Source organism: Streptomyces lasiicapitis, assembly GCF_014646335.1.
GTDB classification, from domain to species: domain Bacteria; phylum Actinomycetota; class Actinomycetes; order Streptomycetales; family Streptomycetaceae; genus Streptomyces; species Streptomyces lasiicapitis.
Window position 1 is genome coordinate 269,272 of record NZ_BMNG01000004.1, and the last position, 54,658, is coordinate 323,929.

At 71.9% G+C, this 54,658-nt stretch carries 57 protein-coding genes (2 of these 57 running past the window's edge); 35 read left to right on the forward strand and 22 right to left on the reverse strand.

The annotated features are described in order from the left end of the window. The 4 genes from IEY91_RS09795 to IEY91_RS09810 form a co-directional block, all read left to right on the forward strand. A protein-coding gene (locus tag IEY91_RS09795) for a response regulator transcription factor (protein ID WP_189173651.1) crosses the window boundary here: on the forward strand, positions 1-543 show its 3' portion. 156 nt of this gene lie to the left of the window's left edge; only the last 543 of its 699 coding nucleotides appear in the window; its start codon lies beyond the left edge, outside the window; it ends in the stop codon at positions 541-543. Further along, positions 540-2,102, forward strand: coding sequence for a sensor histidine kinase (locus IEY91_RS09800; protein WP_189173652.1), 1,563 nt, complete (start codon positions 540-542; stop codon positions 2,100-2,102). The genes IEY91_RS09795 and IEY91_RS09800 overlap by 4 nt, the downstream gene beginning before the upstream one ends. Then, on the forward strand, positions 2,099-2,662 hold the full coding sequence (locus IEY91_RS09805) for a GerMN domain-containing protein (protein ID WP_189173653.1): 564 nt from the start codon (positions 2,099-2,101) through the stop codon (positions 2,660-2,662). Before IEY91_RS09800 ends, IEY91_RS09805 begins: the two co-directional genes overlap by 4 nt. Before the next feature lie 124 nt (positions 2,663-2,786). Beyond that, positions 2,787-4,268: an amidase gene (locus IEY91_RS09810; protein ID WP_189173654.1), complete on the forward strand. Its 1,482-nt coding sequence runs from the start codon at positions 2,787-2,789 to the stop codon at positions 4,266-4,268. A 46-nt stretch (positions 4,269-4,314) separates the two neighbouring features. Here IEY91_RS09810 and IEY91_RS09815 read toward each other — a convergent pair whose 3' ends face one another. Then, a complete protein-coding gene (locus IEY91_RS09815) occupies positions 4,315-5,226 on the reverse strand; it encodes an alpha/beta fold hydrolase (protein ID WP_189173655.1) in 912 nt (303 codons plus the stop codon). A gap of 279 nt (positions 5,227-5,505) precedes the next feature. On the opposite strand from IEY91_RS09815, the gene IEY91_RS09820 reads away from it, so the two are divergent. Next, the gene (locus IEY91_RS09820) at positions 5,506-6,759 is read left to right on the forward strand and encodes an MFS transporter (protein WP_164326804.1); all 1,254 of its coding nucleotides are present in this window, start codon (positions 5,506-5,508) and stop codon (positions 6,757-6,759) included. 30 nt (positions 6,760-6,789) lie between these two features. On the opposite strand, the gene IEY91_RS09825 is transcribed toward IEY91_RS09820, so the two are convergent. The 4 genes from IEY91_RS09825 to IEY91_RS09840 form a co-directional block, all read right to left on the reverse strand. Beyond that, the gene (locus IEY91_RS09825; protein ID WP_189173656.1) at positions 6,790-7,461 is read right to left on the reverse strand and encodes an AIM24 family protein; all 672 of its coding nucleotides are present in this window, start codon (positions 7,459-7,461) and stop codon (positions 6,790-6,792) included. A gap of 173 nt (positions 7,462-7,634) precedes the next feature. Beyond that, positions 7,635-8,498 carry a glycoside hydrolase family 16 protein gene (locus IEY91_RS09830; RefSeq protein WP_189173657.1) on the reverse strand — a complete coding sequence of 288 codons (864 nt, stop codon included), beginning with the start codon at positions 8,496-8,498 and terminating at the stop codon, positions 7,635-7,637. Between the two features lie 239 nt (positions 8,499-8,737). Then, positions 8,738-10,222 carry an FG-GAP repeat protein gene (locus tag IEY91_RS09835; RefSeq protein WP_189173658.1) on the reverse strand — a complete coding sequence of 495 codons (1,485 nt, stop codon included), beginning with the start codon at positions 10,220-10,222 and terminating at the stop codon, positions 8,738-8,740. A gap of 191 nt (positions 10,223-10,413) precedes the next feature. Beyond that, entirely contained in the window at positions 10,414-10,980 is a 567-nt protein-coding gene (locus IEY91_RS09840) for a TetR/AcrR family transcriptional regulator (RefSeq protein WP_189173865.1), read from the reverse strand. Positions 10,981-11,084: 104 nt separating this feature from the next. Here IEY91_RS09840 and IEY91_RS09845 point away from each other — a divergent pair, with 104 nt between their 5' ends. Both IEY91_RS09845 and IEY91_RS09850 read left to right on the forward strand, forming a co-directional pair. Beyond that, complete coding sequence (locus IEY91_RS09845; RefSeq protein WP_189173659.1) at positions 11,085-11,555, forward strand: DUF6463 family protein; 471 nt, start codon at positions 11,085-11,087, stop codon at positions 11,553-11,555. A 60-nt stretch (positions 11,556-11,615) separates the two neighbouring features. After that, positions 11,616-12,026: a DUF3995 domain-containing protein gene (locus IEY91_RS09850; RefSeq protein WP_229696834.1), complete on the forward strand. Its 411-nt coding sequence runs from the start codon at positions 11,616-11,618 to the stop codon at positions 12,024-12,026. A 16-nt stretch (positions 12,027-12,042) separates the two neighbouring features. On the opposite strand, the gene IEY91_RS09855 is transcribed toward IEY91_RS09850, so the two are convergent. Next, positions 12,043-12,405, reverse strand: coding sequence for a MerR family transcriptional regulator (locus IEY91_RS09855; protein WP_189173866.1), 363 nt, complete (start codon positions 12,403-12,405; stop codon positions 12,043-12,045). A gap of 64 nt (positions 12,406-12,469) precedes the next feature. Between IEY91_RS09855 and IEY91_RS09860 the strand changes: the two genes are divergently transcribed. The 4 genes from IEY91_RS09860 (at position 12,470) to IEY91_RS09875 (ending at position 17,259) form a co-directional block, all read left to right on the forward strand. Further along, on the forward strand, positions 12,470-13,642 hold the full coding sequence (locus IEY91_RS09860; protein ID WP_189173661.1) for an oxidoreductase: 1,173 nt from the start codon (positions 12,470-12,472) through the stop codon (positions 13,640-13,642). Between the two features lie 121 nt (positions 13,643-13,763). Beyond that, positions 13,764-15,131 (forward strand): cytochrome P450, encoded by a 1,368-nt coding sequence (locus IEY91_RS09865; RefSeq protein ID WP_189173662.1) that lies wholly within the window; start codon positions 13,764-13,766, stop codon positions 15,129-15,131. Then, positions 15,128-16,168 (forward strand): terpene synthase family protein, encoded by a 1,041-nt coding sequence (locus IEY91_RS09870; protein ID WP_189173663.1) that lies wholly within the window; start codon positions 15,128-15,130, stop codon positions 16,166-16,168. Before IEY91_RS09865 ends, IEY91_RS09870 begins: the two co-directional genes overlap by 4 nt. Beyond that, the gene (locus IEY91_RS09875; protein WP_189173664.1) at positions 16,165-17,259 is read left to right on the forward strand and encodes a polyprenyl synthetase family protein; all 1,095 of its coding nucleotides are present in this window, start codon (positions 16,165-16,167) and stop codon (positions 17,257-17,259) included. The genes IEY91_RS09870 and IEY91_RS09875 overlap by 4 nt, the downstream gene beginning before the upstream one ends. Here the strand turns inward: IEY91_RS09875 and IEY91_RS09880 are convergent. Together IEY91_RS09880 and IEY91_RS09885 are read right to left on the reverse strand one after the other, a co-directional pair. Continuing rightward, complete coding sequence (locus IEY91_RS09880; protein WP_229696835.1) at positions 17,228-18,601, reverse strand: CynX/NimT family MFS transporter; 1,374 nt, start codon at positions 18,599-18,601, stop codon at positions 17,228-17,230. The two genes, IEY91_RS09875 and IEY91_RS09880, sit on opposite strands and share 32 nt — an antisense overlap. 72 nt (positions 18,602-18,673) lie before the next feature. Next, positions 18,674-19,375, reverse strand: a complete 702-nt coding sequence (locus tag IEY91_RS09885; RefSeq protein ID WP_189173868.1) for a FadR/GntR family transcriptional regulator — start codon at positions 19,373-19,375, stop codon at positions 18,674-18,676. A gap of 387 nt (positions 19,376-19,762) precedes the next feature. Here IEY91_RS09885 and IEY91_RS42485 point away from each other — a divergent pair, with 387 nt between their 5' ends. The 4 genes from IEY91_RS42485 (at position 19,763) to IEY91_RS09905 (ending at position 22,965) form a co-directional block, all read left to right on the forward strand. Continuing rightward, a complete protein-coding gene (locus IEY91_RS42485) occupies positions 19,763-20,425 on the forward strand; it encodes a hypothetical protein (RefSeq protein WP_189173665.1) in 663 nt (220 codons plus the stop codon). 206 nt (positions 20,426-20,631) lie between these two features. Continuing rightward, the gene (locus IEY91_RS09895) at positions 20,632-21,132 is read left to right on the forward strand and encodes a hypothetical protein (protein ID WP_189173666.1); all 501 of its coding nucleotides are present in this window, start codon (positions 20,632-20,634) and stop codon (positions 21,130-21,132) included. Positions 21,133-21,247: 115 nt separating this feature from the next. Continuing rightward, a complete protein-coding gene (locus tag IEY91_RS09900; RefSeq protein ID WP_189173667.1) occupies positions 21,248-22,000 on the forward strand; it encodes a helix-turn-helix transcriptional regulator in 753 nt (250 codons plus the stop codon). Further along, on the forward strand, positions 21,997-22,965 hold the full coding sequence (locus IEY91_RS09905; protein ID WP_164326816.1) for a threo-3-hydroxy-L-aspartate ammonia-lyase: 969 nt from the start codon (positions 21,997-21,999) through the stop codon (positions 22,963-22,965). Before IEY91_RS09900 ends, IEY91_RS09905 begins: the two co-directional genes overlap by 4 nt. Before the next feature lie 28 nt (positions 22,966-22,993). Here IEY91_RS09905 and IEY91_RS09910 read toward each other — a convergent pair whose 3' ends face one another. Beyond that, a complete protein-coding gene (locus IEY91_RS09910; protein WP_164328759.1) occupies positions 22,994-23,611 on the reverse strand; it encodes a histone deacetylase in 618 nt (205 codons plus the stop codon). A gap of 116 nt (positions 23,612-23,727) precedes the next feature. Then, the gene (locus tag IEY91_RS09915; RefSeq protein WP_164326817.1) at positions 23,728-24,345 is read right to left on the reverse strand and encodes a TetR/AcrR family transcriptional regulator; all 618 of its coding nucleotides are present in this window, start codon (positions 24,343-24,345) and stop codon (positions 23,728-23,730) included. A gap of 209 nt (positions 24,346-24,554) precedes the next feature. On the opposite strand from IEY91_RS09915, the gene IEY91_RS09920 reads away from it, so the two are divergent. Continuing rightward, the gene (locus IEY91_RS09920) at positions 24,555-24,800 is read left to right on the forward strand and encodes a DUF2630 family protein (protein WP_164326818.1); all 246 of its coding nucleotides are present in this window, start codon (positions 24,555-24,557) and stop codon (positions 24,798-24,800) included. Here the strand turns inward: IEY91_RS09920 and IEY91_RS09925 are convergent. The 5 genes from IEY91_RS09925 to IEY91_RS09945 form a co-directional block, all read right to left on the reverse strand. Next, complete coding sequence (locus IEY91_RS09925) at positions 24,791-25,498, reverse strand: HAD family hydrolase (RefSeq protein ID WP_189173668.1); 708 nt, start codon at positions 25,496-25,498, stop codon at positions 24,791-24,793. The genes IEY91_RS09920 and IEY91_RS09925 overlap by 10 nt on opposite strands. A gap of 100 nt (positions 25,499-25,598) precedes the next feature. Further along, positions 25,599-26,327, reverse strand: coding sequence for a phosphatase PAP2 family protein (locus IEY91_RS09930; protein WP_189173669.1), 729 nt, complete (start codon positions 26,325-26,327; stop codon positions 25,599-25,601). Between the two features lie 33 nt (positions 26,328-26,360). After that, positions 26,361-27,293 carry a M56 family metallopeptidase gene (locus IEY91_RS09935; RefSeq protein ID WP_164326820.1) on the reverse strand — a complete coding sequence of 311 codons (933 nt, stop codon included), beginning with the start codon at positions 27,291-27,293 and terminating at the stop codon, positions 26,361-26,363. 156 nt (positions 27,294-27,449) lie between these two features. After that, positions 27,450-28,016, reverse strand: coding sequence for a DUF5134 domain-containing protein (locus IEY91_RS09940; protein WP_189173670.1), 567 nt, complete (start codon positions 28,014-28,016; stop codon positions 27,450-27,452). A gap of 191 nt (positions 28,017-28,207) precedes the next feature. After that, on the reverse strand, positions 28,208-28,594 hold the full coding sequence (locus tag IEY91_RS09945) for a VOC family protein (protein ID WP_189173671.1): 387 nt from the start codon (positions 28,592-28,594) through the stop codon (positions 28,208-28,210). A 97-nt stretch (positions 28,595-28,691) separates the two neighbouring features. On the opposite strand from IEY91_RS09945, the gene IEY91_RS09950 reads away from it, so the two are divergent. Beyond that, the gene (locus IEY91_RS09950; RefSeq protein ID WP_189173672.1) at positions 28,692-29,252 is read left to right on the forward strand and encodes a GNAT family N-acetyltransferase; all 561 of its coding nucleotides are present in this window, start codon (positions 28,692-28,694) and stop codon (positions 29,250-29,252) included. 35 nt (positions 29,253-29,287) lie between these two features. On the opposite strand, the gene IEY91_RS09955 is transcribed toward IEY91_RS09950, so the two are convergent. The 4 genes from IEY91_RS09955 to IEY91_RS09965 form a co-directional block, all read right to left on the reverse strand. Next, positions 29,288-29,971, reverse strand: a complete 684-nt coding sequence (locus IEY91_RS09955) for a glycerophosphodiester phosphodiesterase (RefSeq protein ID WP_164326824.1) — start codon at positions 29,969-29,971, stop codon at positions 29,288-29,290. A gap of 76 nt (positions 29,972-30,047) precedes the next feature. Continuing rightward, a complete protein-coding gene (locus tag IEY91_RS42325; protein WP_268240857.1) occupies positions 30,048-30,173 on the reverse strand; it encodes a hypothetical protein in 126 nt (41 codons plus the stop codon). 77 nt (positions 30,174-30,250) lie between these two features. Beyond that, positions 30,251-30,928: a PadR family transcriptional regulator gene (locus tag IEY91_RS09960; protein ID WP_229696836.1), complete on the reverse strand. Its 678-nt coding sequence runs from the start codon at positions 30,926-30,928 to the stop codon at positions 30,251-30,253. A 75-nt stretch (positions 30,929-31,003) separates the two neighbouring features. Beyond that, entirely contained in the window at positions 31,004-31,723 is a 720-nt protein-coding gene (locus IEY91_RS09965; RefSeq protein WP_189173673.1) for a lysophospholipid acyltransferase family protein, read from the reverse strand. A 261-nt stretch (positions 31,724-31,984) separates the two neighbouring features. Between IEY91_RS09965 and IEY91_RS09970 the strand changes: the two genes are divergently transcribed. The 8 genes from IEY91_RS09970 (at position 31,985) to IEY91_RS10005 (ending at position 41,503) form a co-directional block, all read left to right on the forward strand. Beyond that, the gene (locus tag IEY91_RS09970; RefSeq protein WP_189173869.1) at positions 31,985-33,121 is read left to right on the forward strand and encodes an LLM class flavin-dependent oxidoreductase; all 1,137 of its coding nucleotides are present in this window, start codon (positions 31,985-31,987) and stop codon (positions 33,119-33,121) included. Position 33,122: 1 nt separating this feature from the next. Further along, entirely contained in the window at positions 33,123-34,247 is a 1,125-nt protein-coding gene (locus IEY91_RS09975; RefSeq protein ID WP_229696837.1) for an alpha/beta hydrolase, read from the forward strand. An 81-nt stretch (positions 34,248-34,328) separates the two neighbouring features. Next, positions 34,329-35,732, forward strand: a complete 1,404-nt coding sequence (locus IEY91_RS09980) for a DUF6421 family protein (RefSeq protein ID WP_189173674.1) — start codon at positions 34,329-34,331, stop codon at positions 35,730-35,732. A 26-nt stretch (positions 35,733-35,758) separates the two neighbouring features. Continuing rightward, positions 35,759-36,499 (forward strand): SDR family NAD(P)-dependent oxidoreductase, encoded by a 741-nt coding sequence (locus IEY91_RS09985; RefSeq protein WP_189173675.1) that lies wholly within the window; start codon positions 35,759-35,761, stop codon positions 36,497-36,499. Beyond that, positions 36,496-37,566 carry a threonine aldolase family protein gene (locus IEY91_RS09990; RefSeq protein WP_164326829.1) on the forward strand — a complete coding sequence of 357 codons (1,071 nt, stop codon included), beginning with the start codon at positions 36,496-36,498 and terminating at the stop codon, positions 37,564-37,566. The genes IEY91_RS09985 and IEY91_RS09990 overlap by 4 nt, the downstream gene beginning before the upstream one ends. 89 nt (positions 37,567-37,655) lie before the next feature. Next, entirely contained in the window at positions 37,656-38,255 is a 600-nt protein-coding gene (locus IEY91_RS09995) for a transglutaminase domain-containing protein (protein ID WP_189173676.1), read from the forward strand. Between the two features lie 192 nt (positions 38,256-38,447). Continuing rightward, positions 38,448-40,691, forward strand: coding sequence for a glycosyl hydrolase family 95 catalytic domain-containing protein (locus IEY91_RS10000; RefSeq protein WP_189173677.1), 2,244 nt, complete (start codon positions 38,448-38,450; stop codon positions 40,689-40,691). Positions 40,692-40,813: 122 nt separating this feature from the next. Next, a complete protein-coding gene (locus IEY91_RS10005) occupies positions 40,814-41,503 on the forward strand; it encodes a B3/B4 domain-containing protein (RefSeq protein ID WP_189173678.1) in 690 nt (229 codons plus the stop codon). Positions 41,504-41,537: 34 nt separating this feature from the next. Here the strand turns inward: IEY91_RS10005 and IEY91_RS10010 are convergent, their stop codons facing one another. Further along, positions 41,538-42,266 carry a lysophospholipid acyltransferase family protein gene (locus tag IEY91_RS10010; protein ID WP_164326833.1) on the reverse strand — a complete coding sequence of 243 codons (729 nt, stop codon included), beginning with the start codon at positions 42,264-42,266 and terminating at the stop codon, positions 41,538-41,540. Positions 42,267-42,462: 196 nt separating this feature from the next. On the opposite strand from IEY91_RS10010, the gene IEY91_RS10015 reads away from it, so the two are divergent. From IEY91_RS10015 to IEY91_RS10030, 4 genes are all read left to right on the forward strand, one after another. Then, complete coding sequence (locus IEY91_RS10015) at positions 42,463-42,894, forward strand: TlpA family protein disulfide reductase (RefSeq protein WP_189173679.1); 432 nt, start codon at positions 42,463-42,465, stop codon at positions 42,892-42,894. Between the two features lie 233 nt (positions 42,895-43,127). Next, positions 43,128-43,634 (forward strand): flavin reductase family protein, encoded by a 507-nt coding sequence (locus IEY91_RS10020; RefSeq protein ID WP_164326834.1) that lies wholly within the window; start codon positions 43,128-43,130, stop codon positions 43,632-43,634. A 230-nt stretch (positions 43,635-43,864) separates the two neighbouring features. Beyond that, entirely contained in the window at positions 43,865-44,653 is a 789-nt protein-coding gene (locus IEY91_RS10025) for an electron transfer flavoprotein subunit beta/FixA family protein (RefSeq protein ID WP_164326835.1), read from the forward strand. Positions 44,654-44,710: 57 nt separating this feature from the next. After that, positions 44,711-45,673, forward strand: a complete 963-nt coding sequence (locus IEY91_RS10030; protein WP_189173680.1) for an electron transfer flavoprotein subunit alpha/FixB family protein — start codon at positions 44,711-44,713, stop codon at positions 45,671-45,673. A gap of 89 nt (positions 45,674-45,762) precedes the next feature. Here the strand turns inward: IEY91_RS10030 and IEY91_RS10035 are convergent, their stop codons facing one another. Next, positions 45,763-46,668: an endonuclease/exonuclease/phosphatase family protein gene (locus IEY91_RS10035; RefSeq protein ID WP_189173681.1), complete on the reverse strand. Its 906-nt coding sequence runs from the start codon at positions 46,666-46,668 to the stop codon at positions 45,763-45,765. Positions 46,669-46,952: 284 nt separating this feature from the next. Here IEY91_RS10035 and IEY91_RS10040 point away from each other — a divergent pair, with 284 nt between their 5' ends. The 5 genes from IEY91_RS10040 to IEY91_RS10060 all read left to right on the forward strand — a co-directional run bounded on the left by IEY91_RS10040 (position 46,953) and on the right by IEY91_RS10060 (position 53,036). Continuing rightward, complete coding sequence (locus tag IEY91_RS10040; RefSeq protein ID WP_189173682.1) at positions 46,953-48,251, forward strand: DUF6986 family protein; 1,299 nt, start codon at positions 46,953-46,955, stop codon at positions 48,249-48,251. A gap of 147 nt (positions 48,252-48,398) precedes the next feature. Further along, the gene (locus IEY91_RS10045; RefSeq protein WP_189173683.1) at positions 48,399-50,333 is read left to right on the forward strand and encodes a serine/threonine-protein kinase; all 1,935 of its coding nucleotides are present in this window, start codon (positions 48,399-48,401) and stop codon (positions 50,331-50,333) included. Positions 50,334-50,465: 132 nt separating this feature from the next. Next, positions 50,466-51,491: a GNAT family N-acetyltransferase gene (locus IEY91_RS10050; RefSeq protein ID WP_189173684.1), complete on the forward strand. Its 1,026-nt coding sequence runs from the start codon at positions 50,466-50,468 to the stop codon at positions 51,489-51,491. A gap of 154 nt (positions 51,492-51,645) precedes the next feature. After that, on the forward strand, positions 51,646-52,245 hold the full coding sequence (locus IEY91_RS10055; protein ID WP_189173685.1) for an RNA polymerase sigma factor: 600 nt from the start codon (positions 51,646-51,648) through the stop codon (positions 52,243-52,245). Next, the gene (locus tag IEY91_RS10060) at positions 52,242-53,036 is read left to right on the forward strand and encodes a hypothetical protein (RefSeq protein ID WP_189173686.1); all 795 of its coding nucleotides are present in this window, start codon (positions 52,242-52,244) and stop codon (positions 53,034-53,036) included. Before IEY91_RS10055 ends, IEY91_RS10060 begins: the two co-directional genes overlap by 4 nt. A gap of 51 nt (positions 53,037-53,087) precedes the next feature. On the opposite strand, the gene IEY91_RS10065 is transcribed toward IEY91_RS10060, so the two are convergent. Continuing rightward, positions 53,088-54,074: a LacI family DNA-binding transcriptional regulator gene (locus IEY91_RS10065; RefSeq protein ID WP_229696879.1), complete on the reverse strand. Its 987-nt coding sequence runs from the start codon at positions 54,072-54,074 to the stop codon at positions 53,088-53,090. A gap of 417 nt (positions 54,075-54,491) precedes the next feature. Between IEY91_RS10065 and IEY91_RS10070 the strand changes: the two genes are divergently transcribed. After that, positions 54,492-54,658, forward strand: partial view of an ROK family protein gene (locus IEY91_RS10070; RefSeq protein WP_189173688.1) — the beginning only. 805 nt of this gene lie beyond the right edge of the window; the window shows 167 of its 972 coding nt (coding positions 1-167); it begins with the start codon at positions 54,492-54,494; its stop codon lies beyond the right edge, outside the window.

Genomic DNA, 54,658 nt, shown 5'->3' on the forward strand with positions numbered 1-54,658 from the left:
CTGATGCTCCCCGGCATGAGCGGCCTGGACGTATGCCAACGCATCCGCGAGACCAGTCAGGTACCCATCGTGATCCTGTCCGCGCGCGGCGACGACATCGACGTCGTGGTCGGCCTGGAGGCGGGCGCCGACGACTACGTCGTCAAACCCGCGGGCGCCGCCGTCATCGACGCCCGGATCCGCGCGGTGCTGCGCCGCGTCGCCCCCGCCCAGGCCGACACCGCCACGGGCGCCGGGCCGACCCGGGCGGGCGACCTCGAAATCGACCGCGACGCGCTCATCGTCCGCAAGCACGGTCATGAACTCCCGCTCGCCCCCTCCGAGTTGAAGCTGCTGCTCTTCCTCAGCGCCGCCCCGGAGCGGACTTTCAGCCGCCAGCAACTCCTTGAGGACATCTGGGAACACAGCTACTACGGGGACGCCCGCCTCGTCGACGCCTGCGTGATGCGGCTGCGCGCCAAGGTCGAGGAGGACCCGCGCAGCCCGGTGTACGTCCAGACGGTGCGCGGCTTCGGCTACCGCTTCGGCCCGCTGCCCGCATGAGGCTCGCCCCGCGCCGTGGACCGCGCTCGCCCGGTGGCCTACGTACGCCCCGTGGACTGCGCCCGCGCCTGGTCGTCGCCTTCGTCCTCGTCGCCGCCTTCAGCGCGCTGATCACCGCCGCGCTCACCTTCCGGCAGGCCCGCGACGCGATCCTGGACCGTACCCAGAACAGCGCCGTCCACGATCTGCGCCTCCAGGTCGACTCGCTCGCCCCCAACCTGCCGGCCGATCCCACCGACACGGACCTGCGCACCTTCGCGCGCCAACTGGACCGCGCCTCGGGCTCGCGCGGCTGGCACACGGCCGTCTCCCGCGACGGCGGACCGCTCATCGGCACCGCGGCCGACGTCAGCGGCGCCCTGCGCGACGCGACAAAGAGCGGTGACGCCACCTTCTACGAACGCGTGGAGCACGCCGACGGACCCCGCCTGCTGATCGGCATGCCGGTCGGCTACGGCGACGGGAGCACGCGAGACACGGGCAAGGGAGACGCAGGCAAGGTAGGCGAAGGCAAGGGAAACAGGGGCAAGGGAGGCATCGGCAAAGAACCGGAGAAGCCGTCGGGCCTCGTCGCCTACGCCGTCCTGTCCCTGGACGGCGAACGCGCCGACATCTCCGCCCTGATCACCGCCGCCTGGGCCGGCGCCGTCCCGGCACTCGCCCTCGCCGTCGTCCCCGCCCTGTTCGCCGCCCGCCGCGTCCTGCGTCCCGTACGACAGCTGCGTACCGCCGCCGAGAAGATCACCTCGGGCGCCCGGGACACCCGCCTGGACGTCGTAGGCAAGGACGAACTCGCCGCGCTGACCGGCACGTTCAACACCATGGCGGCCGCGCTGGAGCGGGACGACGCCGAGCTGCGGCGCATGGAGGCCAACGCCCGCCGGTTCGCCGCCGACGTCTCGCACGAGCTGCGGACCCCGCTCGCCGCGATGGCCGCCGTCACCGACGCCCTCGACGAGGACGCCCGCTCCGGCACGCTGCCCCCGGACACCGCCGACGCGGTCCTCCTCATCAGCGACGAGACCCGCAAGCTGACCGGCATGGTCGAGGACCTGATGGAGATCTCCCGCTTCGACGCGGGCGCGGCGGTGCTGCACCTGGACGACATGAGCCTGCGCACCGTCGTACAGAAGACCCTCCACCTGCGCGGCTGGCGCGAGCCCGACGAGGTGGTCACCGAGCTTCCCGAGGGCGATCCGCGCATCCGGGTCGACGCGCGCCGCATCGACGTCGTCCTCGCCAACCTGATCGGCAACGCGCTGCGCCACGGCGCCGCTCCCGTCACGGTCCGGGCGACCGTCACAAGCGAAGCCCTGGTCATCGACGTCGCCGACAACGGCCCCGGCATCCCCGACGACGTCCTGCCGCACGTCTTCGACCGCTTCTACAAGGCCGACGCCGCGCGCGTCCGCTCCGAGGGCAGCGGCCTCGGACTCGCCATCGCGAGGGAGAACGTACGGCTGCACCACGGTACCCTCGTCGCCGCCAACCTCCCTGGCGGCGGCGCGGTGTTCACCCTCACCGTCCCGCGCACGTTCCGGCAGGAGGACCAGTCATGAGGCGCCAACTCGCCTGTCTGGCAGCGGTGTTGGGACTGCTGGCGGCAGGCTGCGGCATCGGCTCCACCGGCCCCGTCCGGGCCGGCGCCCCGGCGTCCGGCCTCCGTGAACCGGGATCCACGAGCCAATACGCCCAGCTCTACTTCGTCAGCCCGAACGGCATCCAGGCCGTCACCCGCGAGGTCGACACCCCCGCCACCCCGCAACAGGCACTCGACCTGCTCCTCAAGGGCCCCGACGCCGCCGAACGCGCCCGCGGCCTGATCACCGAGGTGCCCCCGATCCACGGCCGCCTGCTCGCCGAGGCCGCCGACGGCGCCGTGGACCTGCGCCTTCCGGTGCCCGTGGCGCGGATGACCGGTGGCGGCGGCCTCGGACTCAGCCAGATCATCTGCACCGCCGCCAACGCCCGCGTGCCCGACGGCAAACAACCCCCCGACGTGGACGTACATGTCTACGAGGAGGGCTACGGGACCCCCTGGACCGTCCGCTGCAACGCCGCGGGCAACGTCGTTCCCGTGTCCCGGCCCGCCCCGAGCCGGAGCGCCCCGAGCCGATAGGGGCAGCGAGGCCCCCGGCGAGCCGACCCGCACACCACAGGGCCGGTTCGGCCCCGTTGCCGCTCGTGGCGCCGACGATCTACGCTCCGGTGCATTCTTGACGCCAAGTCAGTAGGGGTGCGCGGTGGATTACCGGGACTACGGGACGTACGACGCGGTCGGGCTCGCCGAGTTGGTGGTGCGGGGTGACGTATCACCGGCCGAACTCCTCGACGCGGCCCTCGCGCGCGCCGAGGCGGTGAACGGGAAGATCAACGCGATCGTGCGGCCGATGCCGGTCGTGGCCCGCGAGCGCGCGGCGGGCTCGCTCTCCGGGCCCTTCGCCGGAGTGCCGTTCCTGATCAAGGACTTGATGCAGGACTACGCGGGCCGCCCGACGGGACGCGGCTCCCGGGCCGCCCAAGGGCTCGTCGCGACGCGTCACAGCGAGCCCGTGAAGCGGTGGCTGGACGCCGGGCTCGTCATCTTCGGGCAGACGAACACGCCCGAGTTCGGCATCAAGAGCATCACCGAGCCCGAGGCCGGCGGCGTGACCCGCAACCCGTGGAACCTCGGCCACACTCCGGGCGGTTCGTCGGGCGGCTCCGCGGCCGCCGTCGCCGCGGGCATCGTCCCGGCCGCGGGCGCCAACGACGGCGGCGGCTCGATCCGCATACCCGCCGCCTGCTGCGGGCTCTTCGGCCTCAAGCCGGGCCGGGGCCTGGTGCCCGCGGGCCCCGCGTACGGCGAACTCCTCGCGGGCGCGGCGAGCGACGGCGTCGTCTCGCGCACGGTGCGCGACAGCGCGGCCCTCCTCGACGTCCTCACCGCCCGCCCCGACCCCGGCGGCCCTTTCCTCGTGGCGCGCCCCGACGAGCCGTACGCCGAACTCGCCCGCCGCACCCCTTCGAAGCTGCGCGTCGGCGTCAGCACCCGCTCGCCCCTCGGCACCCCGGTGTCCCGCGAGGCGGTCGAGGCCGTCGACACGGCCGTGAAGCTCCTCGTCGGCCTGGGCCACGAGGTGGAGGAGGCCGAACCCGTCATCGACGGCCTGCGCGTGGCCGACGACTTCATGGCCATGTACGCCGCCGAGAACGCCGCGACCCTCGCGGAGCTGAAGCACAAGACCGGCGCGGACGACGCGCAGTTCGAGCTCGACACCCGCCTCCTCGCCGCCGCGGGCCGCGCGCTCGGCGCGGTCGAGCACACCGTCCGGCACGCGCGCTGGAACACGTACGCCCGACAACTGACCGCGTTCCACGAGACGTACGACGTGCTGCTCACGCCGACGCTCGCCCGGCCGCCGGTGAAGATCGGCGAGCTCGACACGCCCTGGCCGACCCGGCAGATCGGCAAGGCGCTGCTGAAGGCCGGCGTGGCGGGCAGGCTCAGCCGCACCAAGCTGTGGCGGCAGGCCGTGGTCCAGAACCTCGCCCCCAACCCCTTCACCCAGCTCGCCAACATCACCGGCCGCCCCGCCATGTCGGTCCCGCTGTACCGCACCCCCCAAGGCCTCCCCCTGGGCGTGCAGTTCGGCGGTCCGCTCGGCAGCGAGGGCATGCTGCTGGCCCTCGCCGCACAGCTGGAGTCGGCCGCGCCCTGGGACCGGGAGAGGCCGACTCTGTGAAGCGGGGTGCGCCACACGGCACCGCGCCGACCCGGGACCGGCGCCACTAAGAAGCCGTACCACCGGGGCCGACCGGTCGGCCCCGGTCGGCCAGGAAGGGGAGCACCACGTCGGCGACCTCGTCCGGTACTTCTTCCGCGAGGTCGTGGCCGGCGTCGAAGACGTGACCGGTGACGTCATGGGCGAGGAGGCGCATCTGGGCCTCGTTCCGGTCGCCGATGAACGCCGAGCCGCCGAGCGCAAGCACCGGGATGTCCAGCCTCTTCCGCGCTGCCTGCCGGTTCTGTTCGGCGTCGACGAGCATCGCGCGGTAGATCGACAGCATCGAGCGGATGCCACCCGGCAGGGAGTAGCAGCGCACATATTCGTCGACCGCGTCCGCGGTGGCGGTGTCGGGGTGGCTGCGCTCGTACTTCAGCATGTAAGTGAGCAGCTCACGTTCGTGCCCGGCGATCAGCATCTCGGGGACGTCCGGCTGGAAATAGAAGCCCAGATGCCACAGGTGCATTCCACCCGAGACGTTCTCATGGGTGAGCGCGGTGTGGTCCTCGAAACCGAACCCGGGCAGCAACGCCTCCACGAACACGAGGGCGTTGACGCGATCACGGTGCCGGGCGGCGAGCTGGTAGCCGATCGCCGCTCCCCAGTCCTCGCCCATCACGCTGTAGGAATCGTGCCCGAGGTGGGCCATCAGCGCGGCGATGTCGTCGCTCATCGTCGCGGAGTCGAATCCTCCCGCGGGATGGTCGGAATCGCCGAGGCCGCGAAGGTCGGGTACGACGACGGTGTGCCGCGGTGTGAGCCTCGGGACGAGGTGGCGCCAGTGGTAGCCGGTCTTGGGTACGCCGTGCAGCAGTACCACCGCCGGACCGGACCCGGCGGTTCGGTAGTGCAGCTTCGTCTCGTTGACGGCGGCCCGGCCCGTACGGACGGGTTCACCACGATGGTCGGAAATCATTGCTCCACCCACTCTTCCAGTGCGCTCGCGCAGCGCCGACCCCTGCGCGTGCGGGCACATTCGGTTACTTACTCACCGTAGGTGAGCGTGCCCTGAGCTGGAAGAAGGCACTTTTCCGTGAGAGAGGCACCGGATGGTGACCAAGGAACCCGTGTGTGTCGTGGCGGGGCGTGATAGAAAATGGAACGATAGTCCCAGTAGTTGCCCGTGCGGCACGCGCACCGGTCGATCGCGCGTGCCCGCATGAGCCCAGGGCCGATTCCACTCACAGGACAGGCAATGCCAAACGCATACCGCGAGATCTTCTCCGCCCCCGGCGCGAAGGCGTTCAGCTCCGCCGGGCTCATAGCCCGCCTTCCGCTGCCCCTGACGCACATGGGCATCCTGACGATGCTGTCCGAGACGACCGGTGAATACGCGCTGGCCGGCCTGGTCGCGGGCACCTTCACCTTCTCCATGGCCTTCCTCGGCCCGCAGGTGTCCAAGGCCGTGGACCGCCGCGGCCAGAGCCGCGTGCTGCCGCTCGCCACCGGCGTCAGCGTCATCGGCCTCGCCGCCCTGCTGCTGTGCGCCACCGCCGACGCGCCGCGCTGGACCCTGTTCCTGTTCGCGCTGCTTTCCGGCCTGATGCCGAGCATGAGCGCGATGGTCCGCGCCCGCTGGACGGAGATCTACCGGGGCACGCCGCAGCTCACCACCGCGTACTCCATGGAGTCCGTGGTCGACGAGCTGACGTACGTGATCAGCCCGGCGCTCGCCGTGGTCCTGTCGACCGCGCTGTTCCCGCAGGCCGCACCGCTGTTCGCGGGACTCCTGCTGCTCGTGGGGGTCGCCCTCTTCGTACCGCAGAAGGCCACCGAGCCGCCGGTCAAGGCCCGTGCCGACGGCGCCGGCGATGCGTCCGCGGTCCGTTCGGCGCCGGTGCTGCTGCTCGCGCTCGTGCTGCTCTGCGGCGGCGCGATCCCCGGCATGGTCGACACGATGGGCCTCGCGTTCGCCGAGGAGCAGGGCAACAAGTCGCTCGCGGGTCTGATCTTCGCCGTGTACGCGCTCGGCTCCGGCCTGTCAGGGCTGCTCTTCGGGGCCCGCACGCCGAACGTCCCGCTGCCGCGGCTGCTGCTCGTCGGGGTCGCCGGAACCGCCCTGACCACGCTGCCGTTCCTGTTTGTCGACTCGGTCGCCGGGATGGCCGCGGTGGTGTTCCTCGCCGGAGTCTTCTTCGCCCCCACCATGGTGGTGATCATGGGCATCGTGGAGCGCGTGACGCCGGAGCACCAGCTCACCGAGGCGATGACGTGGATGATCGCGGGCCTGCAGAGCGGCGTCGCGATCGGCGCGGCCGTCAGCGGCGTCGTCTACGACCGCTTCGGCACTACCGCCGGGATCTCGGTCGCCCTCGTCGCCGGAGCCGGTGCCCTGCTACTCGTGCTGTGCGCGCTGCCGATGCTGCGTACGCGGCTTGCGCGGGCGGACGGGACGGCGGCGGTGCCCGGTCCGCCCGCCGAGACGGCGACGCCCGTCGGCTGCCGCTGAACGGCCGACGGGCGTACGGAGGAAGCGGGACTACTGCGGCTTGTGCGGCGTGGCCTCGCTCGGCCGGACGACGACCATGCCGTCGCCCTCCAGCTTGAGCTGCACCGCCTCGCCGGAGCCGCCGCGGATCATCGAGCCGATCGACTGCGAGCGGTGCAGCGAGGTCTGCAGGCTGGTGGTCCAGCCGACGATGGCGTCGGTGTCCACGAACACCGGCGACTGCGGGGACACGGGGATCACCAGCGGCTCGCCCTCACACATGAGGCCGAGCTGGCCGTGCCCGGTGAAGACGCTGTTGAAGAGCCCGCCGCCGGAGATCCCGGAGCCCTTCACGGTCTTGATCTCGTACGCGAGCGACGCGTCGAAGCACAGGATGTTGCGGCCGTTGACGGTGAGCGAGTCGCCCGGCTCGATGTCGACGACGAAGCAGCTCTGCGCCTCGTGCGCGAACCAGGCCTCGCCCTGCCCCTTCACGGCCATCAGCGGCAGCCCCTCACCGGTGACCGCGCGCTTGAGCAGCCCGCCGACGCCCTGGCCCTTGCGCTCGAACTGCAGGTTCCCGCGGTAGGCGACCATCGCGCCCTGCCGCGCCATCATCTCGCCGTTCACGGCGTACCGGATCGACTTGGAGTTGTGCAGGCTCATACCGGGCGCCGTCGCGGGCTGCGCCACGTGATCCTTGGAGAAGAGGTCGCTTCGCATCTGGGCATCGTGCCCCGCGCCGGTGTGCCACGCCAAGTCATCGGCGGGGTACATCGCGCGAGTCGGCGGTCGCATGCCCGCCGGACCGAGGTCGCGGTCCGCGCGGGCGGGACCGCGACCTTCGGCCCGGAGGCCTCGACCAAGGGCCGAGGCGTGTCCGGCGGGTCGGGGTGTCAGGTGGTGACGCGGACGTAGTCGACGGTCAGCGTCTGCGGGAACGTCGTGCTGCCGTCCGGGTCGCCGGGCCAGTAGCCGCCGACCGCCAGGTTCAGGATGAGGAAGAACGGCTTGTTGAACGCCCACTGCTTGCCGCCGAGGTCGGCCGGGGTGCGGGTCTGGTAGACCTGCCCGTCGACCGACCAGGTCACCTTGTTCGGCGACCAGTCCACGGCGAACGTGTGGAACTTGTCCGCGAAGGCCTCGCCGCCGGGCAGCGAGTACGCGGCGCCGATGCCGCCCGAGCCGGAGTAGCCCGGACCGTGCAGCGTGCCGTGCACGGTGTTCGGCTCCTTGCCGACGTTCTCCATCACGTCGATCTCACCGCTGTTGGGCCAGCCGACCTGCCCGATGTCGTTGCCGAGCATCCAGAACGCGGGCCACATGCCCTGGCCGCGCGGCACCTTCAGGCGCGCCTCGACGCGGCCGTACGTCGTCGTGAACTTGCCGGCGGTGTTCAGGCGGGCCGAGGTGTACTCACAACGGCCGTACCAGCACTGGTAGTTGCTCGGGTTCTCCTTGCGGGCGGTGATGACCAGGTTGCCCTGGCCGTCGAGCGCCGCGTTCTTGTTGCCCGAGGTGTAGAACTGCCGCTCGTGGTTGTTGACGTTGTCGCCGGTCTCGATCTGCCACTTGCCGCCGTCGACCGCGGACCCGGCGGGCCCGTTGAAGTCGTCGGAGAACGCGAGGGCCTTGCTGCGGGCGGGCGCGGGCTCGGGCGTGGCCGCCGCGCCGGGCGCCGCGACCGCGGCGGTGGCACAGCAGACCAGGGAGAGCGCGAACAGCGCCGTGCGGCGGCGCCGGGAGAGGGGCACGGTCATCACATCGCTTCAGTGGGGGGAGGGCGCACGCGGTGCTGACGGTGGGGGCGTGCGCATGACAAACGTCGCGTCGGAGGTTGAACGCGGTACGCGATCCTCCGCGACGGTTTCTTCACTGCTTGATTTAAGGCAGGTGCGCTGGGGGCGTCAAGGCATTGGTGCGGACCAACTGCCGGACGGGGTGCGGAACACAGTGCCCGGCGCGGGCCTTGAGCTGTCGCCCGAGGCCCGCGGCCGGTTCACTCGTCGATCGCCGCGCCGAACGCCGCGTCCGCCGCGGGCACGCCCAGCGACCCCGCTCCGTACGTCCACGACCCCGCGGCCGTGACCCCGCCCGCGCCCGCCGAAAGCACCCACACCACACCGTCGTCGGTGTTCTCGCCGGGTGCCGAGGCGAGCAGCCCGAAGCGGCCGTCGCTGTTGGGGTCGGTCAGGCGCACCTGGGCGCCCCATTTGTCGCCCTTCTCCGCGGCTCCGGGGATGTCGGCGGAGTTCTGGTCCCAGGACTTGGCGCCGGTGGCGGTCAGGCCTGCGGCCGCGCCGCGCAGCACCCACACGGCGCCCGCGTCCGCGACCGTGCCGATGTCCTCGCCGGGCGCGCCGATCGCCACGTCCGCGTAGCCGTCCTTGTTGGTGTCGTCCACGGACAGGTCGGCGCCCCAGCCGTCGCCGCGCTCGGCGGTGCCGGGTACGCCCGCGGAGTCCTGGGTCCACCACTTCACGTCGTCCGAGATGCCATCGGCGGAGCCGTAGCGCACGCCGACCAGGCCGCCGGTGAGCGTCTCGCCGCCGTCGTCGGGGGAGTGGGGCTCGCCGGTCACCAGGTCGTCGAAGCCGTCGCCGTTGATGTCGCCGGAGGCGGAGGCCGGACCGCCGCGCAGGGCGCGCTCGGGGGTGAGGCCCTGCGCGTGGCCCGAGAAGTACGCGGACCAGCCGTGGCCCGCCTCCTCCTCGCCGACGCTCACGCCGGAGACGACGAGGTCGGCGAAGCCGTTGTCGTCGTAGTCGCCGGTGGTGAGCGACTTCGGCTGGATGTTGCGGTCGGGGGCCGCCGCTGCCAGGCGCTCGGTGGCCTGCCGCTTGAACGGCGCGGCGTCGCGGGCGACTTGGGGTGCGGCGTCGTACAGGAACAGTTCGAGGTCGTCGCGGTCGAGCACGGCGAGCATGTCGCCCGGGGTGTCGCCGGAGAAGCGCGCGGCCGTGACGCCGGACCCGAACTTCTCGTCGGCAGCGGGTTCCTGGGTCTGCAGCCAGTCGCTCGCGGCACCCTTCAGGCCCTGCTTGGAACCCCACAGGATCGCGACGCCGCCCGCGTCCGCCTGGTCGCCGATGTCCTCGCCGGGGATGCCGACGATCGCGTCGTCGAAGCCGTCGGAGTCCAGGTCACCGCTGGCGACGGCCGTACCGAAGCCGTCGCCGGTCTCCGCGACGCCGACGATTCCGGCCGTGGACTGGCTGAACCGCGCCACGTCGTTGGTGCCGATGCCTCTGCTGGAGCCGTACTGCACGGTGACGAGGCCGGCGCCCTTCTTGCCGCTGACCGTCGCGCCGGGCGCGCCGACCAGGACGTCCTCGTGACCGTCGCCGTTGAAGTCGCTGTTGCGGTCGTTGGCGTGCGTACCGCCGGGGGTGCCGGCGACCGCGGCGGGGGCGGTGGCGATGGCCGCACCCGACAGCAGAAGGAATGAGGCCGCGGCGATGGCGGCCGAACGGTTCTTGCGCACGAGCGACTCCTGTGCGGGAAAGTGGCCGGGCGACGCGGGGGTGAGACCGGAAAGGGCCCGTTCCTCATCCGGTTGCCAGTTCGACCACGACAGGGACGGAAGGGTTGTACGGGAATTCACCTGCTTGTTGGGCAGGCGGGGCGTTCCGCCCAACACCCGTGATCCTTCGAAGAATTGACTCGCCGGACCGCTCAGCGCGGTGAGTCGAGCAGCCACCTGGTCGTCAGTTCGTTGACCTCGGCGCGGCTGCGACCGTTGTGGTCGGCGAACATGAACTGGTCGGCGATGTACAGCGAGAAGGTGATCACGCAGCGGGTCTCCACCTCGTCCTCGTCGGGGCAGAAGGCGCGGAACAGCGAACGCAGGTAGTCCATGTGGCTGTTGTCGACGCGGCGGACGCGTTCGGCTACCGCCGGATCGCGTCGGGCCCAGTCGCGGACCGCCAGGTCGGTCGTGATGTCCGCGTCGAACCCGTCGCCGGTGTCGACGATGGCGAACAGGCGGCGCAGCCGGGCCTTGGCGTCGCCTCCCTCCTTGTCGACGTGTGCCTCCACGTCGACGGTGACCTCGCGTTCCCAGCGCTCGAGCATCTCGTCGAGCAGGGTGCGCCGGTCGGCGAAGTACCCGTAGAAGCCGCCCTTGGACACGCCGAGGGCCTTCGCCAGCGACTCGATCTGGACGGCGTCCGGGCCGCCGGTCGCGAGGGCGCGCAGCCCTTCGTCGATCCACTTGTGCCGCGGGGTGCGAGCCACCGCCATGATCTGCTCCGTTCCTTCGGTCACCCATCTATACGACATCGTATAGATGGGTGCTAAGGTCTCATCTATACGACCTCGTATAGATGAGGTGGATGGGGGCAGTCATGGCACTTCCACGCACCACGCGCACAGCACGTCCGAGCAATCCGAACAATCTGACCAGGCCGAAGCTCACGCGGACGGCCGGCTGGATCGCCGTGGCCTTCGGCGCGATTCACATCGTCGTGGCGCCGCTGGACAAGCGGGACGTCTGGTCGGACATCTTCGAGCAGGGGCCGTGGCAGACCATCTCCCTGGACGTCACGCCCGAGAACCTGGCCTACTCCGAGGCCTTCTGGGTCGGGCCGGCCAGCTGCGGCGTGCCGGTGCTGCTGTTCGGCGCCTTCGTGCTGTGGACGGCGAAGCAGGGTGCGCGGGTGCCCGCCGCGTTCGGCTGGACCATGACCGCGTGGGGCGCGGTGCTTGCTGCTTTGCTTCCCACCTCGCCTGCGTGGGCCCTGTTGGCGGTCGGGGTGCTGCTCGTGCTGGCCGCGCGGGGTCCCGGTGCGGCCGAAGCCGAGACCGCTGAAAGCTGAAGACCGTTGAGGCCCACTTCGAGTTGGAGGCACAGGCGCATGGTCCACACGGTGGTCCCCATGGTGTTGACGATCGTCCTCGCGGCAATCGGCGTGCTGCACTTCGTCTGGGCGTTCTCCCCCTGGCCGTTGAAGGACGCGGTGACGTTCACCAAGGCGATCGGTGGCAGCGACGACGGCGTGATGCCGTCGGCGTTCAGCACCGTCGCCGTGGGCCTGGCGCTGATCGGTGGCGCCGTGCTCACGCTCATGGTGAACGAGTCCATCCCGGCGCTCGGCCCGGACTGGCTGCTGCTGGTGGGCATGTACGTCCTGACGGCGGTGCTGCTCGCCCGAGGCCTCGGCGGGTACTTCATGAACGCCGGAATGGCCGCTGAATTCCAGCAGTTGAACACGGTCCTGTACTCGCCGCTGTGCGTGGCACTCGCCGCCCTGGGCGGCATCGTCGCGGTGGCCGCGAGCAGGCGCTGACCCAGGGCGTGAACGCTCAGGCCGGTGCGGACGCCGCGTCGATGACCTCGTCGAGGACCTCGCGCGAGCGCATCAGGTCGCCGATCATGCGGTCGATGCGCTCCCGCTCCACGCCGAGGTCGGCGACGAGTTGCGGCGTCGCGATCGTGGAAGGACGGCCGTCCGTGTCCCGCATGCACGGCAGGAGTTGGGCGATCTTCGAGCTGCACAGGCCCGCCGCGAACAGCTCCTGGATGCGGATGACCCGGTCGACCGCGGCCTCGGGGTAGTCACGGTGGCCGCCCGGCGTACGCTCGGCGGTCACAAGGCCCTGCTTCTCGTAGTAGCGCAGGGAGCGTTCGCTCACGCCGGTGCGCCGGGCCAGTTCGCCGATCCGCATGTGCTGTCCCACCGGGCCTTCCGGGCTTGAATCTGACATTGATGTCAAGTTCTACGGTACCGGCATGACGAACACAGCAGCGAACACCCGCCCCCTCGCACCGCACAACCTCACCGAACCGCACGGCCCCTTCGAGCCCCGCAGCCTCTTCGACCCCGCCCACCTCGCGGGCCTCGACCTTCCCAACCGCCTCGTCATGGCCCCCATGACACGCAACCGCGCCGACGCCGACGGCACCCCGACCCCCCTCATGGCGACGTACTACGCGCAGCGCGCCACCGCGGGCCTGATCATCGCCGAGGCCGCGACCCCCAACGCCGTCGGCCAGACCTACCCCAACATCACGGCCATCCACACCGACGCCCACGTCGACGGCTGGCGGCGCGTCACCGACGCGGTGCGCGCGGCCGGCGGACGGATGTTCCTCCAGGTGCAGCACGGCGGCCGGATCGGACACCCCGACAACAGCGGCGGCCTGACCCCTGTCGCGCCGTCGCCGGTACCGCTGCCCGACACCATCTTCACGCCCACCGGGCACCAACCGGCCGTCACCCCGCGCGAGATGACCGCCGACGAGATCGGCGCCACCGTCGCCGACTTCGCCGCAGCGGCCCGCCGGGCCGTCGACGCGGGCTTCGCCGGGGTGGAGGTGCACGGCGCCAACGGCTATCTGCTGCACCAGTTCCTGGGGCAGGGCACCAACCACCGCACCGACGGCTACGGCGGTTCCGTGGCGGGCCGCATCCGGTTCGCCGTCGAGGTGGTCCGCGCCGTCGCCGCCGAGATCGGCCCGGACCGCGTGGGCCTGCGCGTCTCACCCGGACTGAGGGTCAACGGCATGGACGAGGGCGACACCGAGCAGCTCTACCCGGCCTTGCTCGACGCCCTCGCGGACCTCCCGCTCGCCTACCTGCACGTCGTCTACGCCGACCCGGACAACCCCGTCTTCCAGGACATCCGCAAGCGCTGGACGGGCACGCTCATCGCCAACCCGATCCTGCCGCGCGACCAGATCCCCGCCGACGGCGGCCGTCAGGCGGCCGAGCGTCTCCTCACCGCGGGCGCCGACCTGATCTCCCTCGGCCGCCCCTTCCTGGCCAACCCCGACCTCGTCGCCCGGCTGCGCACCGGCGCGCCCGTCAACCCGGTGCGGGACCACGGCCTCATGTACGTGGGCGGTGAGCGGGGATACACCGACTACCCCGGATACACCGACTATCCCGTTCACAGTGGCTGACCCCCGAGGTGCTGTCAGGGCCGCGTCAGAGCGGCAGGGTAAGAATCGCATCCCACGCAGGAACGCGCGCCTGTGGTGAATCACGCGGCCGACAGACCGACGGCGACACCGAGGAGACGGGATGTCCGCAACACTGACCGAGCCCAGGCAGATACCTGACCTCAGCCTGGGGGAGAAGCTCTCCGGACTCTCCGCGATCCGGCGCGACCAAGTGGCGTTCCTCAGCAAGGCCGTCGAGAAGTACGGCGACGTCTTCCGCATGCGCCTGCTCGGCAATCCGCTGGTGATGCTCAACCACCCCGACCACGTGCACCGGGTGCTGGTGGAGAACAGGGAGAACTACGACAAGGAGAACTTCCTGTACCGGACCGTGCGCCCCGTCCTGCGCAACGGTCTGATCGGGGCGATCGGCGGGGAGTCCTGGCACCGGCAGCGCCGGCTCATGCAGCCGTCGTTCCACCGCCCGAAGATCTCCGCCTTCGCCGACACGATGACCGAGGAGACCGCGGCCATGCTCGGCCGGTGGCATCAGCGGTACCGCGACGGCGACGTGGCCGCGGTCGTCCCCGACGTCGGTCACATCGCGCTGCGCATCGTGACCCGCAATCTGTTCGGCGCCGACGTCGGCCCCACCACCGAGGCCATCGAGAACGACTTCACATACGCGAACCAGATCATGGGGGACTTCTTCCGCTTCCCCTTCCCGCCGCTGCACTGGCCGACGCCGAGCCATCTGCGGCTGCGCAAGCTCATCGCGAACCTGGACCGCTTCGTGGCCGAGATGATCGAGCAGCGCAACACCCGCAGCGACGGCAGCCCCACCCTGCTGTCCATCCTCGCCGACGCGGTCGACGAGGAGACCGGGCACCGCATGGACTCCGTCCAACTGCAGCAGGAAGTCGTCAACATCATGGTGGGCGGCTACGAGACCACCACCGGCGCCGCCTCGTTCCTGCTCTACCTGATCGCCAAGCACCCCGAGGTGCAGGAGCGGATGCACGCCGAGATCACCGAGGTGCTCGACGGCCGGCAGCCCGGCTTCGACGACGTCGCGAAACTGACGTACACCCGCATGGTCGTCGACGAGACCCTGCGGCTGCGCGGACCGGCCTGGCAGACCATGCGCCGTGCCGTGGGACCCGACGAGGTCGGCGGGTTCGGCATCGACGCGAACACCGGCATCTACATCAACTTCTATACGATGCACCGCCACCGCGACTTCTGGCCCGACCCGGAGCGGTTCGACCCCGAGCGCTTCGCGCCGCAGGCCGTGGCCGAGCGGCCGCGCAACGCGTACATCCCGTTCGGCTCCGGGCTGCGGGTGTGCATTGGCAAACACTTCGCCCTCACCGAACTCATGATCATCGCGACCATGATCGTGCAGCAGTACCGGCTCGTCCTTCCCGACAACCACCCGCCGGTGGGCCTCGACCAGCTCGTCACCCTGCGCCCCAAGCACGAGGTGCTGCTGCGCCTGGAGCGCCGATGAGTACTCTCCGAAGCTCCCCGCCGGCCCTTCCGGCGGCGTTCGAAGTGTTCCCGCCGCGGCTCAACCCCCATGCGGACGCCGCGATCGCGCACCTGGACCAGTGGACGCGGGACACCGGCCTGATCGGCACGGCGGCGGCCCGGGACCGCTTCGCGCAGGCCGACTTCGGCTGGTTCGCCGCCGTCACCTACCCCACCGCGGACGAGCGGGGGCTGTGTCTGATCGCCGACTGGTTCGCCTGGCTGTTCCTGCTCGACGACCAGCTCGACGACGGAGGACTCGGCAAGGACCCGGCCAGGACGGGCGAGTTGATCTCCCAGATGTTCGAGGTACTCGGCGGCGACGGACGGTCCGTGCCCGAGGACGCGCCCTCCCTCGTCACCTCACTCGCCGACCTGTGGCGGCGCACGCACGCGGCGCCCGGCTGGCGCGAGCGGTTCGTGCGGCACGTGATCGCGGGCGGCCTCGCGGCCCGCTGGGAGGCGGAGAACCGCGTCGCCGGCATCGTCCCCGACCTCGCGTCGTACGTGGAGAACCGGCGGCACACCGGCGCCATCTACGTGTGCATGGACCTCATCGAGGTCGTCGAACACCTCGACGTGCCCGATGCGGTGTACGAGAGCGAGCCGTTCGCGCGCGCCCTCGGCGCGGCCTGCGACGTCGTCTGCTGGACCAACGACCTGTACTCCCTGGACAAGGAGACCGCCCTCGGCGAGCACCACAACCTCGTCACCGTCGTCCAGCACGCCCACCGCCTCACCGCGGACCGGGCAATCGACGAGGTGAGCGCCCGCATCGCCGGTGAGATCGAGGCCTTCCTGCGGTACGAGGACGAGACGCTGCGCGCCTGGCCCGCCCACGCCGCCCTGCTCGCGGCCCACTTCGCGGGCATGCGGTCGTGGATGCGCGGCAACCTCGACTGGTCGGCCCGCACCCGGCGCTACCGCGACGCCGCCCACGACCGGGCGGACGCGGCCGCGTACCTGGAGCCGGTCCTGGTCGACGCGACGGCGGGCGCGGCGGGGGAGGGGAGATGACGACGACCACGACCCTCACGCCCGCGGCGCCGCCCGCCGCGTGGTCCGGGGTCACGCGAGCACGTGAGCTCCTGCCGCCGCTGCTGCGGGACGGCGTGGCCCGGCTCGGCGACGAACTCGGCCGGATCTGCGGCTACCAGCTCGGCCTGTGCGACGCGGACGGCCGTCCGGTGCCGGGCGCGGGCGGCAAGCTGATCCGTCCCGCGTTCTCCGTGCTGTGCGCGGAGGCCGTGGGCGGCGAGGCGGCCGACGCGCTGCCCGCGGGCGCGGCGATCGAGCTGCTGCACAACGCCTCGCTGATCCACGACGACATCATGGACGGCGACCGCGTCCGCAGGCACCGGCCGACGACGTGGGTCCGCTTCGGCGTGCCGCGCGCGATCCTGGCCGGTGACGCGCTGATCGCCCTCGGCTTCGAGACGCTCGCCGACCGGCGGCACCCGGCGACCGCCGCCTCGATCGCGGACCTCGCCCGCACGCTGCGCAGGCTGGCCATCGGGCAGGGCGACGACCTGCGCTTCGAACGGGAGCGGGAGGTCGGCGTCGAGGAGTGCCTGGCGATGCTCGGAGGCAAGACGGGGGCGCTGCTGGGCTGCGCCTGCCGGCTCGGGGCGGCGCACGGGGCTGATTACGCGGCCGAGTACGGAGCCGACTACGCGGCCGAGTACGGGGCCGTGCCGACGGCCTGGCTCGACCGCTTCGAGGCCTTCGGCGACCACCTGGGCGTCGCCTTCCAGCTCATCGACGACGTCCTCGGGATCTGGGGCGACCCGGCCGTCACTGGCAAACCCGTCGGCTCCGACCTGCGCGCCCGCAAGAAGAGCGCCCCTGTCGTCGCGGCACTCAAGGCCGGCACGGCGGCGTCGGACCGCCTGGACCGGCTGTACGCCACCCCCGGCGACCTGACGGATCACCAGGTAGCCGTGCTCACCGGCCTCGTCGAGGAAGCGGGCGGCCGTACCTGGACGCTGGCCGAGGCCGACCGCAGGATCGCCGCCGCCTGGGAACTCCTCGACCCGCTCGACCTCGACCCCGTGGCCCGCCAGGGCCTCGTCGACCTCACGACCGCGCTGACGGCCCGCCGCGCCTGACCGTGCGGCCACCGCTCCCGGCCGGGACGCCCGCCACATGCCGGTTGCGGGCGGCCCCGACGCCCACCACGACCTGCGGCACGAGGAGCACCAGCAGGACCACGAGCGGCACCGTCCAGTTGTGGGAGCTGTCGTGCACGGCGCCCAGGATGGCGGGCCCTGTGGCGGCGAGGATGTAGCCGAAGCACTGGGCCATGCTGGACAACTGGGCGACGTGCCGGGCGTCCGGGGCGCGCTGCACGATGAAGAGGAGCGCGAGGCTGATCGCCGCCCCCTGCCCGAGCCCGAGCAGGCTCATCCACACATAGGCCCCGCCGACGGGCGCGGCGAGCACTCCCGCGTACGCGATCGCGCACAGCACCGCGCCGAGCACGGCGAGGGTGCCCGAGCGCACCCGCCTGCCCACGATCACCGGCGCCACGAACGAACCCGCGATGCCGAGCAGGGAGGAGAACGACAGCATCCAGCCCGCGTCGCCCGCGCTCATCCCGGAGTCCTGGAGCAGCGTCGGCAGCCAGGCCGCCGCCGCGTAGTAGTTGAGCGACTGCAGCCCCATGTACCCGGTGACCTGCCAGGCCAGCGGCGAACGCCAGAGCCCGCGCACCGGATGCGCAGCCTGCCGGGCCGCCGCCGCGCCGACCCGCGTACGTGCGCGGAGCTGCGGCAGCCACACCACGAACGCCACCACGGCCAGAGCGCCCCAACAGGCCAGCGTGGTCCGCCAGTTCATGCCGGTCGCGTCCCGCACCGGCAGCGTGACGCCCGCCGCGAGCGCGGCGCCGCCGAACAGCGACATCGAGTACAGGCCGGTCATCAGCCCGGCCCGCGCCGGGAAGTCCCGCTTGATGAGGCCCGGAAGCAGCACGTTGGCGACGGCGATCCCCGCGCCGATGACGACGGTGCCCGCGAACAGCGCGGCGACCGAGTCCACCATCCGCAGCGCCGTGCCGGCGCAGATCAGCGCCATGGTGGCGAGCAGCGACGCCTCGGTGCCGAAGCGGCGGCCGAGGCGCGGCGCGACCGGCGCGAGCAGTCCGAAACACAGCAGCGGCAGCGCGGTCAGCAGGCTGGTCGCCGCCGCCGACATCCCGCTGTCGTCACGGATGGTGTCGGCGAGCGGCGAGACCGCGACCAGGGCGGGGCGCAGATTGAGGGCGAGCAGGACGACGCCGATGCCGAGCCAGAGGGCGTGGCGCCCGGTGACGCCGGGCGGGGTGTGCGGTGGAGTGCCCGCCGGGTTGTCGGGTGCGCGCTCCGACGCTCGGTCCGACTCGGAGTCCGACATGGGGTCGGTGTCCTCCCGCGCCTCGGTGGCCGGGGCGGTGGGCCCTTGGCTGCGCATTTCGTTCTCCTGGGGGTGCTTCGGTGGTACGTGTACGGGGCCGGGCCCGGGCTGCCGAGGGCCGACCGGGCGTCAGTCGGCCGGGGGCTGCTCCCGCAGCGCGGCCATGCCTTCGGCGAGGTGCGCGAGCACCGCGGCCTCCGCGGCCGTCGCGTCGCGCGCCTCGATGGCGTCGACGATCGCGCTGTGGGCGTCGATCTGGTGGCGTACGGAGTCGGGGACGGCGGCACCGAGCACGGACTGGATCGTGGCGTGCATCGCGTCGCTGAGGTGTCCGTACAGCTCGGCGAGGACGGCGTTGTGGGCCGCGGCGGCGACCGTGCGGTGAAAGGTCATGTCCGCGTCGATGAAGGCGTTCGTGTCACCGGCATCCCAGGCGCGGCTGCGCTCGGCGAGTGCGGTGCGCAGCGCGGTGAGGTCCTCCGGCGTGCGGCGCTCGGCCGCGTACCGGGCCGCGTCGCGCTCCAGTGAGGCGCGCACCTCGTACGCCTCCAGGACGCTCGCCCTGCGCACCCGCCGCTGCACGGCCGCGCCGAAGTCGCTGTTGGCGCGGACATACGTGCCGTCGCCCTGGCGCGGCTCCAGCATGCCGGTGTGCACCAGGGCGCGGACCGCCTCGCGCACGGTGTTGCGGCCGACGGCCAGTTGCTCCACGAGCAGCGGCTCGGCCGGGATCTTGGTGCCGACCTTCCACTCGCCGTCGGAGATCAGGCTCTCCATCTGGGCGATGACCAGGTCGACGAGGTTGGTGCGTGCGGTGCTGCGCAGCGGCATCGGTTCGGTGCCCTCTCTCTGCCGTACGGCCGGATCGTACACAGACATGGGAACATCCCATGTTTCGAGGTGTCAAACGGTGTGCCGGCGTGAACGGGGTAATCCGCGTAGGTGATGTTGCCGTGCCGTCGCGGAAGTGGGGGCGTGCTCGACGGAGTGGGGGCGTGCTCGGCCCGGTTCGGAACTCGCGGCGTAGACAGCCCTGTTGTGGAATCCCGCTCCGCCGACGGCGCCCGCCGGGCCGAGTCGTGCCCGTGAAGTGATCTATGGGGCACCGTTACATGATCTCGGGAAACCCGTAATGACGGGCGAATAGGTTGATTCAGCACTCGCCGGACGGCAAGGGCAAACCGATACATCCGTACCGTGAAGGGGAACACCGCCACCATGCGCCACACCACTCACCGCCGCAGCGCCCTTCGTACCGCCACCATCTCCGTCGCCGTCGGCGCGGCGCTGCTGGCCCCGGCCGCGGCCGCGCTGGCGAGCACCCCGGCCCCGCAGCGTGTCGCCGCCGCGCCGACCGCCGCCCCCAAGCCGGTGAAGATCGACATCGGTGCCGGTGTCACCGTCCCGGTCAAGGGCGGCAAGCCGTACTACAAGGGCAAGGCCCTGAAGCCCGGCCAGACCGTCAACGACGGCATCTACCTGCACCTCAGCGCCGACGGCAAGAAGCTGTACAGCAAGACGCAGGGCGGCGGCACGCCGTACGCGATCTGGGACGTCAAGACCGGCAAGAGCCTCGGCACCCAGAAGGCCAGCCCCACCGCCAAGGTGAAGGCCGCGCTGACCGCCAAGCCGTCCGCGACCTCCGTGAAGGCCTGGCAGGAGCTGCGCGTCAGCGGCAAGGCCACCGGCATCAAGGCCGGCAGCAAGGTGGGCCTCCAGCAGAAGCAGCGCGGCACGTGGAAGACGCTGCCCGCGTCCACCACCGTCAACAAGTCCGGCGCGTACACGCTGCGTGTGAAGCTCGGCCTCAAGGGCACGAACGAGCTCCGCATGAAGAGCGGCGCGACGCTGTCGCCGGTCTTCAAGGTGACCGTGCGCTGAACCGCGCGCTGACGTCGCGTCCCCCCTCGCGCGACAGGGCCCCCGGCGCTCCGTACGTGGATCATTCCATGTACGGAGCGCCGGGGGCTCGTGCGTGCCATCACCTGAACGAGCGACTTATCCACCTGGGTTGATGGCATCACACTTGGAAGGGGACGGTGCGCACCTCCTGTTGACTCTGTTCCGCAGACCAAAGGAGGACCGTCATGTCTTGCATGCCCACGCGCGGCAGGGCCGCCGGTGCGGTGGTGGCCCTGTTCGTGGCGGCGGCCGTCACGGCACCCGTAGCCGCCGCCGACCCCGGCAGCGCGCCACTGGCGACGTTCAACTGCGCCGGCTCGATCAACGTGAACGTGCATCCGGTGAACGGCGCCGTCGACGGCAAGAGCGCGAGCAACTTCCGCTGCGCCACACCGGACGAGTCCTTCGCCGCCCAACTGACGATCTCCGGCTCCATCACGGGCAGCGGCGACCTCTTCTACACGACGCGGACCACCGACACCCTCAGGCGGACGGACACGGGCCAGAGCCTCCAGTTCACGATCGACCGCCGCTTCGACCGGGACACCACCGCGGCGTCCGGCAACGCCACCGAAAGCGGATCCGGCGTCCAGGCCCGCGACTCCGGCACCGGCACCTTCGGAACGGGCACGAACCTGGTGACGTTCGTCATCACCAACAACTACATGCTCGACGTCACTACCTGACCCGCTCCGCCTCCCAGCCGACGGTCGCCTTCCCGACAAGGTCTGGATTTTTCGTCCAAGCCGTGTACGTTGTGTCCAGAGAGTCTGGGCCGCAGCGACGAGTGGGAGTGCCGACATGAGTGCCGCCGACAGGCAGACGGACGACGGCCGGGGCGCCGAACACGTCGCTGAGCGGGATTCCGGCCGCGATTCCGAGCGCGACGCGATCCTCGCCGCCCTGGCCCCCGTCGCCGACGGCATCGCCGCCACCTTCGGCTCGCTGTGCGAAGCCGTCGTGCACGACTACCGGCGGCCGGAGCAGTCCGTCGTGTCGATCGCCGGAGCCGTCACCGGGCGCAGCGTCGGCGGCTCGATGAGCGAGATCGGGATGGGGATGCTCGCCCGCGGCGACGAGGCGGACGACGAGCTGAACTATCTGACGCGCACTCAGGACGGCAAGCTGGTCAAGTCGTCCACGATGCTGCTGCGCGACAGCGGCGGCGCGGTGTTCGGCGCGCTGTGCGTCAACCTCGACATCACCGCCGTGCGGCAGGTCGGCACGCTGATCGGTGAACTCGCCGGAGTGGCGGCCCCGGCGGAGGTGCCGACGACCACCTTCGGCGACGATGTGGACGCCGTGGTGCGCTCCGTCGTCGACGCCTACCAGCTCAAGCGCAGCCGCCCGTGGGGCGAGCTCGACCGCGACGAACGCGTCGAGCTGTTCCGGGGCCTGGACGAGCGCGGCGTGTTCGCGGTCCGGCGCGCGGTCCCGCAGGTCGCTGCCCGCCTCGGCATCTCCCGCGCCTCCGCCTACACCTACCTCTCCAAAGCACGCGCCCAGGACGCCCCGGCGGCCGGGCCCGACACCTCACAGGGAGCATCCGCATGACGAGCACACCCCCGGTCACCCTCGACGACGTCCGTGACGCCGCGGCCCGGCTGAAGGGCGTCGCGCACCGCACGCCCGTGCTGCGCTCGCGCACGCTGGACGCCCGCGTGGGCGCGGAGGTCTTCCTCAAGTGCGAGAACCACCAGCGCATCGGCGCCTTCAAGTTCCGCGGCGCCTACAACGCGGTCTCTCGGCTCGCGCCGGAGCAACTAGCCAAGGGCATCGCCTCGTTCTCCTCCGGCAATCACGCCCAGGCCGCCGCCCTCGCCGCCCGTGAGCTGGGCAGCAGCGCCGTCATCGTCATGCCCGAGGACACCCCGCGCTCCAAGCGCGCGGCCGCCGAGGGCTACGGCGCGGAGATCGTGACGTACGACCGCTACACCGGCGACCGCGAGGCCATCGGCAAGGCCCTGGCCGAGGAGCGCGGCCTCGCCCTGATCCCGCCGTACGAGCACCCGCACGTCATCGCGGGCCAGGGCACCGCCGCCCTCGAACTCATCGAAGAGGTCGGCGAATTGGACCTGCTCCTCGTGCCGGTCGGCGGCGGCGGGCTGATCGCGGGCAGCGCCACCGCGGCAAAGGGCTTGAACGGTGGCATCCGCGTGGTCGGCGTCGAGCCGGAGGCGGGCGACGACACCAAGCGGTCGCTGGCGGCCGGGCACCGGGTGACGATCCCCGTGCCGCGCACCATCGCCGACGGCCAAGCCGCCGAGATCCCGGGCGAGTTGACGTTCTCGATCAACAAGCGGCTCGTCGACGACATCGCCCTCGTCTCCGACGACGACATCCGTGACGCGATGCGGTTCGCCTTCGAACGCCTGAAGACCGTCGTCGAGCCCAGCGGCGCCTCGGCCCTCGCGGCCGCGCTGAGCGGACGCGTGGACCGCGTACCGCCGCGCGTCGGCATCATCCTCTCCGGCGGCAACATCGACGCTGCGCGGTTCGCGGAGCTGTGCGGCAGCTGACCGCAGCCCGGGGGGCGATACGACGGGCTCAGCCCCGCAGCAGCTCCGCCACCCGCTCGGCCGTCCACGTCCCCGCCGCACCCGGGCACGCCGCGAGGTAGGCGGTCACCGCGGCCTCGTCCCACGCCGCCGCCTCCAGGAGCCCGGAGGCCAACTGGCGCAGATAGCCGCCGGACGGCGCGTTGAGGGCGACGTCCCCCAGCGCCCACGGCGCGGTGAACGTGAGCACCGGCAGCCCCTCCAGCGTCCCCGGGCACACCAGCGTCTCGTAGCGCCCGTCCCCGATCCTGGCCCGGCCGTGCCGCAGCGCCGGCGCCAGATCGGGGCCGGTCCCGGGCTCGCCGTACATCTCCTGGGCCGCGATGTCGCGGAACTGCTCGGCGGTCACCAGATGGGCGCGCGCGTACACCCGCCCCCGCGCCTGCGGGTCGTAGAACGCCCGGCCGCCCGACCAGAGCGCGGACTCGGTCGCGAAGTACACCGCCCCCTGAAGCTCCACGGGCACCGAGGCCCGCGGCGGACGCGGATCCCTGCACCCCGGGCAGCCGCGCGCCGCACCGGGCGGGCGCCCGCCCGCGATGTAGTGCATGAGGCGGCCGAGCAGCGTGTTGGAGCCGTAGGCGGCGTACCAGACAAGGTCGGGCACCACCGGCTCCGGCCCGGCACCGCAGCCGTCGCCCGGCCCCGGCGCATCAATCGTCCGTACGCGGCTCACCGGCATCCCTTCCACAACCTCTACAAGCTCCAGAACATCCAGAACGTCTAGAACGGCCCCTCGGGCGGCTCCGCGCTCGGCGGGACCCCGAGCTTCCAGTCCAGGTCGTAGCGCTGGAAAAGCTCCGCCCGCAGCACGTCGAACGGCATCGGCGCCCCCGGGATGAGCAGCGCGAAGACCGCGCCCATCAGGAGCGCGCGCAGCATGCGGTAGTCCGTCTCGCTCTCGTCCGAACCGTGCCGCGCCACCGCCTCGCGCAGCAGGAACGCGAGCCGCTGCTGCTCCGGACACTGCACGAATCCCTCGGCCTGGAGGATGCCCGCCATGTGCGTGCGCATCAGCATCGGCCGGTCGCGCGCCAGGCCCAGGATCGCGTCGATGGCGCGGGCGAGCAGCTCGTCGCCGTCCTCCGTGCGCGGCTCCCGCTCAAGGCCGGCCTGCAGCGTCATGTGCATGAGCCGGTGCACGGCCGACTGGAGGAGCTGGCGCTTCCCGGGGAAGTAGTACGACACGAGGCCGCGCGCGGAACCCGCGCGGTCGGCGATGTCCGCGAGCGTCGTGGCCTCGTACCCACGCTCGCCCACCAGCTCCACCGTCGCCTGCAGCAGCCGCTCGCGGGAACGTCGGCGCAACTCTTCATTGACCGATGGGCTACGCGGGGACATCCTGTAACTCCTGCGTTGACTGGCTCACAGCCAATATACTCAGGGTGTCCCGGCCCTGGCCGTCATGGGCCGGTGCCGCCTCGGGCAGGCAACACCGCGGGGGAGTGTTGCCTGCCCTTGGCCGGCCGTGGACGCTTGCCACCGCGCTCTCCTCGCGGATCCGGCGCGTCCTCCTTAGAGTGGGCCGGGGGCCGAGGAGGCGCTTGGACATGGACCAACAGCAGATTCTGGCGCGGATCAGTGAGATGGTCGACGCCGAGAAGACCCTGCGGGAATCGCTCGCTTCCGGAGCGATCGACGAGGCGACGGAACGGGCCCGCCTCGGCGTCCTGGAACGCGAACTGGACCAGTGCTGGGACCTGCTGCGCAGGCGCCGGGCGAAGGCCGAGTTCGGCGGCGACCCCGACACGGTGTCGGTGCGGCCGTCGGCACAGGTCGAGGGCTATCAGTCCTGAGGGCCCCCGACGAGCCCCGGCACGCCCCGCAGCGCAGCGGGCCGCCGCTCCACCGGCAGATGGTCCACGAAGTGCACCGCGCAGCCCAACGCCGCCGCGCCCCCGTCCGCGCGCCGGTCGTCGCCCACCATCAGCGTGTCCTCCGGAGCGACCCCCAGGCCGTCGCAGGCGTGCGCGAACAGCCGCGCGTCCGGCTTCTGCACTCCGTGCTCGTACGACAGGACGTACACGTCGACATAAGGGTCCAGGCCGTGGAAGCGGAAGATCGGCCGCAGGTCCCAGCCGATGTTGCTGACGACCCCCACGCGCACGCCCAGCGCCCGCAGCTCCCGCAGTACGTCCGCCGCGTCGTCGTACGGCCGCCACGCCTCCGGGATCATGTGGCGCTCGTACAGCGCGTCATGCAGCCGGGGATCGGGCAGCGGCACCGTGCGGGAGAGGCCCGTGTAGGCCGCCCGGTGCAGCTCCGCGCTCTCGTCGCGGCGCCCCCACACGTCGGTGAGGTGGTCCGGCACGTCGACCGTCGGTGAGGCGCCCGGCAGCGCGCCCGCGCGGTCGAGCGCGTCCGCGAGCCGCGCCGCCTCGTCCTCCGGCAGGGCTAGCCCGCTCGCGGCGAGTGCGCCGCGCAGCCACGAAGCGGTGGACTCGGTGTGGAACAGCGTCCCGGAGAAATCGAAGAGCACGCCCTTGATCGCCATGCGTGCGATCCTCCGGGACCGGGCGAGCGGGGGTCAAGAAGGCCTGGCCCGCGCGCGGACCGGTCCGGGGTGTTGGGCAGGCGGCCGGCCAAGGGCCGTGTCAGGCGCGCCCGTCGGCGGGACCCGGACGCCGCTCCCCGCCCCCGCCCGAGCCGCCCGGACGCTGCTCCTCCGGCACGAACCTCTCGTACGCCGCCACCGCGAGCGCCACCGTCAGCACCCCGAGCAGCCAGCCCCCGACGATGTCCGAGGCCCAGTGCACGCCGAGCCACACCCGGGTGAGCCCCACCCCGATCACGGACACCGCGGCCACGGCGAGCCCCACCCGCGATGCCGTGGCCCCCGCGCCGTACACGCGCAGCAGCCACACCATCAGCCCGCACACCACGGTCGCCGTCATCGCGTGTCCCGAGGGGAACGCCGAGTAGTTCGCGGAGTCCACCGGGTCCGGCCACACCGGCCGCTCCCGCCCCACCGCCGCCTTCAGGCCCTGCTGCACCAGCGTGCCCACCAGAGTCGTGGCCGCGAGCAAGCCCGCGAGCCACCACGCGCGCCGGGTCAGCAGCCACAGCACGACGGCGGTGCACAGCGCGCGCATCGTCCACGGGTCCCACACCCAGTCGGTGAGGATGCGCGCGGATTGCGTCAGGTCGGGGTGTGCCACCGCCCAGCGGTGGGTGGTGCGTGCGATGTCGCCGTCCACGTCGAACAGCGGGCGCCACTCGGCGACGACCAGGACGAGCAGCAGCACGGTCGGGACGGCGAGGAACAGGGCGGCGCGCGGGGCGCCGGGGATGGGCGGGGTCGCTCGGGGCGGTGCGGAGTGCATGCGGTGATCCTGGCCGATAGGGGGCAACGGCACCTAACCGAGCGCGCGCAGGGCCGGTACGAACGCGATGAGGAGCGGCACCACCGGCACGAGCGCCGCGGCCGCCGTCAGCCGGAGGCGGCGCCCGGCGGTGAGCCGCGGGCGGGCGGAGAGGAGGCGGTGCACGCGCTGCGGTACATGCGCGTGGGTGCTGGGGCAGGGCCCGAACACGCCCCGGTGTTCGTTGAGTTCGACGAGGGCCAGCGCGATGGTGAGCCGCCCGAAGCGGCGCGATGCCACGTCGTCGGCGGCGAGTTCGACGAGCCGGTGCATCTCGTCGCGGAACGCGGCGAACACCGGGACCTGCGGGAAGCCCACGGCGAGCGCGCCCGAGCAGTGCAGGAGCCAGTCGTGCCGCGCCTGCGCGTGCCCCTGCTCGTGGGCGAGCACCGCGTCGAGCTGACGCCCCTTCAGGCGCCGCAACGCGGCGGTGGTGATGACCAGTTGGGGCGCCGCACCGGGCAGCCACCAGGCGTCGGGCCGCTCGCCCTCCAGGACCACGAGCCGGTCGGCGCCGGGCTCCTCGCCGGGCAACAGCGGTGCCCGCACGACGAGTTCGGCACGCCGCTTGGCCCGCCGGGTCCGCGCGCGGGCGATCTCGCGGGTGAGCATCGCGGCCGTCCACACGCCGCCCGCCGCGAGCGCCACCGCCGTCACGGCGGCCCACGGGGTCGATCCGAGCGCGTACGCCTCCACGACGTCGCGCGGCGCGGGCGCGAAGAGCTGCCCGCGCACCGCCTGCCAGGCGGCCGCCGCGCTGAACGTCATCGACAGCGCGCAGCACAGCAGGACACCGGCCACCACGCACTGCCAGGCCCACAGCGCGACCACTGGTTCGCGCTCCACCCAGTCGGCCCTCGCGAGCATCCTGGGGGCGACGACGGCGGTCAGCGCGCCCAGCAGCATCAGCGCGACGGGGACCATCATGGGTCAACCCTATGAGGGGCGCGCCGCACGGCGGTATGGGCAATCACCGCAAGTGATGTACGCCACGACGGATTCCGTAGACATTTGGTGTCCCCCGGGACGTCCGGTGCCCCGGGGGCGCCGCACGACACTGCGCGACAAGGGGTGCCCCGCGCGTCACAACGCAAGCAGCATCGCCAGCATCCCCATGCTCATCGCGAGTCGGCACACAAGCGCCAGCTCCGGCCGGTCGGCCAAGGCCGTGGCACCGCTCACGGACACGACATCGCCCGTGCCCGCCACCGCCCCCACCGGCGCGAGCCGCGCGCCCGACAGCAGCACGTGCCCGGCGAAGTACAGGAGCAGCGCACCCGTCACCACCGGCACCCCCGCACCGCCGTGCGCGCCGTGCCCGCCCGGCGCCGCGACCATCGCCGCCGACATGTAGACCATGGCCAGCGCGCCCACGACATGATGCAGATGGTGCGGCCCGCGCCGTGCCGCCCACGCCACCCGCAGCCCGGCGGCGGCGAACACCGCCGCGTAGCCGAGCCACACGCCCCGCGGCGGATCGAGCACCGCGGCCGGCAGCGCCATCACCGCCATGCCGAACCCCATCAGCGCCTCGCCTCCCGCCGTGCGCCGCTGCTCCTCGACCCCGCTGCGCATCCGCAGCAGGCAGTACGCCCCGCTCCCCGCGCAGAGCGCCACCAACAGCCAACTCGCCGACCCCGGTCCGTGCACCGAGCACCTCCTCGATCGACGTGACATCGTCGACGGGTCGATGCCCGGCGGCGGGGCGGCGTACGGGAGCGCACAGAGGTACGGCGGGCGCGTGACGTAGACGTGGGGCGGCGCCCCGGCGCGGGCAACGGCGGTGATGTCACGGCCGGTTGACCCGCCTCACGGCTTCACAGACTGACGACTTCAGGGCCTCATGGCCGATACCGCAGCGGATGGTCCTCCGGAACCTCCACCACCGCGATCCGGGTGCCGTCCGGGTCCGCGATCCACATCTCGATCAGCCCCCACGGCTCCCGCACCGGCGGCCGCAGGATCTCGACGCTCCGTCCGGCGAGGTCCTCGTGGGCGGCCGCCACATCCGCGACCTGGAGCCACAGCCGTACCGCAGGGGACGGGGGCGCGTCGGCGCGGCCGGAGACCTCCAGGAAGCCGCCGCCGAGGAAGTAGACGGTGCCGCGTTCGGGGCCCGTGCCGAACTCGCGGTACACGGCCAGGCCCAGATCGCGGCCGTAGAAGGCGCGGGACCGCTCGGGGTCGGTGGGGCAAAGGAGGATCCTGCTGCTCAGTACGTGCACCATGTGGCGCACGTTAGTGCCGGGTTACCCTCGGCGCAGACCCGTCGCAGCACCGGAGCCGGACACGCGCCGCAGCTCCGGGGATCGGAGAACCGCGCCCATGCACACCGCCCCGCGCCCCAGCACCCACGGCGAACTGAGCTTCCGGGACGCCACGGAGACCGACGTCGACGCGCTCGTCGCGCTCATCGAGTCGGCGTACCGAGGCGACGACAGCCGCGCGGGATGGACCACCGAGGCGGACATCCTCGAAGGGCAGCGGACCGACCCCGAAGGCGTCGTGGCGGTCATCGCGTCGCCCGCGAGCAAGCTGCTCGCCGTGGAGCGCGACGGCACCCTCGTCGCCTGCTGCCAGCTGGAGCACCGCGGCGAGCACGCCTACTTCGGGATGTTCGCCGTCAGCCCGGCGCTGCAGGGCGCGGGCCTCGGCAAGGTCATCATGGCCGAGGCGGAGCGGACGGCGCGCGAGGCGTGGGGCGTGCGTGAGATGCACATGACCGTGATCTCCGTACGCGATGAACTCATCGCCTGGTACGAGCGGCGTGGCTACCGCCGTACGGGAAAGATGACCCCGTTCCCGTACGGCGACGAGCGCTTCGGCGTGCCGCAGCGCGACGACCTGCAGTTCGAGCTCCTGGTGAAGGAGTTCGGGAGCGCCTGACCGGGCCTCGCGCGCGGCCCGCGGCGTGCGGGCGCTCAGGCGGTGAAGCGGCCCGTGCGCTTGATCTCCGGGTAGTCCGTCGTCGCGCCGTCCAGTTGCAGCGCGCGCACCAGACGCAGATCGTCCTGGGTGTTCACGACCCAGCCGATGATCCGCAGATCGGCCTTGCGCGCGTGCTCCACGATCTCCAGCGTCAGGCGCCGGATGTTCAGTACGAGGGTGGTGGCGCCCACGGCGGTGGCGCGCTCCACGACGTCCGTGCCGTAGCGGCTGGCGACGAGCGCGGTGCGTACGCCCGGTACCAGGCGGGCGATCTCGGCGATCGCCGCGTCGTGGAAGGAGAGCACCTCCACCCGGCCGGTCAGATCGCGCGCGGTCATGACGTCGGCGAGCGCCCGCGCGGCCGCCACATCCTTGATCTCGGCCTGCAACGGCGCCTTCACGGCGTCCACGACCTCTTCGAAGACGGGGATGCGCTCGCCCTTGCCGGCGTCAAGATCGCGCAGCTCGGACAGGGTCTTCTCGGCGATCGGGCCCCGGCCGTCGGTGGTGCGGCCGACGTCGGTGTCGTGCATGACGACGAGGGCGCCGTCCTTGCTGAGGTGCAGGTCGAGTTCGATGATGTCCAGGCCCGCGGCCTGGGCTGCGACGAACGAACGCAGAGTGTTCTCGGGTTCGACACCCATGACACCGCGATGACCGATGGTGAGGAAGTTCAAGGTTCACTCGCTTCCGTCGACGGCGGCTCGGCTCCGCGCGGCTCGGCGGCTCATGACCACGCGGCAAGGTCGCAGCCTAATCGCCCGCCTCCGCGATGGGACCGTCCCTGCGCGACGGAGTGGAGTCGTCCGGTCTGGTGCCGACGATGCCCAGGATGAGTCCGGTGATGAGGGCGGCGACAAGGACGGCGCGGGTGCTCATGGGTTCGCGGCCTCTCTCGGAGGAGTCGGCTGACCCGGCCCGTCCTACCGCTGCGGAGCCCGTGATCGCGAGTGGTCTCACCCGTGGGTGGGCGCGTCGTCCGGGGGTTGACCGGGGTGCCCCGGGCCCGCGCCGGACGCCTTCGGGCGGGCGTCCGCGCGGACGTCCGGGCCGCCGTCCAGACGCGCCAGATCCGCGAGCAGCTCCTCGGCCAGCTCCAGCTCGGCCTCCAGATGCCGGGCGCTCCAGCGCAGCGCGATCTGCGGATGCGCCCAGGCCTCGACGCCCTCGGCGTGCTCCAGCGCGCCCGCGACCTCGGCCAGCTCGCCCCTGGTGTACGCGATGTGCTCGCTCACCATGGCCCGGAGGCGGGCCGGCTCGGTGAGATGGCCGAGCCAGACCCGCAGCAGCAGCGGATGCTTGAGCACCGGCGGGCCCGCGTCGTGCCCGCCCGCCGCCCAGGCCGCGAGCGCCGCCCGGCCCGCGTCGGTGATGGCGTACGCCCGGCGCGCACGCGGCTCCTCCGGGCCCGAGCGGCGCGAGGTGGCGTACCCCAGCGCCTCCAGGCGGCGCAGCTCGGCGTAGATCTGGCTGATGGCCGGCGACCAGTAGAAGTGGCGCAGCGACGAGCTGGCCCACTTCTTCAGCTCGTACCCGGTCCGCTCACCCGGGAAGGACAGCAGCCCGAGCACGGCCCACGCGGTCGGCGGCAGCGGCGCGGGCTCGGGCGACGGGATCGGGAGCGGGGCTGCCATGTGCCGATTGAAGTGAACCGGCCGGTGTACGCGCAAGACTCCGCCCGCGTGCGGGTGCGGGCAGGAGCCGTGAGGTCACCGCGACTGCGGGGCCGTGGCGCGCTCGGAGAGCGCCTTCGTCCGCGCCTCCGCCTTCGCTTCCACGGCGTACCGGTCGACGTACTCCTGCCCGGAGAGGACCAGGATCGCGTACATGATCTCGTCCGTGATCGCCCGCAGCGCGGCCCGCTGGTCCTCCATGCCCGCGTAGCGGGAGAAGTCCAGCGGCTTGCCGAAGCGCAGCGTGATGGGCACGACGCTGGGTACCCTGCGGCCCGCAGGCTGCGCCTCGAACGTGCCGATCATCGCGCAGGGGATCACGGGCACGCCCGAGCGCAGCGCCATCGCCGCGACGCCCACCCTGCCCTTGTAGAGCCGTCCGTCGTGCGAGCGCGTTCCCTCCGGGAAGATCCCGAGCAGCCCGCCCGCGTCCAGGACCGCGAGGCCCGCGTCGACCCCGGCCTGCCCGGCCCCGTTGCCCGACCGGTCCACGGGGATCGCCCCGATGCCCCGGAAGAACGCCGCGGCCAGACGGCCCTTGAGCCCCCTGCCCGTGAAGTACTCCACCTTGGCGAGGAAGTGGATGCGCCGCCGCAGCGTCACGCCCAGCAGGAACTGGTCGCAGAACGACTGATGGTTGCCCGCGACGATCGCCGCACCCGCGCCCGGCACGTGTTCGAGGCCCTCGATCCGCGGCCGGAACAGCCAGCGCAGCAGCGGGACCAGCACGACGCACTTGAACAAGCGGTAGAACATGATCCCTGTGAGTCCCCTCCTAGACGACCCCCGCGTCGCGGAACGCTAGTGGCCTTCCGGGGGCGCGGGGGAGAACGCGTAATCGGCCAAGGCGCGCCCTATGTGAAGGAGGCTTGAATTGAGGGGAGTTGCCTCTACCCCTTGCGTCGTGCCGCCGCACATCCCTTGCCTCTTCAAGATCTGACGACTAGTCATATGACTGATCGAAACATCTGGCACGTCCCGAAGGTCCGGCTCCCTGTCCAACTCCCTGGAGGCAACGTGCAGTTCTCCGTCATCTTCGAGGCCCAGCTCGCCGACCCCACGGTGGACCGCGAGCACCAGCTCATCCACGACTGCGTCGAACAGGCCGTCCTGGCCGAGGAGATGGGGTTCGACCGGGTCTGGGCGGTCGAGCACCACTCCCTGAAGTGGTACGCGCACATGAGCGCGCCGGAGGTCTTCCTCACGTGGGTGGCCGCGCGCACGCGCACCATCCGCGTCGGGCACGGCGTCGTCTGCATGCCGTTCCGGTTCAACCATCCGGCGCGGGTCGCCGAGCGGGCCGCGATGCTCGACCTGCTCTCCGGCGGCCGGCTCGACCTGGGGGCGGGGCGCGGCGGCACGGTGCAGGAGACGTCGCTGTGCGGGGTCGACCGGGATCGTACGACGCAGGAGGTCGAGGAGGCGCTGCGCATCGTCGGCAGGGCCTGGGAGCGGGACGAGCTGGAGCACCATGGCGAGCTGCTCGACATCGGACCGCACCCGATCCTGCCGCGCCCCGCCCAGGCCCCGCACCCGCCGCTGTTCCTCGCGTGCAGCAGGACCGAGACGCTGACGCAGGCCGCCCAACTCGGCGTAGGCGCCCTGGTGATGGGCTTCGCCGGGCCCGAGTCGATCGCCGGGATGCGACGCGCGTACGACGACGCCATCGCGGCGCGGACACCGGACCGCTTCGTGTCGACCGTCGTCAACGACCACTTCTCCGTGCTGTGCCCGACCATCGTCCTCGACGACCGGGAGGCCGCGCGGCGCGTGGGCCTGCGCGGCCAGCGGTTCTTCGCGCAGTCCATCGCGCACTGGTACGGCGGCGCCGGGCTGCCCGACGAAGCGGTGGTAGAGGGCGCGGACGAGGCGGCCGAGCTGCGCACCGCCGCCGAGCAGGTGGTGGCGCGCCTGAGCGAGCACGACATCCCGGTGCGCCCGGCGGCCACGGCTGTGTTCCACGCCGACCACGCGTACGGCACGGCGGACGACGCCATCGCGTACGTCGAGCGGCTGCGGGCGGCCGGCGCCGACGAGGTGATGTGCCTCGTCCAGATGGGCACGGTGCCGCAGGAGGCGTGCCTGGAGACGCTGCGGCAGTGGGGCGAGAAGGTCATCCCGCACTTTCGCCCTCGGGGAAGGGAGGCGGCCTGAGATGCGCTCCGACCCAGGTTCTGGCCCGGAGGGACCCAGTGGCGAGGTCCGTGCCCCGGAGGTCGCCCCTGAGGCCCGCCCCCTCCTGGACGCCCTCGCCGCGTTCTTCCCCGATCTCGGGGGTGCCGTCACGGACGCCGCCGAGGCGCGCCGGGTGCTGGCGGCCGCGCCCGCGTCGCCGTTTCCGTCGCCGCAGGTGGGCTCGGTGGTGGACCGGGTGATTCCGGGGCCGGTGGGGGCGCCGGAGGTGCCGGTGCGGGTCTATCTGCCGGAGGCCACAGGTGGACCGGAGGCCGTGGATGAGCCGGAGGCGGGGGTTCCGCCCCGGCCGCGCCCCACCGTCGTGTTCTTCCACGGTGGCGGCTGGTCCCTCTGCGACCTGGACATCTACGACGCGACCGCGCGCGGCCTGTGCCGCGGCGCGCGGGCCGCCGTGGTCTCCGTCGACTACCGGCTCGCCCCGGAGCACCCCTTCCCGGCAGCCGTCGAGGACGCGTACGCAGCCGTCGTATGGGCGGCCGACCACCGCGGCGAACTCGGCGGCGCGGAGGGCTCGTTGGTGGTCGCGGGCGACAGTGCGGGCGGGAACCTCGCGACCGTCTCCGCCCTCACGGCACGTGACCACGACGGGCCGGACATCGCCCTCCAGGTGCTGATCTATCCGTCGGTGGACGCCCGCGAGCGCACCCGCCCGGCAGGCGACGAAGGCCCCGGCGCCGGGGGCTCCGAAGCCCCGGGCACCGGGGCCCGCGACAGCTTCCTCACGCCCGCCCACTGCCGCTGGTTCCGCGAGCAGTACCTGGGCGCGTACCTGCGCGCCGGGGGCGACCCGGCGGACCCGCGCGTCTCACCGCTCCTGGCCGATCTCACCGGGCTGCCGCCCGCCCACGTCGTCACGGCGGGCTTCGACCCTCTGCGGGACGAGGGGCGGGCCTACGCGGCGCGGCTGAGGGACGCCGGAGTCGCCGTCACCGAGGGGCACTTCCCGGCCATGTTCCACGGGTTCCTCGGCTTCCCGCCGCTCCTCGCGGACGCCCGCGCCGCACAGGAAACAGTGATAGATGCGATCGCCTCGGCAGTGAACGGCAGGAAAAACGGCGGCCTGGAAGGGGGTGAGGCAGGATAATTTCCCGGATCCCCTCTTGAAACCGAGAACCTCGCACACATACGGTGTCCATACGCGAGGTTCTCCCGTGGAGGATGGGTCATGACGGAAATTCTTTTGCAGCCGGTGGAGGAGGGCGTGAGCGCCCTCCGTGACGGACGAGTGGTGGAGCACCCGGCCTGGCCGGAACTGAAGAGTGCCGTCGAGGAGATCAGGCCCTGGCAGTCCGCGGACGGCTCGATCGACTTCGAGCGCGAGGGCGCCCCGTCGCGGGACGTCGCCGCGCAGGCGGTCGCCCGCGTCATATCCGGCGTCGAGGCCCTCAGCCCGCTGCTCCCGCACGACGGGGCGTACCACGAGGCCCTGGTGGCCGATCTGCGCCGCTGGGCGGAAGACGGCTTCAAGGTGCCGGACTTCCTGGACGCGCTGCTCGCCTTCCACCCGGCGGAGCGCCGCGAGGACGGCCTGCAGCACCTCGTGGTCTTCCCGATGTACACGCAGAACGGCAACCCGAACCGCAACTTCGAAGCGGTCGTGCTGCGCATGGTCTGGCCCGAGTGGCTCGCCGAACTGGAGCGCACGCGCTACGACAACCCGCTGTTCTGCGGCATCACCTTCGAGGACTTCACCGCCGGTTACGACACGAACTCGGCCGTCCTCTTCCCCGAGACGATCGCCGTGCGCGAGGCCCCCGAGCGCTTCACCTGGGGCGGCATCTTCTGCGACCGCGAGGCGGCCCGCTTCCGCCGCGTCACCGAGGCCGCCGTGGACATCCTGGGCATCGCGCTGCCCGCCGACGTCCGCGACCTGCTCGACGACCAGGACCGGTGCGAGGAGGCCTTCGTCCTGTGGGACATGGTCCACGACCGCACCCACAGCCACGGTGACCTGCCGTTCGACCCCTTCATGATCAAGCAGCGGCAGCCGTTCTGGATGTACGGCCTGGAGGAGCTGCGGTGCGACCTCACGGCCTTCAAGGAGGCCGTGAAGCTTGAGGCCGAGGGCGTGGCGCAGGCCCGCGACGTGCAGTACGCGGTGCTCTTCGACCGGATGTTCCGCTTCCCCGTCACCGGCGAGCGCGTACGCAACTACGACGGCCTGGGCGGCCAGTTGCTCTTCGCCTACCTGCACAAGCACGACGTGGTCCGCTGGACCGACAACAAGCTGAAGATCGACTGGGAGCGCGCTCCCCAGGTCACCAACCAGCTCTGCGCCGAGATCGAGAAGCTCTACCGCGACGGCATCGACCGCCCGAAGCTCGTGCACTGGCTCGCGGGGTACGACCTGGTCTCGACCTACATCGCCCCGCACCCGGGCTCCCGCTGGGCCAAGGGCCCCGACGCCCTGGACACCTCGCTGCCGCCGCGGAAACTGGTCGACGAGGTGCTTCCTGACGAGTTTCCGCTCAGCATGTTCTTTGAGGCGCTCTCCAAGAAGCTCAAGGCCGTGATCGCCTCCACCCAGGGGATCACCGCGGGCTCGGGAGCCGGGAAGGTCGCCGCGTGAGCGACCGCACCAAGGAGGCGAGGACCATGTCCGCACTGGACGGAGCCGTTGTCGCGGTCGCCGGGGCCGCGGGTCCCGCGGGCCGCGCGACGCTGCTGAGGCTGGCGGAGGCCGGGGCCACGGTGGTGGCGTCCGACGCCGACGCCGCACGCCTCGCGGAGGCGGTGGACGCGGCGCGGTACGCGCACGGCGGCGCCACCGTCACCGGCGACACCGTCGACCTGCTCGACCTGGACGCGGCCCGCGCCTGGGCCGACCGCACGGAGAAGGAATTCGGCCGGATCGACGGCCTGGTGCATCTGGTCGGCGGCTGGCGGGGCAGTTCCTCGTTCGCCGACACCGACCTGGGCGACTGGGACGTACTGGAAGACCTCCTGATCCGTACCGTCCAGCACACCTCGCTCGCCTTCGAGAACGGTCTGCAGCGCAGCGGCAACGGCCGCTATCTGCTGATCAGCGCCGCCGGAGCGTCGAAGCCCACCGCGGGCAACGCGGCGTACGCGGCCGCCAAGGCCGCAGCCGAGGCCTGGACGCTCGCACTCGCCGACGCCTTCCGCAAGGCCGGGGGCGACGAAGGCCCGAATGCGGCGGCTGCCATCCTGGTGGTGAAGGCGCTGGTGCACGACGCGATGCGGGCGGAGCGGCCGAGCGCGAAGTTCGCGGGCTTCACCGATGTGAAGGAGCTGGCCGAGGCCATCGCCGGAGTGTGGGAGCGGCCCGCCCTGGAAGTGAACGGAAACCGTCTGTGGCTGACCGAGAAGCCGTGAACCCTCCCAAGACCGACGCGCGCCGGCACCACGACCCCGACGTTCGCGGCTTCGCGAGCGACAACTACGCCGGCGCGCACCCGGAGGTCCTCGCCGCCCTCGCCCTCGCCAACGGCGGCCACCAGGTCGCCTACGGCGAGGACGACTACACCGAACACCTCCAGCAGGTGGTCCGCGGCCACTTCGGCGCGAGCGCGGAAGCCTTCCCGGTCTTCAACGGCACCGGCGCGAACATCGTCGCCCTGCAGGCGGTCACCGACCGCTGGGGCGCCGTGATCTGCGCGGAGAGCGCGCACATCAACGTCGACGAGGGCGGCGCTCCCGAGAAGGTCGCGGGCATCAAACTCCTTACCGTGCCGACGCCCGACGGCAAGCTCACCCCCGAGCTGATCGACCGGCAGGCCTTCGGCTGGGAGGACGAGCACCGCGCGATGCCGCAGGTCGTCTCGCTCGCCCAGAACACCGAACTCGGCACCGTCTACACCCCGGACGAGATCCGCGCCATCGTCGAGCACGCCCACGGCCTCGGCATGCGGGTACACCTCGACGGCGCACGGATAGCCAACGCCGCCGCGTCCCTGGACGTCCCGATGCGGACGTTCACGAACGCGATCGGCATCGACATCCTCTCGTTCGGCGGCACCAAGAACGGCGCGCTGTTCGGCGAGGCCGTGGTCGTCCTGAACCACGACGCGGTGCGGCACATGAAGCACCTGCGCAAGCTGTCCATGCAGCTCGCCTCCAAGATGCGGTTCGTCTCCGTGCAGTTGGAGGCGCTCCTCGCCAAGGACCTGTGGCTGCGCAACGCCCGGCACGCCAACGAGATGGCACAGCGCCTGGCAGAGGGCGTCCGCGCGGTGCACGGCGTGGAGATCCTCTACCCCGTGCAGGCCAACGCCGTCTTCGCGCGCCTGCCGCACGACGTCAGCGAACGCCTGCAGAAGCGCTTCCGGTTCTACTTCTGGGACGAGGCCGCGGGTGACGTCCGCTGGATGTGCTCCTTCGACACCACCGAGGACGACGTGGACGCGTTCGTGGCGGCGCTGAAGGAAGAGATGGCGCGCTAGACGCACCGCCTGAGCACGGGGCGTATAAGTATGCGGCCGATCGAAAAGTCATTGACTGACGATCGGCCGCTTTCTTATGCTCGCCGCTCATGGAGCTGATCCAGAAAACCTCAGACCTCTCGGCCTACCTGGCCGCCGACGAAGCCATCGACCACACGCATCCACTGGTGCGGGACACGGCGGCCCGCCTGGCCAAGGATGCCGCCGATTCATACGTATACGCCCGCGCCGCCTTCGAGTTCGTCCGCGACACCATCCCGCACTCCGCGGACTCCGGCGACATGCGGGTGACCTGGCGTGCCTCCGACGTACTGGAACAGGGCACCGGCATCTGCCACGCCAAGGCCCACGCGCTCGCCGCGCTGCTGCGTGCCGAGGACATCCCCACCGCGCTCTGCTACCAGCGCCTCCTGCACGACGACGGCAGCGGCTTCGTCCTGCACGGCCTCGTCGCCGTCCGCCTCGACGGCGCCTGGCACCGGCAGGACTGCCGCGGCAACAAGCCCGGCGTGGACGCGCAGTTCTCCCTCGACGGGGAGCGCCTGGCGTTTCCCGTGGACGCCGCGGCGGGCGAGGTCGACTATCCGGCGCTGTTCGCGGCGCCGCACCCCGTGATGCTCGACGTCCTCAAGCGTGCCCCGGACCGGCCGTACCTGTGGAAGACGCTGCCTGAGGGGCTGCCCGAGTAGGCAATTCATCGGATGTGGTGAGGGTGCGGGCACGGCTTCTGCGCCCTCAAGGCCGCTGATGGGGCAGTGAATTGTTGAGTCATCGGACCTATTCCTGTCCGATTCCTTGACGCACTCCTGTTCCGCCCCGGATGCTGCCAGCGGCGTGCCCCAACTCGCCCTGCCCACACTCCCGTTGGAAAGGTCGACGTCATGACCCCCATCTCGCGGCGCGCGTTCGTCGCAGGCACCTCCGGAGCGTTAGTGGCGGCCGGGTCACCTGTCGCCTGGGGCAGGCCCCCGGCCGCCGCACCGGACGACGTGCACGGCACGCTGCTGCGCGACGCCGCGATGGTGTGGAAGCGCCTGCCCGGCGGCTGGCAGGAGGGGCCGTTCCTCGGCAACGGCTTCCTCGCCGCGCACCTGTACGCCAAGCCCGGCGAGGGCAACGTACTGCGCGTCATGATCAACCACTCGCACGTGCAGGACCAGCGTGGCCAGTGGGAGGCCGCGATCGGCTACTCCCGCCTCGGCGTCGGCTACTTGACGCTGACCTTCGCGGGCACGATCACCGGCGTCGACTGGCGGCTCGACCTCGACAACGCCGAGCTCACCGGGACCGTCACCACGGCACGCGGCAGCGTGCGGTTCACCGTCCTGATCCTCAGTCAGGAAGACGTGCTGCTCGCCTCGTTGGAGCCGAGCGCGGGCGAGGAGGCGGCCGCCTGGGGCTTCACCGCACTGCCCTCGCACACCACCCGCACCACCCGCGTCCCGCCCGACTACACCGCCAACCCCGACCCCACGACCGGCCCCGGCTTCGTCGAACAGCCCCTGCACGCCGGCGGCGGCTACACCACCGCCTGGCAAGAGGTCCGCTCCGGCACGAAGAGACTCCTCGCCGCCACGATCGCGTACGGACATCCGGAGTCCACGGGTCGCGAACAGGCGCTGCGCACGGTGCGGAGCGCCCTCGACGGCCCGCCCGCGCGGGCCATCGCCCGGCACCGGGGCTGGTGGCACGCCTTCTACCGGCGCAGCTTCGTGTCCGTGCCCGACAAGAAGGTGCAGCGGTTCTACTGGATCCAGCTCTACAAGCTGGCCTGCGCGACCCGCAGCCACGGTCCTGTCACGCCGGTGTTCGGGCCCTGGTTCCCGGAGAGCGGCAACAACTGGACCAGCATCTGGTGGAACACCAACGTCCAGGTGACGTATCCGGTCGCCAACGGCTCCAACCACCGTGAACTCGACGCCGTCACACCGGCGTTCGCGAAGTACCACCAGAACCTGGAGTCCAACGTCCGCCCCGAGCTGCGCGACGGCGAGACCTACGCCCTGTGCCACCCCGGCGACTGGAAACTGCGCTCCGGACCCCGCTACGTCGGCGCCCCGGGCACGAGCCCCAACGACCACACCGGCAACCTCACTTGGGCCCTGCACAACGCCTGGGTCACCTACCGCCACCACATGGACGACGACGTCCTGCGCCACGTCATCCGCCCCGTCCTCACCAAGGCCGTCAACTACTACGCCCGCCACCTCACCGAAGGCACCGACGGCCGCCTCCACCTGCCCGAGACCCGCTCGCCGGAGTACGCCAACGCCGCCGACTGCACGTACGACCTGTCGCTGCTGCGGTGGGGCGTCGGCGCGCTGCTCGACTCCGTACGGAGACTGCGCAGCGCTGATCCGCACGAGAAGCAGTGGCGCGACATCCGCGACCGGCTCGTGCCGTACCACGAGAACGAGAACGGCGTCATGATCGGCGACGGCGTCCCGCTCGCCGAGTCGCACCGCCACTTCTCGCATCTGCTGTGGCTCTATCCGCTCCAGGAGAAGCTCGACCGGCGCACCTTCGACCACTGGACGAGCCGGCAGGAACGCTGGCACGGCTACAGCTACGCGGCGGCGTCCTCCATGGAGACGCTCTTCGGCAAGCCCGAACAGGCGCTGCGCCACCTGCGGTTCTTCCTGGACGGCAACGTCACCGACAAGTGCGCGATGACGCCCAACACCATGTACCGCGAGGGCTCCAACTTCGCCCTGGAGAGCTCGATCAGCGCCGGGCAGTCACTCCTCGACATGCTGACGCAGAGCCACGGGGGAGTGGTGCGGGTCTTCCCCGCGGTGTCCGGGACCTGGCGGGACGCGAGCCTGCAGCGGGTGCGTACGCAGGGCGCGTTCCTGGTCGACGCCTCGCGGCGCGGCGGGCGCACGGAGTGGATCCGGGTGGAGAGCGAGGCCGGGGAGCCGCTGCGGCTGCGGCACGGCATCGCCGGGGCGATCGAGGTGCGCGACGAACGCGGGCGGCCGCTGCCGTACTCGGGACGGGATGTCATCAGTGTGCCGCTGCGACGCGGGCAGACGGCGCTGATCGCGCCCAAGGGCTCCCGGCCGACACCGCGCCCCCGTGACGTACCCGCGAACGGCACGGAGCCGGCTTGGGGGCTGCCGTAGCGGGTGCGGGCTGGGGCCCGGTGCTTGCGGCCTGCCCCTGGGGAACCCGAAAAGTTCAGCACGATGCACTGCATGGTGCTCTATGCTGTACTTCCGTCGATTCCCGCGAACCAAGGCAGACCATGACGCTCACCCTCACCGTGTCCGACGAGGTGCGCACCGTCGCGCCCGGCTTCACCCACGTCACCATCGAGGCGTACGACCTCGTCGGCGGCCCCAGCACCGACGACACGTCGGCCCTGCTCGACGACGCGGCCCGCCGCCTGGCCGCGCGCCTCGACGGCCGCGCCCCGCACGAGGACCCGCACATGGCGGCCTGGCGTGCCGCGTACACGGCCTTCGGTGCCAAGCCGTCGCGCACCCGCAACTCCGCCGAGGCACTGGCCAAGCGCGCGCTCGCGGACGGGGGACTGCCGAGGATCAACACGCTGGTCGACGTCTACAACGCGATCAGCGTGGCCCATCTGATCCCCGTCGGCGGCGAGGACCTGGACCGCATCAAGGGCGACATGCGCCTGGTGCGGGCCGCCGGTGACGAGGACTTCGTGACGATGGCCGGGGGCGAGCCGGTCGTCGAGCACCCGGAGCCCGGCGAGGTCGTCTGGCGGGACGAGGAGGGCGTCACCTGCCGTCGCTGGAACTGGCGTCAGGGCCCCCGCACGCGCCTCACGGAGGAGACCACGAACGCGATCTTCCTGCTGGAGGGCATGGGGCCGGACGCGGGCCTGGTGGCGGCCGGTGCCGAGCTCGCCGAACTCCTGGAGAAGGTCAGCCCCGGGGCGCGGATCACCGTGCACGAGCCGGCGGGGTGACCGGCTCACTTCCCCAGGGGGCGTCCCCGGCGGGTCAGAGCGCTTCGGCGGCGCGGACCTCGGCGGCCGTCGGGGCCGTGCCGCCGAGGTGGGCCGGCATCCACCAGGTGTCCTCGGGGCCCTTGGGGCGCACGGGGTAGGCGCGCTGCGCGGCCTCCAGGAGCTCCTGGCAGCGCTCGCGCAGGCGCCGCGTGATCGCGCCCGCGTACTGGTCCTTCGGGGCCTCCACGCTTTCGCCGACGCGGATCGTGATCGGGATGTGCTGCCGCTTGAAGTTGCGCGGGTGACCCTTCGTCCACAGCCGCTGCGTGCCCCACAGCGCCATCGGGATCAGCGGGACACCGGCCTCCTGCGCCATGCGCGCGGCGCCGGACTTGAAGGACTTCAGGGTGAACGACTGCGAGATCGTCGCCTCGGGGAAGACGCCGATGATTTCTCCGGAGCGCAGCGAGTCGAGGGCGTGGGCGTACGCCGTCTCGCCCTGCTTGCGGTCCACGGGGATGTGCTTCATGCCGCGCATCAGCGGACCGGAGATCTTGTGGCGGAACACCGACTCCTTCGCCATGAAGCGCACCAGGCGCTTCTGGGGGAGGGCCGCGAGGCCGTCGAAGACGAAGTCCAGGTAGCTGATGTGGTTGCTGACCAGGACCGCCCCGCCCGTGCGCGGAATGTTCTCGGACCCCTTGCAGTCGATCTTCAGATCCAGCGCCTTGAAAAAGGTCCTGGCGGCGCCGATGACCGGTCGGTAGACGAGTTCTGCCATGGGTGGGGAGGGCCCTTCGTCTCTGCCGAGGGAGAGGGCCCTCGGCAGGAAGCTAAGTTACGGATCCGTAGGGTCTACGGCTCCGCCAGATCGTGCCCCAAGAACGAGCGACTGGCCAGCGGTGGTGCCCGTATCGCGCGAGATTCTCGTCACGTCGGAATCTTTCCGCACGCGCGCGTGCTCTACAAGAAGACGTATGCGGTGCCCCGGGTGCGGGGGGGTGGAACGAAGCCTCTGGTGGGGGCGGGGAAAGGCAGGGACGCGAGTGTCGGGAGTGCCCTCGGGGGTGTCCTCGGGCGGGGCCGGTGAACGGCTCGGCGCACGGGAACTGGGCGCGGAGCTGGGTGCGAGGGCCACGCTCGTGCAGTTCTCCAGCGCCTTCTGCCAGCCGTGCCGGGCCACACGCAGGGTGCTCGCCGACGTCGCCGCCCTGGTCCCCGGCGTCGCGCACGTGGAGATCGACGCCGAGGGCGCCCTCGAACTCGTACGCGCCCTGCGCGTCGACAAGACACCGACGGTGCTGGTCCTCGACGCGGACGGCCGCGTGGTGCGCCGCGCGGCGGGACAGCCACGCAAGGCGGACGTGATCGCGGCGCTCGGGGCGGCGATGCCCGGGGCAGCCACATGAAGACCGCACGTGAGGACAGCGGCGACATGGGCTCGGGGGCGTGATGGATCTTTCATATCCCGGAACGGACTTGACTGTACGCGCCAACTGTCGTCAGCCTGCTGGCATGCCCCCGGAGCTCCTTCTCTTCGAGCGTGTCCACGTGGACCTCGCGCGCCATGCCAGTGCGCGCTGTTGGTCCCGCTGAGCAGCCACGGACCCGCTCGTACCTCTCGGCAGAAGGACACAACTCCATGACGGCCACGCCCGACCTCTCCGCTCCCCGCCTCGCCACCCCGGACCTGCTGCGCTCCGTCTTCCGGCAGCACGCCGCAGGAGTCGCCGTGATCACCGCGCGGGGCGCGGACCCCGTCGGCTTCACCGCCACCTCGCTCACCTCGGTCTCCGCCGAACCGCCGATCGTCTCGTTCGGCATCGGCACCGGGGCCTCCAGCTGGCCCGCGATGTCCCGGGCCGAACACGTCGGCGTCCACATCCTCGGCGAGCATCAGCACGACCTCGCCGCCACCTTCGCGCGCAGCGGCGCCGACCGCTTCGGCGCGCCCACGCGCTGGTACGACGGGCCGCAGGGCGTGCCCGTGCTCGAAGGCGTGCTCGCGTGGCTGGTGTGCCGGATCGTGGCGCGGGTGCCCGCCGGGGACCACCGGGTGGTGCTCGCCGAGGCGGTCGCGGGGGACCCCTCGGGGGCGGGCCGCCCGCTGCTGTACCACCAGGGGCGCTTCAACGCGCTGCGTGACTGAGAGTTCCCGATGACGCGGGGTGCGCGCGATTACGGAGCGTTGCAAAGGTCACAGTTCAAAGCGCTTGCTCAGCGGGAAAGTACTGGGTGTACTCATGAGTAATATTCCGGTTGGAGCGGGGGCCGCCCCGACCGGGACCCGCCGCTTCAGGCGCCTATGCTGCCTGCAAGAAGGCAGTGGCCCGTTGCAAGGCAGCAGCCCAGTAATGACGATGCAGTAGGAGAGCCGGCGTGAGCTTGAGGATCGTTGTCTGTGTGAAGTACGTGCCCGACGCCACCGGCGACCGGCACTTCGCCGAGGATCTGACCGTCGACCGCGACGACGTGGACGGCCTCCTCTCGGAGCTCGACGAGTACGCCGTCGAGCAGGCCCTGCAGATCAAGGAAGCGGCGGACGACGACGCCGAGATCACGGTCCTCACCGTCGGTCCCGAGGACGCGAAGGACGCGCTGCGCAAGGCTCTCTCGATGGGCGCCGACAAGGCCGTCCACGTCGAGGACGACGACCTGCACGGCACCGACGTCATGGGCACCTCGCTCGTCCTGGCCAAGGCCGTCGAGGAGACGGGTTACGACCTCGTCATCGCCGGTATGGCCTCCACCGACGGCACCATGGGCGTGCTGCCCGCGATCCTCGCCGAGCGCCTGGGCGTGCCGCAGGTGACGCTGCTCTCCGAGGTCTCCGTGGCGGACGGCGTCGTGAAGGGCCGCCGTGACGGTGACACCGCCTCCGAGCAGCTCGAGGCGTCCCTGCCGGCCGTCGTGTCCGTGACGGACCAGTCGGGCGAGGCCCGCTACCCGTCCTTCAAGGGCATCATGGCCGCCAAGAAGAAGCCGGTGAAGTCGCTCGACCTGGACGACCTGGACATCGACGCCGAGACCGTCGGCCTCGAGGGCGCCTGGACGAAGGTCGACTCCGCCGCCGAGCGTCCCGCGCGCACCGCGGGCACGATCGTCAAGGACGAGGGCGAGGGCGGCAAGCAGCTCGCTGAGTTCCTTGCGGGCCAGAAGTTCATCTGAGCTTCAGTCACCCCATCCCTCCCCAACTTCTTCGTAATCGCAGGAGATTGAAGTCCCATGGCTGAAGTTCTCGTCTACGTCGACCACGTCGACGGCGCCGTCCGCAAGCCCACCCTTGAGCTGCTCACGCTGGCCCGCCGCATCGGCGAGCCCGTCGCCGTCGCGCTCGGCTCCGGCGCCGAGGCCACCGCCGCCACGCTCGCCGAGCACGGCGCGGTGAAGGTCCTCACCGCCGACGCCCCCGAGTTCACCGACTACCTGGTCGTACCGAAGGTGGACGCCCTCCAGGCCGCGTACGACGCCGTCTCCCCGGCCGCGGTCCTGGTGCCGTCGTCCGCCGAGGGCAAGGAGATCGCGGCCCGCATCGCGGTCCGCATCGAGTCCGGCATCATCACCGACGCCATCGACCTGGAGGCCGGCGACGAGGGCCCGGTGGCCACGCAGTCCGTGTTCGCGGCCGCGTTCACCACCAAGTCCCGCATCTCCAAGGGCACCCCGGTCATCACCGTGAAGCCCAACTCGGCTCCGGTCGAGGCCGCCCCGGCCGCGGGCGCGGTCGAGGCCCTGTCCGTGTCGTTCTCCGCGCAGGCCACCGGCACCAAGGTCACCGCGCGCACCCCGCGCGAGTCGACCGGTCGCCCCGAGCTGACCGAGGCCGCGATCGTGGTCTCCGGCGGCCGCGGTGTCAACGGCGCCGAGAACTTCGCGATCATCGAGGCGCTCGCCGACTCGCTCGGTGCCGCCGTCGGCGCGTCCCGTGCCGCCGTCGACGCCGGCTGGTACCCGCACTCCAACCAGGTCGGCCAGACCGGCAAGTCCGTGTCGCCGCAGCTCTACATCGCCTCCGGCATCTCCGGCGCGATCCAGCACCGCGCCGGCATGCAGACCTCGAAGACCATCGTGGCCATCAACAAGGACGCCGAGGCCCCGATCTTCGACCTGGTCGACTACGGCGTGGTCGGCGACCTCTTCGAGGTCGTCCCGCAGCTCACCGACGAGGTCAAGACCCGCAAGGGCTGAGCCCGTTCGGCGACCGAGGCCCCCGATTCCGCCGTGTGCGGACGCGGGGGCCTCGTCGTGTCACCGCGTGCCGTGCCACAGTCGTCGTGTCACAGCGTCAGGCTCGCCTGCACCGGCAGATGGTCGCTCGGGAACTGCCCGCCCAGTGAGAACGTGTTGATCGCCGCCGTGTGCGTGCGGGCCCCGGGCGTCGCCAGGATCCAGTCGATGCGGTCGCCGTCCGGCACCAGCGGCTTGTAGCCGTGGAAGGTGGCGTACTGCTTGCTGCGCTCGTCCGCCGCGTCCCAGGTGTCCACGAGGCCGGCGTTCAGCATCGTCTCGTACACCGGGTTCTTGTGGGCCGCGACGTTGAAGTCACCGGTGACGATCAGCGGCAGCGAGCGGTCCAGGACCGCGATGCGGTCCGCGATCAGGTGGGCGGCGCGGGTGCGGGCGTACTGACTGGCGTTGTCCAGATGGGTGTTGAGGAAGTACAGCTCGCTGTCCGTGCGCCGGTCCAGGAAGCGGACCCAGGTCACCATGCGGATCGAGCCGCCGCCCCAGGTGTTGGAGCCGATCACGTCCGGCGTGTCCGAGAGCCAGAAGTGGTCGTACGCGACGGGCAGCAGCCTGCGCGTGTCGTAGAAGACCGTCATGAACTCGTCGCGGCTGCCGCCCGCGCGGCCCGTGCCGATCCACGCGTAGTGCTGCCCCAGGTCCTCGGCGATGTCCTGGACCTGCTGGTACAGCCCCTCCTGCGTGCCCACGACGTGCGGCCGCGCGCGCCGTAGCAGCTCCCGCGTCACCGGGCGCCGGTCGGCCCAGGTGTTCGGCGGGGTGGTGCTCGCGTAGCGGAGGTTGAAGGACATGACCTCCAGGCGGCGGCCCGGACGCTCCACCGCGCGCGCGGGGGATGCGGCCATCGCGGTCGCGAGCAGCGGCACCGCGACGGCGGCTGCCGTGGCGGCCGCCGTCCGCAGGCCGGAGCGGCGGGTCACTTCGGGGTCGGTCGGCACGCGGGCTCCTTCGGTCGGTCGCGGTCAGGCCCCGGGATGGGCCTCGGGTCGGGCCTCGGGTCAGATTGGAGTGCGCCCACCGGAGTCTGGAAGCACCATCTGAGACATGCGTGAACGCCCGGGGACCGGCACGCGAGAAGGTGTTGACCAGCGGGAAGGTCCACGGATAACTTCACCATACGGATTCTCGATTCCATCCAGCGGAAACGCGGTAGGAACGCGGTGCGAGCATCGCGGGATGGACGCCTCAGGATGAACGCTTCATGACAGCGGAGGGTGCACGGATGGGTCAGCAGGAGAACGTGGCAACGAGCCTCGCAGGCGCGGTCAGCGAAGGCATCAGCGCCTCGCTCGCGCCGATCGACGCGGAACTCGAACGCCGCTACCCCGGAGACCCCGGCACCCGCCAGCCCGTGCACACCGTGTACGTACCCGGCGAGGCGTTCGCCGACGACACCATCCGCACCTGGGGCGACCGGGCGCTCGCCGCGCTCGACGAGCACGCGCCCGACGCCGCGTCCTTCGCCGCCGTCCTCGGCCTCGCCGACGAGCTCGCGGAGCCCGTCTACGCGCGCGTGCGCGCCAAGCTGGAGCGCGAGCCCGTGGAGGACCTGCGCGTCGACTTCGAGGACGGCTACGGCGGGCGCACCGACGCCGACGAGGACGCCCACGCCGCCCGCGCGGCCCGCCTCATCTCCGAGGCGTACGCGGGCGGCACCGCGGCCCCGTACATGGGCATCCGCATGAAGTGCATGGAGGCGGCGGTGCGCGACCGCGGCATCCGCACCCTCGACGTCTTCCTGTCCGGCCTCATGGAGGCGGGCGGGCTGCCCGACGGGCTCGTCCTCACGCTGCCCAAGGTGACGTACCCCGAGCAGGTCACGGCGATGGCGCGGCTCCTGGAGGAGTTCGAGAAGGCGCGCGGCCTGACCCCCGGCCGGATCGGCTTCGAGATCCAGATCGAGACCAGCCAGTCCATCCTCGCCGCCGACGGCACCGCCGCCGTCGCCCGCATGATCGACGCCGCCGAGGGCCGTGCCACCGGCCTGCACTACGGCACCTTCGACTACAGCGCCTGCCTCGGCGTCTCCGCCGCCTACCAGGCCAGCGACCACCCCGCCGCCGACCACGCCAAGGCCGTCATGCAGGTCGCCGCCGCCGGCACTGGCGTGCGCGTGTCCGACGGCTCCACCAACGTGCTCCCGGTCGGCACCACCGCGAAGGTCCACGACGCCTGGCGGCTGCACTACGGCCTCACCCGGCGCGCCCTGGCCCGCGCCTACTACCAGGGCTGGGACATGCACCCCGGCCACATCCCCACGCGGTACGCGGCCGTCTTCGCCTTCTACCGCGAGGGCTTCGAGCAGGCCGCGGCCCGCCTCGCCGCCTACGCCAACCGGACCGGCGGCGACATCGCCGACGAGCCCGCCACCGCCAAGGCCCTCGCCGGGTACCTGCTGCGCGGCCTCGACTGCGGGGCGCTCGACACGGCCGAGGTCACCCGGCTGACCGGTCTCACGCTGGCCGGACTCCAGGTGTACGCGGGTCCGCGCCGCGGGGACCTCACGCCGTCGGCGAAGTAGGCGAGCGACAGGCCGGGCTTCCGGGCGAGCGACAGGCCGCGGGCCCCGCGGGAACCGTCGCGAGACGTCCCGCACCGGCTGTCACACCTGCCCCGTACTCTGTACGCCACAGCACAAGCACGACGGCGTCACAGGGACGGGGCAGCGGTGTCTTCGGGGGAACAGCAACAGCCGGACGGGGTCGGCAGACTCCTCGCCGGGCGCTATCGCGTCCTCGGGCAGCTCGGCCGCGGCGGCATGGGCGTCGTGTGGCGCGCCGTCGACGAGGTCCTGCACCGCGAGGTCGCGGTCAAGGAACTGCGTACGTTCACGGACGCGGGCGGGCCCGAACTCGCCGACCTGCGCCTGCGGATGCAGCGTGAGGCCCGCGCCGCCGCCCGCGTGCGGCACCCCGGAGTCGTCGCCGTGCACGACGTGGCGGAGGTCGAAGGACGCCCGCTGATCGTCATGGAACTTGTCGACGGCCCCTCCCTGGACGACGTCCTGCGTGAGCGCGGCCCGCTCGACCCGCGCGAGGCCGCCGCCGTCGGCGGCAAGGTCATGGAGGCGCTCGCCGCCGCCCACCGCGTCGGCGTCCTGCACCGCGACGTGAAGCCCGGCAACATCCTTCTGGAGACCGGCGGCCGCGTCGTCCTCACCGATTTCGGCATCGCCACCATGGAGGACCCGGGCGACGGCTCGGCCACCCACCTCACCCGCAGCGGCGAACTCGTCGGCTCCCTGGACTACTTGGCGCCCGAGCGCGCCCAGGGCCAGGAGCCGGGACCCGCCTCGGACGTCTGGGCGCTCGGCGCCACGCTGTACGCGGCGGTGGAGGGCGCCTCGCCGTTCCGGCGCACGTCGACGTGGTCCACGCTCACGGCCATCGTGGTCGAGCCCCTGCCGGTGCCGCTCCGCGCGGGCGCCCTCATGCCCGTCCTGCGCCTGCTCATGGACAAGGACCCGCAGGCCAGGCCGGACGCGGAGGAGGCGCGGCGGCTGCTGGAGCAGGTGGCTTCGGGGGAGGGTGTCTCGGCGGTTCCGCCGAGTGCTGGCGCTGGGGCCGGGACTGGGGCTGGGGCCGGGGTGGCGACCGGGCCGGTCGGGACTGTTGGGACCGTCGGGTCTGTTGGGGCCGTCGGGTCGGTTGGGTACGCGGGGTCGCCTCCGCCGGGCGTCGGGGACGGGCAGCGTGAGGCCACGGTGCGGCACGTGCCGACCGCGGCGCCGCCCGGGTTCGGGCCGCCTCCCGTATCCGGGGAGGCCGCTGGGTTCGGGGCGCAGGGGGTGGCGTCGGCTCCGCCCAGCGGGCCCATACCGGCGCCCATGACGACGCCCGCACCGGAACCTTCCGGCCGGCGCGCCGACCGGGCCGGCCGACCGCGCAAGAGCAAGGCGCTGCTGGCCGCGGCGGCCGTGGCCGTGGTCCTTGCGGCGACGGGAGTGACCGTGGCGGCACTGTCCGGCGGGGACGACAAGAAGGACCAGGCGCAGGACGCGCAGGAGGCCGGGAGCACGGTCGAGCCCGGCGCCGACGCGAGCCGTGGCGCGATGGACACCTCGGACGGCTCCAAGCCCTCGAAGCAGGGCGACAAGAAGAAGCCCAAGGACTCCAAGGACGCCACGCGGCCCGACAAGGCGGGCAAGGACCGCGACGGCGGCAAGGGAACCGAGCGGGACGGGTCGTCGGACAAGGGCGAAGGGTCCGGTTCCTCCGATTCCTCCGACTCGTCGGACGGGCCCGCGGACCGCCCCAAGGAGTCGTCGAAGCCGCCCAAGGGCGGTACGTCCGGCGGCGGTTCCTCCGGCGACACCCAGGAGCCCGTGTGCCACCCGGCGGGCGGCGGCAAGTACAACTGCTCGGTGTGGCGGACCGCGAAGTCGTACACGGCATCGGGCGCCGAGGCGGGCACCCTCAACGCCGGCACGAACTACTTCTTCTGCCAACAGAACCTGGGCCGCCGCGAGACGCACGGCGAGTGGACGAACGTCTGGTGGGCCAAGACGGACGACGACAGCGGCAACACGAATGTGTTCGTGAGCGCCGTGTACCTCAAGGGCGGGGACAACGACAAGCCGCTGCCGGGGCTGCCGGTTTGCTGAGCGGGTCGGTTCGCTGAGCTGGTGCTGAGCGGGCCGGTCCGTCGAGCGCGGTGCTGAGCGGGATGGCGGGGCCGCGAGTCGCCGCGAACAATCCGGTTGCACGGCTCGTGGCGAGGCGCGGACTCTGTCCAGATGGACGAGTTGACGACCCAGTCGCCCGCGCCGGAAGAATCGCCAGGCCAGGACACGGCGACTCCTCCGCCCGACCTGACCGTACGCCCCGCGACCCCCGCCGACGCCGAAGAGATCTGCGGCCTGCTCAACGCCGTCGACATCGCGGAAGTCGGCCACCCCGAGACCGACCTGGGCACCGTCGAGACCGACCTGGTGCACCCCGAGGCCGACCTCGGCCGCAACTCCTGGCTGGCCTTCCGGCGCGGGCAGTTGGTCGCGTACGGCCTCCTGTGGGACGACTCCGGCGGCGAACGCATCGACGCCGACCACTACGTCCTGCCCGGCCACCAGGATGCCGGGGAACGCCTGCTCGCCGCCATCGAGCGGCGCGCCGTCGACCGCGCCGCGGAGAACGGCGTGACCCGAGCCGTCGTACACCTCACCCTCAACAGCCGCCCGACGCTGGACCGGACGACGCTCGCCCGCCGGGGCTGGCAGGCCGTCCGCCGCTACAACGTCCTGACCCGACCGCTGTCCCCGGCGGCCGACCCCGCCCCCGTCCCGCCACCCGGCCTGACCCTGCGCACCTGCGAGTCCGAGGCGGACCGGCGGCGCGCCCACGCCCTGGTCGAGGAGACCTTCACCGCCCACCACGACCACAAGCCGCGCGGCCACGAGCAGTGGCTGGCCGACCTGGGCAAGGGCATGGACTGGTCGCTCGTGTGGATCGCCGCCCTGCCGGGCGAGGGTGACGTCGCCGTCGTACTGACCCGCGACGACCGCGAGGCCATGGCCTGGATCCGCAACCTCGGTGTCCGCGAGCGGTTCCGCGGCCGGGGCATCGCGGGCCACCTGCTGCGTCATGCCTTCGCCGTGTACGCCGCCCGGGGCCGCGCCACCGTCGGCCTCGGCGTGGACACCGAGAACGAGACGGGCGCCCTGAGCCTGTACACGTCCCACGGTTTCGCCCCGCACTTCGCGGCGGACACCTGGGAGATCACCTTGCGGGTCCCCGAGGAGCGAGAGGTGCCGGACCGCCTGTAACCCCACCGCCCGCGCCGGACATAGACAGGCATGAGAACCGGAGCGGACGGCAGCGGACCCGAGAGGTCGGTGCCGGTGCGAGGAGGGAGACGGGGTGCGGGGGGACGACCGGAGACGGGACGGACCGGGCAAAGGTGAGGAAGAGGTCGGCGGGGTGACGGCCGCCCACTCGGCCGCCCACTCGGCCGCCCACACGGCAGCCGACGCGGCGGCCGAGGAGCGCTTCCGAGGGCTCTTCGAGGCCCACTACGAACCCGTGCTGCGGTTCGCAGCGCGCAGAGTGGGCCCCGAGGCGGCGGGTGACGTGGCCGCCGAGACGTTCCTCGTCGCCTGGCGGCGCCTGGCCAAGGTGCCGGAGGCCGCGGGTGAGGCCCTGCCGTGGCTGTACGCCGTGGCACGCCGGGTGCTGGCCAACCAGCGGCGCGGGGACCAGCGGGGAGAGCGGCTCACCGCCCGGATCGGCAGCGCCGCGCCACCGCCCGTCGGGCCGGACCACGCGGGGGACGTCGTCGGCGTACTGCATCTGAGGCAGGCGCTCGGCACGCTCTCCGCGCGGGACCGGGAGACGCTGCTGCTCGTGGGCTGGGACGGCCTCGACGTGGCGGACGCCGCCACCGTCGTGGGCTGCGGCCGACGCGCCTTCGCGGTCAGGCTGCACCGGGCGCGCCGCCGGCTGGAACGGGCGCTCGAGGGGACGTACGCGGACGAGGGGGCACCGCGGACCGCCGTGGCGCTGAAGGGGAGGCAGGCATGAGCGGGCGGCAGGCGGAGGCTAATCGGGAGGCGCTCGACTACGTGCGGCGCACGCTCGGTCCGGGCGACCCGGCGCGGGGGGACGGGTTCAGCGGGGCCGCGCAGGCGCCCGAAGGGCAGGCCGTCCTGGCCCGGATCATGACGGAACGTACGGAGAAGTCGGCGGCTTCGGACGACACGACGCAGGGCGAACGACCGCATCGTGCGCAGGGCGTGCGGCGCCGTTGGCTGGTGGCCGCGGCCGCGGTCGTGGCACTGGGAGGAGTGACAGCGGTGGCGGACGCCATGGGAGTGCTCCCGTCGGGAGTGGTCGACGGGCTCACGCGGATCGAGGGCGGGGATATGGGCGGGGTCGATCTGGACCGGGCCCGGATGCTGGTGGAGGCCCCGATGCCGGACGGCCGCAGGACCATGCAGGTCTGGCAGGCACCCAACGAGAGCGGCGGCACCTGCACGTACACGCGGTATGTCGCCGCCGACGGAACGGAGGAGGGCGGCGGCACCGACTGCTCGAACGGCGCGCACGCGGAGCCGCTGGATCGGCTGCCCCTGTGGACCGGCGGCGGGACCACCGACATGGACGGTTACGAGACGACCTACGGACACGCCGCGAAGCCTGCCGTGGCCGTGCGCATCACATGGGCCGACGGGGCGCGGCAGACGGTCAGGCTGAACGCCGACGGCTCGTTCCTCACTTTCGCGCGCAGGCGGCCCGCGGTCGAGAGGCAGTACCGCACGATCGACGCGCTCGACCGGCGGGGGAAGGTGGTCGTCAGCGACCCGCACGCCTGAGGCACGCCGGAGGCTTCAGGCCTGCGCCCGAAGCCTCCGGCCTGTGGTGTCTCAGTCCGCCGGTGCCAGCTCCCCCGACCCCCGAGTGATCAACCGCGTCGGCAGCTCGATGCGTTCCGGCGCGTCCGATGCGCCGTCGAGCTGGCGGAACAGCCGCTCCGCCGCCGTACGGCCCAACTGGGCCGCGTCCTGCGCGACCACGGTCACGCCGGGGCTCAGCAGGTCGGCGAGCTCGATGTCGTCGAAGCCGACGAGGGCGACGGGGCGCGGGAGGGCGGCGAGGACGCGTACGACCGTCACCGTGACGCGGTTGTTGCCGGCGAAGACGGCGGTGACCGGCGCGGGGCCCGTGAGCATCGACTCGGCGGCGTGGCGGACCCGTTCGGGGTCCGTCGGGCCGAGCGACACCCATGACTCGTCCACGTCGATGTCCGCGTCCGCCATGGCCGCGCGATAGCCGCGCAGCCGCTCTATCGCGGTGTGGATCCGCGGCTGGTCACCGATGAAGCCGATACGGCGGTGACCGTGGGCGATGAGGTGCGCGACGCCGTCACGCGCGCCCCCGAAGCTGTCGGAGAGCACCACGTCGGCGTCGATCCGGCCCGGCGGCCGGTCCACGAACACCGTGGCGACACCGGCGGCGATCTCCGGCTCCAGATAGCGGTGGTCGTCGCCCGCGGGGATCACGACGAGCCCGTCGACCCGGCGTGCGCACAGCGCGAGCACCAACTCCTGCTCGCGGTCCGGGTCCTCGGCGCTCGACCCGTTGATGAGCAGCGCCCCGTGCGCGCGGGCCACCTCCTCGACGGCCCGGCTAAGCGGCCCGTAGAAGGGGTCTGCCAGATCCTCCAGTACGAGGCCGATGCTCGCCGTACGGCCCTTGCGCAGCACCCGCGCGCTGTCGTTGCGCCGGAAGCCCAGCGCGTCGATGGCTTCCTGGACGCGCCGCTCCGTGTCGGGTGTGACGCCCGGCTCGCCGTTGACCACGCGGGAGACCGTCTTGAGGCCCACGCCCGCGCGCGCGGCGACGTCCTTCATGGTCGGCCGGTTGCCGTAGCGGCTCTTGGCGTCCGCGGTGCCGTCCGAAGGGCTCCCGTCGGCGCGGAGGCGGGAGACGGGGGTGCGGGCGGTCTCTGCCACGGTGCGCTGTCCTGTCTGTCGTCCATTGGGGGCGGATCTCGGTCTGCGTATGTCAGTCTGCGTAATGAGGGCATGCCCGCGTAAGGAAGTTGAGGCTTCCCACTGTGTATGGGCCGACATGACATCCACCACGGCGGGGGGTTTCTCCGTTCCCGACCCCTTACGGTCATCGGTGGTTCCGTCCCCTGCACATGCGTTCCTTGCGTGTGCCGGGCATGTGGCGTCGAGCATAGAACCTGGACAACGTTGTCAGATGCAAGAGAGACTGTGCACCGCACTCTCCGGCCTGCCCTTTCACCAGGAGATCTCACACTGATGCCCACGGACCTCGTCGCCGCACTCGACATCGGCGGCACCAAGATCGCCGGAGCCCTGGTGGACGGCCAGGGCCGGATCCTGCTGCGCGTCCAGCGGCCGACGCCCGCGCGCGAGGACGGCGACACCGTGATGCGGGCGGTCGAGGAAGTGATCGGCGAGCTGAC

What these genes read in the sequence shown, in the direction of transcription:
- IEY91_RS09960 (WP_229696836.1), bottom strand. Translation starts at nt 30,928, where the DNA reads ATGGCAGCCCCGCTCCCGATCCCGTCGCCCGAGCCCGCGCCGCTGCCG.
- IEY91_RS42325 (WP_268240857.1), bottom strand. Translation starts at nt 30,173, where the DNA reads ATGAGCACCCGCGCCGTCCTTGTCGCCGCCCTCATCACCGGACTCATC.
- IEY91_RS09830 (WP_189173657.1), bottom strand. Translation starts at nt 8,498, where the DNA reads ATGACCGTGCCCCTCTCCCGGCGCCGCCGCACGGCGCTGTTCGCGCTC.
- IEY91_RS10010 (WP_164326833.1), bottom strand. Translation starts at nt 42,266, where the DNA reads ATGGCAGAACTCGTCTACCGACCGGTCATCGGCGCCGCCAGGACCTTT.
- IEY91_RS10060 (WP_189173686.1), top strand. Translation starts at nt 52,242, where the DNA reads ATGAGCGGGCGGCAGGCGGAGGCTAATCGGGAGGCGCTCGACTACGTG.
- IEY91_RS09945 (WP_189173671.1), bottom strand. Translation starts at nt 28,594, where the DNA reads ATGGTGCACGTACTGAGCAGCAGGATCCTCCTTTGCCCCACCGACCCC.
- IEY91_RS09840 (WP_189173865.1), bottom strand. Translation starts at nt 10,980, where the DNA reads ATGGCGGTGGCTCGCACCCCGCGGCACAAGTGGATCGACGAAGGGCTG.
- IEY91_RS09800 (WP_189173652.1), top strand. Translation starts at nt 540, where the DNA reads ATGAGGCTCGCCCCGCGCCGTGGACCGCGCTCGCCCGGTGGCCTACGT.
- IEY91_RS09930 (WP_189173669.1), bottom strand. Translation starts at nt 26,327, where the DNA reads ATGCACTCCGCACCGCCCCGAGCGACCCCGCCCATCCCCGGCGCCCCG.
- IEY91_RS09900 (WP_189173667.1), top strand. Translation starts at nt 21,248, where the DNA reads ATGAGTGCCGCCGACAGGCAGACGGACGACGGCCGGGGCGCCGAACAC.
- IEY91_RS10050 (WP_189173684.1), top strand. Translation starts at nt 50,466, where the DNA reads ATGGACGAGTTGACGACCCAGTCGCCCGCGCCGGAAGAATCGCCAGGC.
- IEY91_RS09995 (WP_189173676.1), top strand. Translation starts at nt 37,656, where the DNA reads ATGGAGCTGATCCAGAAAACCTCAGACCTCTCGGCCTACCTGGCCGCC.
- IEY91_RS09905 (WP_164326816.1), top strand. Translation starts at nt 21,997, where the DNA reads ATGACGAGCACACCCCCGGTCACCCTCGACGACGTCCGTGACGCCGCG.
- IEY91_RS09965 (WP_189173673.1), bottom strand. Translation starts at nt 31,723, where the DNA reads ATGTTCTACCGCTTGTTCAAGTGCGTCGTGCTGGTCCCGCTGCTGCGC.
- IEY91_RS09935 (WP_164326820.1), bottom strand. Translation starts at nt 27,293, where the DNA reads ATGATGGTCCCCGTCGCGCTGATGCTGCTGGGCGCGCTGACCGCCGTC.
- IEY91_RS10005 (WP_189173678.1), top strand. Translation starts at nt 40,814, where the DNA reads ATGACGCTCACCCTCACCGTGTCCGACGAGGTGCGCACCGTCGCGCCC.
- IEY91_RS09920 (WP_164326818.1), top strand. Translation starts at nt 24,555, where the DNA reads ATGGACCAACAGCAGATTCTGGCGCGGATCAGTGAGATGGTCGACGCC.
- IEY91_RS10065 (WP_229696879.1), bottom strand. Translation starts at nt 54,074, where the DNA reads ATGAAGGACGTCGCCGCGCGCGCGGGCGTGGGCCTCAAGACGGTCTCC.
- IEY91_RS09880 (WP_229696835.1), bottom strand. Translation starts at nt 18,601, where the DNA reads ATGCGCAGCCAAGGGCCCACCGCCCCGGCCACCGAGGCGCGGGAGGAC.
- IEY91_RS42485 (WP_189173665.1), top strand. Translation starts at nt 19,763, where the DNA reads ATGCGCCACACCACTCACCGCCGCAGCGCCCTTCGTACCGCCACCATC.
- IEY91_RS10015 (WP_189173679.1), top strand. Translation starts at nt 42,463, where the DNA reads ATGCGGTGCCCCGGGTGCGGGGGGGTGGAACGAAGCCTCTGGTGGGGG.
- IEY91_RS09885 (WP_189173868.1), bottom strand. Translation starts at nt 19,375, where the DNA reads ATGCCGCTGCGCAGCACCGCACGCACCAACCTCGTCGACCTGGTCATC.
- IEY91_RS09855 (WP_189173866.1), bottom strand. Translation starts at nt 12,405, where the DNA reads ATGCGGATCGGCGAACTGGCCCGGCGCACCGGCGTGAGCGAACGCTCC.
- IEY91_RS09845 (WP_189173659.1), top strand. Translation starts at nt 11,085, where the DNA reads ATGGCACTTCCACGCACCACGCGCACAGCACGTCCGAGCAATCCGAAC.
- IEY91_RS09985 (WP_189173675.1), top strand. Translation starts at nt 35,759, where the DNA reads ATGTCCGCACTGGACGGAGCCGTTGTCGCGGTCGCCGGGGCCGCGGGT.
- IEY91_RS09850 (WP_229696834.1), top strand. Translation starts at nt 11,616, where the DNA reads ATGGTGTTGACGATCGTCCTCGCGGCAATCGGCGTGCTGCACTTCGTC.
- IEY91_RS09820 (WP_164326804.1), top strand. Translation starts at nt 5,506, where the DNA reads ATGCCAAACGCATACCGCGAGATCTTCTCCGCCCCCGGCGCGAAGGCG.
- IEY91_RS09815 (WP_189173655.1), bottom strand. Translation starts at nt 5,226, where the DNA reads ATGATTTCCGACCATCGTGGTGAACCCGTCCGTACGGGCCGGGCCGCC.
- IEY91_RS09950 (WP_189173672.1), top strand. Translation starts at nt 28,692, where the DNA reads ATGCACACCGCCCCGCGCCCCAGCACCCACGGCGAACTGAGCTTCCGG.
- IEY91_RS09915 (WP_164326817.1), bottom strand. Translation starts at nt 24,345, where the DNA reads ATGTCCCCGCGTAGCCCATCGGTCAATGAAGAGTTGCGCCGACGTTCC.
- IEY91_RS09925 (WP_189173668.1), bottom strand. Translation starts at nt 25,498, where the DNA reads ATGGCGATCAAGGGCGTGCTCTTCGATTTCTCCGGGACGCTGTTCCAC.
- IEY91_RS09980 (WP_189173674.1), top strand. Translation starts at nt 34,329, where the DNA reads ATGACGGAAATTCTTTTGCAGCCGGTGGAGGAGGGCGTGAGCGCCCTC.
- IEY91_RS10030 (WP_189173680.1), top strand. Translation starts at nt 44,711, where the DNA reads ATGGCTGAAGTTCTCGTCTACGTCGACCACGTCGACGGCGCCGTCCGC.
- IEY91_RS10020 (WP_164326834.1), top strand. Translation starts at nt 43,128, where the DNA reads ATGACGGCCACGCCCGACCTCTCCGCTCCCCGCCTCGCCACCCCGGAC.
- IEY91_RS09805 (WP_189173653.1), top strand. Translation starts at nt 2,099, where the DNA reads ATGAGGCGCCAACTCGCCTGTCTGGCAGCGGTGTTGGGACTGCTGGCG.
- IEY91_RS09870 (WP_189173663.1), top strand. Translation starts at nt 15,128, where the DNA reads ATGAGTACTCTCCGAAGCTCCCCGCCGGCCCTTCCGGCGGCGTTCGAA.
- IEY91_RS09860 (WP_189173661.1), top strand. Translation starts at nt 12,470, where the DNA reads ATGACGAACACAGCAGCGAACACCCGCCCCCTCGCACCGCACAACCTC.
- IEY91_RS09825 (WP_189173656.1), bottom strand. Translation starts at nt 7,461, where the DNA reads ATGCGAAGCGACCTCTTCTCCAAGGATCACGTGGCGCAGCCCGCGACG.
- IEY91_RS10040 (WP_189173682.1), top strand. Translation starts at nt 46,953, where the DNA reads ATGGGTCAGCAGGAGAACGTGGCAACGAGCCTCGCAGGCGCGGTCAGC.
- IEY91_RS09875 (WP_189173664.1), top strand. Translation starts at nt 16,165, where the DNA reads ATGACGACGACCACGACCCTCACGCCCGCGGCGCCGCCCGCCGCGTGG.
- IEY91_RS09865 (WP_189173662.1), top strand. Translation starts at nt 13,764, where the DNA reads ATGTCCGCAACACTGACCGAGCCCAGGCAGATACCTGACCTCAGCCTG.
- IEY91_RS10000 (WP_189173677.1), top strand. Translation starts at nt 38,448, where the DNA reads ATGACCCCCATCTCGCGGCGCGCGTTCGTCGCAGGCACCTCCGGAGCG.
- IEY91_RS09895 (WP_189173666.1), top strand. Translation starts at nt 20,632, where the DNA reads ATGTCTTGCATGCCCACGCGCGGCAGGGCCGCCGGTGCGGTGGTGGCC.
- IEY91_RS09975 (WP_229696837.1), top strand. Translation starts at nt 33,123, where the DNA reads ATGCGCTCCGACCCAGGTTCTGGCCCGGAGGGACCCAGTGGCGAGGTC.